This is a genomic window from Frankia gtarii (assembly GCF_025403375.1).
GTDB lineage: Bacteria > Actinomycetota > Actinomycetes > Frankiales > Frankiaceae > Frankia > Frankia gtarii.
Window position 1 is genome coordinate 1 of the sequence record NZ_JAMPTM010000014.1, and the last position, 51146, is coordinate 51146.

Here is a 51146-nt window from a genome sequence, read left to right on the forward strand (position 1 = left end):
GGGTTGCTCGTCGCCCGGTTGGAACAGAAAGCCCCCGGCCGGGGCGAGAAGATCAACCCTGCGTGGACGTCGCAGACCTGTAACACCTGCGGGATTCGGGATGGGGAGGCGCGTGAGAACCACGCCGCCTTCCGCTGCCGGGCCTGCGGGCGTCAGGCGCACGCCGACGTGAACGCGGCACGCAGCATCGCCCTGGGACATCGGTGGGAAACCACGTGGGTGACTGCGCGGGGAGGCGACGCCACCAGCCGGCCTGTGAACCGCGAACCTCAACACCGCGCACCCCCTCCAGTGGATGGGTAGATGTTGAAATCCCCCGCTTTCAGGCAGAGGAGGATGTCAAGACACGTCCTTCCGCAGCACCTCGCTGCCGGCGCCGGCACCTGGGGCGCCGGAGTCCGCCGAAAACGTCGCCGCGGCAATCAAGTAACGGATCGGCGACTTGTCATGACGGAACCTAGCCCGCAATACCGACCAAGGAAAGCTCTTAGTGAGCGTGTCGTAGCCTTCGGTAGTTTCCTGGGGCGGGTGCGGATGTGGGCGGCCGCAGATCGCAACTGATCACGGCTTGATGGTCACCGAGGTGCGGCCACCGGCCGTGCGGAACCGACCGGCGGGGTCAGGTCCAGGTCGTCAGGGCGACGAAACGGCCACCGAGCACGGTGTAGAGCACAACGCCCGGTGTGCGGGTGTCCCCCCAGCGGTCGAAGCCGACGGGGCCGGTGACACCGGCGAACGAGCCGCGCCCGATGGCGGCGACGACGTCGTGCCGGGCGGCCATGTCGACGGCCGGGCGGCCGGGCAGCACCGCCGCCGCCGCCCGAATGATCGTCCGGGCGGCGTCGTAGGCGTAGGCGGCCGCCGCGGGAACGGCCTCGGCGCGACGCTGGGCGAGCTCGACGGTGGCGTCATGGGCCGCCTGCTGTCGCTGCGCCGCGGCGGAGTCGACCGAAGCACGGGAATCGGCCGGGGCACGGGAGTCGGTCCGCGCGCGGGAGTCAGCCGGAGCGTGGATCGCAGCCGGGGCGCGGGTGGCGGGCGTCGGGGTGGCGTCGTCGCGGTGGCGCCTGCTCGAGCCGGTGCTGTCAGTGCCGCTCGGGGTCGTGCTGCCGTCGTCGTCCGCCGGACCGCCGAACCGCTCGGAGTAGGCGGCGACGAACGCACCGGCGGCCGGCAGCCCCGTCGGCGGGACGAGCAGGCTGGTGATCAGATCGCCGTCCGCGGCGGACTTCGCGTCATCGGTGTACCGCTGTTGCAGCAACGCGTCCGAGCCCATGACCTGGATCGACGCGCCCGCTGCGGCGAGGCGGGTGCGCAGCTTTCCGGCAAACGCCGCGCCGGTGGCGACGTAGACCAGGTCGGGGGCCTCCTGCTCGATCGCCTCCGCGATCGTGTCGAGATCGGACCCGTCGACGCCGTCCCCCTGGACCTGGTGCACCGCCGTGATCGTCGCCCCCAACGCCGCGGCGCGCACCGCGAACCGGCTGCCGAGCGTCGTGCCGTAGCGGGGTTCCCCGTCGACGACGACGATGCGTCGGCGCCCGAGGGTCCGCACCGCGTACTCGGCCGCCACCCGTGCCTGCAGTTCGTCCGTTCCCGCGAGCCGGAAGTAGGACGGATAGGGGCGGGTGCGCGGGTCGGTGCCGGCGCCGGCGCCGGCGCCGGCGCCGGTGAGGGTCGGGTCGGCGTTGGACGGGGAGACGACCGGAATGCCCGCGGCGCTCAGCGTGGGCAGGGCGACCTTGGCGACGAGCGAGCTCAACGGCCCGACGACGCCGATCAGACGATCGTTGGCCACGAACGCGTCGGCGGCCTGGGCTCCCCCGTCCGGGCGGGACAGATCGTCGCGGGTGGACAGCTCCAGGCGCCAGCCCGGGATCGCCCCGGATTCGTTGGCCTCGTCGACCGCGAGCGCGACGGCGTTGCGCACGCTCGTGCCGTCAGCGGACAGGTCACCCGACAGCGGTGCCATGACACCGAGGGCGGCCACTCGGGTTACAGGGGTGTCGGCGTCGCCGCCGTCGTCGAGAGCGGTGGCCAGGACAAGACCCAGCCCCGAGGGCACGGCCAAGATCAGGACGACGATCGCGGCGAGGACTGCCCGGCCCCGGCCGGTACGCCACCGCGCCCGGGTCCACTCCCCGATCCGGCGAGGGACTGTCGCGAGCATCACACGTGCACGATCCACCCGGGCCGACCACCGCCGAGCGGGGCCCGGCGATGGCGGAGCGGACTCAGGTGAAGGCAGAGCGGACTCAGGTGAAGGCGCGGCAGTCGACTCGGGGGTGGGGGCCGGTTCGTTCGCCGGGACGGGCTCGGGTGCTCCGGGGGACGGCTGCGGCGCGTCCTCGGGACCGGAGATCGGCGCTGATCCCGGCGGCGAGGCGTCGCTCACCCGGTCCCCGGCCGGCACGTGGCCGGGGACGGCGCGAACAGGGACGTCACGAGCCTGGCAGCGCCTCGCCCGACAGCACGGCCTCGGCGACGGCGCGCATCGTCCGGCGTTGGTTCATCGACGTCCGCTGGATCCAGCGGAAGGCGTCCGGCTCGGTCATGCCGTGCTCGGTCTGCAGCACGCCCTTCGCCCGCTCAATGATCTTCCTTGCCTCGAGCCGGCCCTGCAGGTCCTCGACCTCGGCCTCCAGGCTCACGATCTCCGTGAACCGGCTCATCGCCATCTCGATCGTGGGCAGCAGGTCCTTCTTCTGGAACGGCTTGACCACATACGCCATGGCGCCGGCCTCCCGGGCGCGCTCGACCAGCTCCCGCTGGCTGAACGCGGTGAGGATGACCACGGGGGCGATGCGGTCCTTGGCGATCTTCGCGCCGGCCTCGATGCCGTCCATCCTGGGCATCTTCACGTCGAGGATGCACAGGTCGGGCCGGAGCTTGCCGGCGAGGTTGACGGCCATCTCGCCGTCGCCTGCCTCCCCGACGACCTCGTAGCCCTCCTCTTGCAGCATCTCCCTGAGGTCGAGCCGGATCAGCGCTTCGTCCTCGGCGATCAGAACCCGGCGCGGGTTCGAGGAGGGTTGGCTCATCGAGTCGTACTCCTGGTCTCGGAGGTGTGACCCTAGTGTGACAGGGCAGGGAGGTCAGATTGACATCCTGCCCGAGCAGAGGAGGGCGGGAGGTCGAAACGCACCCTACCCGGATAGAGTCGTGGGCGAGACGTTCCGGACCGGATCGATCACGATCCTTTCTGTCAGGTCCGCCCGGTCGCCTCCGCAGCGGGCCCGCCCGCTCGACCACGCTCCACCCGCCGGCCCCGGTACTCCAACGGCAGAGAGACGGTGCTCAAACCACCGACAGTGTGGGTTCGAATCCCACCCGGGGTACACGTAATGTAGTCACACGAATACAAATCGCGCCGAATGCGCCAAGCGTCTGATGCCGCTCACCGAACACCCGAGCCTGCCCGCGCTGCCCAGGCGGGAAGCGCGGGCGAGCGACCTCGATCCAGAAAACCGAGGCCGCTACATCCGTGCAGCCAGCGCGGTCGTCTCGTGGCCGCAACTCGGGTCAGCATCCCGGTGTGACAGGTACGGCCTGTGATCGCTGGCCGGCTACGTGTCGATGTCGGCCTCTGCTGGGATGATTCATCGCTTGATGGTGAATCGCCGTCAGTCAGGTGACAGCATCGTCTCCACCGTCAGGGCCAGGCGTTGCACGACCGCGCCGCGATCTTGCCCGGTCGCGTCGGCCAGCCAGTCGATCAGCAAACCCTCCAGCAGCAGATGCAACCCGGCCTGGCGGCTGCGGACCTCGGCGTACCAGGCCAGCGTCTCCTCCAGGATCTGCCCACGCTGGTGCAAGTCCCCACCTGGCCAGCTGCGTGCGCGGCATGTCGGGGATCTCGCGTGGAGCTGGTGACGCGTTCTTTACAGGAAGGCCGCGGCGGTGCCCCACCCCAGCAGCGTGCGCGCTGTGTGCCATGGCGGCCACGGCTAGCGAAAGGGTGCGCCGGTGAGCGAGGACTTCCAGTCTTTCAACTTCCCCGACCATTACATCCGGCACCGTAACTTCGCCGGCGAGCTGACGCCGCAGGGCGAACCGATCGAGGACTTCGCCTTCGCCCTGCTGTCGCGGAGACAGGGGCGGGTGACGTTCCGGTCGCAGAACTTCCCGGACCGGGTGCTGCGCCACCGCAACTTCGAGATCTGGCTGGACTCGGTCCCGCATACCAGCGACACGCTGTTCGCCGCGGACTCGACCTTCCTGGTCGTCGCGGGCCTGGCCGACCCGAGCGCCGTGTCGTTCCGCTCGGTCAACTACCCCGACCGCTACCTGCGCCACCGCGACTTCCGCCTGTGGGTGAAGGCCCCCCGCCGGTCCGACCGACGCGCTGTTCCACCGCGACGCGACGTTCCGCCGGCGGCCGTGGACATCGACCCGGGCACGGTCCTGGTCCTCGCTGACGACTGATCCGACAGGCCGCGAAGATTTTTCGGCGCAGTGTCGGATCGAGGTGGGGACGTTCGTGGTGAGGACGAGCGGCGGCCCGCCAGGGACGCCCCGGGATGGGTAGGAGATGAGCTGCGATGCATCTCGACGTGGCGCTACGGCTGACCGACGAGGGGGCGAAGTCCTGCCACCGCAAGGTCGAGGTCCGGCCGATCCTGGCCCCGCCGGACGAAGACCACTGACGTCGGCCGGCGACAGCGACGCCGCCGAGGCGCTCGCCCGCCGCCGCGACCAGCTGCCGTAGCCGTCTCGCCAGCTCCTGGGCTGTTAGCGGTGGTGTCGCCGATCGGCTGGTGGTGGGCAGCCCGGCCGGCAGTGGACACCCGCGGGTGCCGCAGGGGGATCGGCGGCCTGCTCATGTCGCGGTACGTGGAGACCGCCACTACCTGAGCCACGCTGATCCTGGATATGCCCCGCGCTGACGCATTGCCCGGTGAGGGGCAAGCCTGGATGGCTGCGCTGCTCGTCGAGGCCGCGATCCCGCCCAGCTCGGTCGTGCTCGTCGTCTGACGCACTGATCCGACCGAGGTGGTGGCCAAAAATGCGCCACCTTGCGATGCGTGATGTGTCAATAGTAGATGTGTGGTCTATTGGGGTACTGGTCGTCGGGGTTCGCCGGTAGGTCGACGGCGCCCGAGTGCTCGCCGTACTCGTCCGCCTCGAGACCCTTGGCCGAGGGGGCCTCGGGTTAGGTCGTCGGCGCGTGAGCGGGCGTCTTTCTGGCCGGTGGGAGTGGGCTTCGGCGGCTTCTTCCTCGTCGGGCTCGTCCAGGACCTTGTGGACGCGTGGGGCTGGTGGACGCTGCCAGTCGGGATTCTCGTGGTGCTCGCGGCGATAGCGGCGTTGTTCGTGGCGCGCGCTCGCGGGATCCGCGAGAGCGGGCGCAGGGCGGCGGTGGCCGCCATTGACGCACTGAATCCGACCGAGTTCGAGCATCATGTCGCGGATCTTCTGAGGCGTGACGGCTGCCTACAGGTGCGCGTGGTCGGAGGTCGTGGGGACGGGGGCGTGGATGTGCTTGCTCGCACCCCCCGGATGGCCCGGATCGCGGTGCAGTGCAAGCACTACCCGGGTCGCGCTGTGGGTCCGTCCGCGGTGCGGGACTTCAACGGCTGCGCGTGGACGGATCACCGTGCCGATCTCGCGTTGCTGGTCGCCTCGGGTCGGTTCACCGCCGCGGCCGCGGACTTCGGCCGCCGTCACCGCGTCCAGATGGTCGACCGGGAGGTGCTCAGCCGGTGGATGGCCGGCGAGCGGATCCTGCCCCGCGTCCCGGCGCCCTGACGTGACGCGGCCGGACACCTGGCGTTGGACCGTCTTGATACGGTTTATGTTGCCTTTGACGACGCCGGAGGTGGGGGGTTCGGCGAGACCGGCGAGCACGGCGTCACGGGCGGCTTCGCCATCGCGCTGCCGTCGTCACATGACGGCGGTCGCGAGCGCGGTTTTGGCACTATTGACACCGCGTTATCTGTCCGACGCCCGGCCGACGCCTCGTCGCTGAGTACCCTGCAACGCCCGCCCGACCAGGATTGAGATGGGGATGACCGAACAGATCGGCTACGACAACTTCGACTTTGGACACCAGCCCGAGGTGGACTTTGCGCTGAACCCCGAGCCGCGGTGCCCCTGCCTCCTGCTGTTGGACGTGTCTGTGTCCATGACCGGTCAGCCCATCCAGGAACTCAACGCCGGTCTCAGGGCATTCCAGGATGAACTCACCGCAGACAGCCTCGCTGCGAAGCGCGTCGAGGTCGGGATCATCACCTTCGGACCGGTGCAGGTGGCGACTGACTTCGTGTCCGCCTCGGCGTTCACAGCGCCCGAGTTGCACGTACAGGGAGCCACCCCGATGGGCGAAGCCATCACCCGAGGGCTGTCCTTGCTCCGTGACCGCAAGACCGAATACCGGAACAACGGGGTGAAGTACTACCGTCCATGGGTCTTTCTGATCACAGACGGGACGCCGACGGACAACTGGCATGCGGCCGCCCAAGCTGTGCAGGAGGGGGAGGCCGCGAAGGAGTTCGCGCTTTTCGCTGTCGGCGTTGCGGGCGCGAGCATGGACACCCTCAGTCGGATCGCCGTCCGACAGCCGCTCGCGCTGCAGGGACTCAAGTTCCAGGAACTCTTCCAGTGGTTGTCTGGCTCCCTGGGATCTGTGTCCCGTTCGGCCGTCGGCACCGAGACAACGCTCGCGGCACCTACCGGGTGGGCCGCCGTTTGACCTGGCGCGTCATCGCGAGGTCCGAAGTCGGTACCTCGCACATCAAACGAAGTCTGCCCTGTGACGACGACTGCCTCATCGCGCAGTATCCTCTCCCGGGCGGCGACGAGCTGCTCGCGGTCGTCGTCGCGGATGGCGCGGGCAGCGCCGAGCACGGTGGCGAAGGCGCACAGGTCGCGATAGCAGCTGTGGCAGCGACTCTCCAGTCACACCTGGGCGAACCAGAGAACATGCTGGATGCCAGCCTGGCCGAGATCCTGGTGACGGCGGCACACGACGGAATCGAATCCAGAGCCGCGAGCGACAACCTCCAGCCTCGAGACTTTGCCTGCACCCTGCTTGGTGTGCTCGCCGCACCGAAACTTGGCACCATGGCCTTCCAGATCGGAGACGGCGGCATCGTCCTTGACGTCGGGAACGGGCTGGAACTCGCCGTAGTTCCCATGGCCGGAGAGTACGCCAACATGACGTACTTCGTCACGCAGGAAAACTTTCGCGAGGTCCTCGCCGTCCGAACCTTTGACTCCATGGCCACAAAGATTTCGGCTTTCACTGATGGCCTGCAGGGAATCGCGCTCGATCTCGCCACAGACGCACCCCATGAGCCATTCTTCAGGCCTTTCTTTACGAAGCTCGAAGCTGCCGCAGATGAAGACGAAGAGATTCTGCTCGACAAGCTCAGCCTGGCCCTGGGGCGGTTCTTGCAAGGGCCGCAGGTCAACGAACGTACTGACGACGACAAGACACTCGCCGTCGCGGTCTGGCTCCGCGGCGTCGACTCGACCGCGGTCAGTGGTGAACCAAGCGAATTGGACACGCCGGCGTGAGCACGACCCGGCTGTTCACGTCGACCGGTAAAGAACTGTCCCTCGGCCTGACTCTTGGTAAGGGCGGCGAAGGTACCGTTCATCAGATCAACGGAGACCCACACCATGTCGCGAAGGTGTACCACGCGATCCCCGACGGCGGCCGACAGGAGAAACTTCGGGTGATGGCCTCCCTCGGGGATGCCGATATCCGGAAATTCGTCGCCTGGCCAGTGGAGACCCTACATGTGCAGCGGGGAGGTCCCGTTCGGGGTTTTGTCATGCCGATCGCGGGTGCTTACGTCCCCGTTCACCAGCTCTACAACCCCGGCCACCGCAAGCAGGAACAGCCCCAACTGTCGTGGAATCACCTGCTGGTCGCGGCGCGGAACACGGCGGATGCCTTCGCCGCGGTCCACCAGCGCGGACTGGTCGTGGGTGACGTCAACGAGAACTCGGTGATGGTCGCCCCAAGCAACGGGCATGTGATGCTGATCGACGCAGATTCATTTCAGGTAAACGCGCATGGCCGAGTCTTTCGCTGCCTGGTGGGAGTCCCGGATTTCACCCCACCCGAGCTGCACGCGGTTGGTGACTTCAACCGGATGATCCGAACCGCCAACCACGACAGCTTTGGTTTGGCAATCCTGATTTTCCAGCTGCTCCTTGGTGGACGTCACCCCTTCGCGGGCCGCCCGCTCCGTAACGATGTCGGTAACGACATGTCGGTCGATATCAGTCAGTTTCGGTTTGCCGATGCTTTGGACAACGGCAGGCGCGGACTGGTTCCACCACCGACAGCCGTTCCGGTCACCATCCTTCCTGACGTGATCCACGGCATGTTCACTCAGGCGTTCACCGAGCCCGGGAGCCAGCGCAGGCCGACTGCTCGGGAGTGGGTATCGGCTCTCGACAGGCTGCGACCACAGACAGCCGTGTGCCACGTCAACGCACACCACGCCTACCTGGCGCACGTGGGGGCATGCCCCTGGTGTTCCCTCGACAGTTCGGGAATCGTGCATTTCGTCAGGGCGCAGGTCGCCGCGAAGGTGCAGGCTGCGCGGGTCACCATCGCAACGTTGTGGGCACAGATATCCGCGGTCCCGCCCCCGGCGGAAATCGCCGCACCACCCGGCACCGGGATCAAGCCGGTCGCGCGGCCACTCCCGCCAACGGTGCGCTCAAAGGTAACGCCATTCGTTGTCTGGCCGATCGTCGTCGGCCTGGTTGTTGCGTCGATAGTAGTTGCCGGTGCGCTTGGACTTCTGGCGCTGGTTTTGCCCGTGTTGGTGGGCCGCTGGCTCAAGCGCTACGGTGAGCCCAGGCGTCAGGAGAGGGACGTGCGCCTGCTGGCCGGAAACCAGGCGCGAGATGCGTATGCAGCCGCGGTTCGCGAGGCAGAGGAAGCTGGCCCGGCAGGGTTTCGGATTCTCTATGATTCCCTTTCCAGGCTGTACTCTGAGTACACCGTGGAAATCCCGAGGCGGGAGGGGCAGACACTTGCGGAATTTGACCGCACCGTACGGGACCGTCAGCTGCGCCGCCACCTGGAACGGCAGTATGTCAGCAGCGCCTCGATCAGGGGCGTCGGCCCGAACCTCAAACAGCGGCTTGTCGCGTACGGCGTCAACACCGCAGCCGATGTGAACCACTTCAGAGTAATAGAAATACCCGGCTTCGGGGACGTAAAAACCGGATCCCTGGTCGCTTGGCGTGATTCCTGTGAGCGTTCCTTTCGTTACAATCCCCAGGACCCTGCCATACTCAAGGAACGGGATCAGGCCCTCGAAGTTCACGAGAGGCGTCGCAGATCCATCGAGAACGATCTCCAGCACGGTCTCGCCGAACTCCAGCGCCGCAGCCGGCTCCGACCAGAGGCGCGTGCCGACCTTGAGCAGAAGCTGGCCGCCTCAGCCTGGCGACTCGCCCAAGCGAATGCCGACCTGGCGGTTCTCTGACGAGGCTCAGCGCGGTGCTCCTGCGACAAAGATCGCAAGCTGCGGCAAGAACTCATGCGGATCGGGTGTGGGTGTTCGGAACGCGCAGCGGTGGGGCGGACGTCGGAGTCCCACAGCGGCCAGCCGCGTCGGGCGCGGCGGCGACCTGGATGTTGCCGCCGTGGTTGTGGATCTTTCCGGACTGCCGCAGGTCTGCCCCCGGGGGTCGGGTCGGTAGGCGGACCCGGGCGGTCTCGATGACCGTGCCGTTGACGATCACATGGCCGTGGCCCGCGAGTTTCGCCGCGAGCGGAGCGTTTCGGATCTCACCGACTCCCGGCTGATCACCGTCAGTGACCATCGCGCAGCGTCGCCAGCTGTTGCCGGAGAGGCTCACCGAGGGGGATCGGCTCGCAGGGCGTGGGCGTGACGGGCTCAGCTACTGGTAGTGGTAGCGGCAGGAGATGATCGCGATCTGGCCGGGCTCGACCGCATAGACCAGGCGGTGTTCGTCATCGATCCGCCGCGAGCGCAGGCCGGCGAGGTTGTTGCGCAGCAGTTCGGGCTTGCCGATCCCCTGCCCCTCCGGATCGCGTTTGATGTCCGCGATCAGGGCGTTGATGCGCTTCAGCGTCTTGCGGTCCTGGCCCTGCCAGTACAGGTAGTCGTCCCAGGCATGGTCCGTCCAGGTCAGCTTCACTCGTCAGGGCCCACCGGACGCTCGACCGCGCCGCCCGTACGCCACTGCTCCATGCTTTCCATCAGGCGCCGCGCGTTCGCGGGCGTGCGCAGCAGGTAGTTGGTCTCCACGATGGCGTCCCAGTCCTCCTTGCTCACCAGGACCGCGTTTCCCCGCTTCGAGACGATCTCTACCGGTGTGTGATCGGTGTTGACCTGTTCGATCAGCGGAAACAGCGTCTTACGTGCCTCGCTGGCACTGATCGCCGCGACCATCCTGCCACCTCCCGAGCACCTAGTCGTACCAGATACGGTACAACTTCGGGGGGCGTGTGTCAGCTGCTCGTCGAGCCGGCGGGCTGGTTGAGGCGCCGCGAGGCCGGGTGCGGTGACGGCACCTCATGACCTGCGCTCGGCTGGTGATCCCGCGGAGGTGGCTGGTGGCGTGGCGAGATGACAACATCTTCGGGGGTGTCTGTCTGGTGCAGGCCAAGCGAATGAAGAACAGGGTCGATCTCGCAACGGTCCAGGCCATCGCAGGAGCCATGGGTGATCACAACGTCGCGACCACAGTCACCGCCCGCGCCTCCGCCGCCGGCTCTCTCCCGCCGGCCATCAGAGCTTCCCGCCTTCGCTCCCGACACCGGCAGGATCATCGTCGAGATCCCCACGGCGACGGCGACCCATCTGGATCGCCGTCCGAGCAGTCACAATCAGTTCAGATCGCTTACCGGACCATGAGGATGTCGAACGACCCTCACCCGGGGTACATATCCCACCCCCGTGTTATTGATCAGCAAATGCTCAGGCGCGGAGGATGGGCGGTGGCGCGGCCGTGGCGACGCCGGCGGCGATCAGTTCGTCGATCGTTTCGCGGGCGATCCCGACTTCGGTGAGCACCTCGATCGTGTGCTCGCCCAGTACCGGCGGGGCCAGATGCAGCTGGGTCGTCAGGTCACCCAGGTCCCACAGTGCGCCCGGCTGCTCGAAGCCGCCCCAGTCGTGGTGGCGGTAGCGGGCGATCAGGCCTGCGGCGTCGTTGTCGGCCGAGTCGAAGAACGCGTCGCGCTGGTCGAGCCGGACCTCCTCTGCCGCCACACCCGCCCCGGCGAGCAGATCGAGCACCTCACCGGCCGGGCGGGCGGCGGCCGCCGCCGCGAGCTCCGCCGCGCTCCCGCAACCGAGCGCCTGGCAGGCCGCCGCGACGTCGCTGTCACCGGTCGCGGCCATCGCGACCCATCCCTCTGCGCAGGCCAGCAGGCGCCGTCCCGGTGTCGTGGTCAGCTGCGCCTGGTCGAGCATCGGCACCGGGGCGAGGGTGCCGTCTGGTCGCAGGTAGGTCTCGCTCGTGGTGAGCACCCCGGCACCCAGCAGGGACGCGGCGACCGAACTCGCCCGACCGGTCCGGTCGCGGGCGAAGACCGCCCACAACGTCGCGGCCGCGGACGACAGCGCGCACTGGTGGTCCATGAACCCGAAGCGGTGCCACATCGGCGGGTTGTCCTCGCCGCCGCCCATCCGCTCCCATCCCAGCGACGACTGGAACAGCTGGTCGTAGCCGGGCCAGTTGGCGCGTGCGCCGTCCGGGCCGTACGAGCTCGTGTGACAGAACACCACGTCCGGATTCACCGCACGGACGGCCTGCTCGTCCAGGCCGAGCCGGCGGGCGGCCGGGAGGCGCAGGTTGTGGTGCACGACGTCGGCCCAGCGCAGCAGGGCTTCGACGGCCGGCCGGGCGGCCTCGGACTTGAGGTCGAGGGCCACGGCGCGCTTGCCGCGCTGGCAGCCGACAAACGGCCAGTCGCCCCAGCGGCCAGGTTCGCCGGCCACCGGTTCGACCTTCACGACGTCGGCGCCCAGATCGGCGAACAGCATCGGCGCGAACGGCCCGGCCAGGAACGCGCCGAAGTCCAGCACCCGTAAGCCCTGGAGCGGGAAATGCAGCGACTCAACCGGCCCGCCCGCGTCGGAGTCTGCGTCGGAGTCTGCGTCGGCGCGGCCGCGGTCGGTGGCCGTGCTGCGGGGCGTCCAGTGCCTGGCGGCCACGTCCTGGTGCTCACCGAGGCGGGGGGCCGGATGGCGGACGGAGGCAGGCGGGTCCAGCGTGACCGGATGGCCGGGCACGGTGATGCGGCCGGCCTCGGGGTCGTCGAGCTGCGTGACGTACCGGTTGGCCTTCGCCTGCTCGTCGTCGAGGACCGCGCCGAGCGGCAGCACGGGCTGGGCCGGCCGGTCGTTGGACCACAGCTCGGCCAGCCACTCGGCCGCGGGCCGGCGGCGGAACGCCTCGACGTTGGCTCCCCAGTTCGGGAACGCTCTGGCCATGATCCCCGGGTCGTGGCGCCGGTTGGCCTCGGCGACCGCGTCGGCACCCATCTCGTCGAACACCCGCTTCGTCAACGGCAGGTCGTCGGGGGACGGCGGCATGACGTGGATCCATTCGCCGTCGGCGCACTCGAACAGTGGTGTCACCGCCTCGTCCTTGGGCATGCCCGCCGCGAGCAGGGCCGACGGCGCCTCGGCCCGGTGCCAGTGCATCATCATCGGAACGAGCGCGCCTTGGACGAGGCTGGTGTGCACCGGACCGCCCCGGCCGGTCCGCCCCCGTGCCACCAGCCGGGCCGCGATCCCGGTCGCGCACAGCCACATCGCCCCCCAGCTGCCGAGCGGGAACCGGACGTGGACCGGCCCCGGCCGGTGCCCCTGCTGCTCGTCGAGGAGGCCCAGTCGCGCCAGCGCCAGCAGGTCGTCAACCGGACGGTCCGCGTCGACGTGGTTGGTCGGCCACGCGAGCACCGACGAGACGACCAGCGCGGGGTAGCGGCTGCCGACAGCGGCGTCGTCGAGGCCGAGCCGGGCCGCCGTCGTGGGACCGTACGAGTGGACGAGCACGTCGGCGCCACGCAGCAGCTCGTCGAGCCGTAATCGCCCCTCGGGGGAGTCGACGTCCAGCACCAGCGACTGCTTGGAACGGGCCCAGGTACGGAAGCCGGGCAGGGCCCGGTCGGGGTGGCCGCCGGGCGGCTCGACCAGGACGACGTCCGCGCCCGCCTCGGCCATCAGCATCGTCACCGTCGGCCCGGCGACACCGGTCGACAGGTCGACGACCCGGATTCCGTTGAGCAGTGGTTCGGGCATGCGGGCTCCCCTTTTTCTCGGGCTCTTCTCGGACGCGGGTGTCGTCACAGCCGGCTGGTCAGATAGTCGAGCGCGTAGGGCTGGCGTGCCCCTTGCGGTGCATCAGAGAGTGTCATGAGCCCCGCACCACGCGCCAAGATCAACCTTTGAGCACTCCAGAGCATCCTCACCGATCTCCCGGCCCGGCGCTTGGGCCCCTCGGGTGCGCCCGGTGACCTGCGAGGTGTTCACTCGTCTCAGATGCCGTTCTCTCCCGTGGGCATCGGCACGCAGCTGAACGACTAGGTTCCGGGCCCTCTTCGACCCGACCCGCAGCCGCTTCCGTAGCTCGTTCGAGGAGATCGGCCGCCGGAGCGACCAACGGCGCCACGTACACGGGCACGCCAAGCCGCAGCGCAAGCAGCCACACATTGTTGAACGCGAAAAGGAAACTCAAAGCGACAACCACCACGATGATCGCCGTGACCAGCCGGACGGTCACCGCCCGCGCCTCCACCGGCCCTCCCCCGCCGGCGGCCATCAGAGCGTCCCGCCTTCACCATCGACACCAGCAGGACCACCATCGAGATCCCCACCGCGACGGCGACCCATCTGGATCGCCGCCCGAGCAGTCACAATCAGTTCAGATCGCTTACCGGACCATGAGGATGCTGACCGAGCCTCACCCGGGGTACCTGCTCCAGCTCGATCGCACGATCACCGGTCAGCAGACGGCGGCCTGTCTCGTGCTCAGGCCGGCGTGATGCGGCTCGGCGGAAACGCCGAGCACGCGCATCGCTCGTTCCGCGAGCAGGAACTTCCGAGGTCGACCACTGGCCGTGGTGGGTATCTCCGCCGGTGAGATCGGCAGGACATGGCGGGGTACCTTGAACCGGGCGAGCCGTTGCGCGCAGTACGCGACGAGTTCGGCCGCCAGAGCGCCGGGGCCGGCGCCGTCGATGCTGTCGATATGATCGGCGAAGACCACCCAGGCCACACCGACCTCCCCCATCCGCTCATCCGGCAGCGACACCACGTGGGCCTGCGCGACGGCTGGATGGGTCGTCAGGACGGCCTCGATCTCCCGGGGCATCACCTGTTCGCCGCCGCAGCGGTAACAGTCCTTCTTCCGTCCGGCCAGCACCAGGTACCCGTACTCGTCCACGGTGCCCAGATCGCCGGTGCGCAGCCAGCCGGCCGCGTCGAACGCCGTCGCGGTCTCGGCGGGCTTCCGATAGTAACCCTTGGTGACCGCAGGGCCACGAGTCAGGAGCTCGCCGACGGTGCCCGGTGGCACGGGGCGACCCGTGTGCGGATCCACCACCTTCCAGACCGCCAGCCGGCCGCCGATCGCCGGATCCCCGGCCGCCCCGGCGTCCTTCAGCCGGCCGTTGGTAGTCGGTAATCGATCGAACGGGCCTTCCGGTAAGGTGCAGGCCTGCGAGGCTGTCGTCTCGGTCATCCCATAGCCGGTCACCAGCTCGATCCGCCCGAAGGTGGCGATGATCTCCCGCCAGATGCGCTCCGGAGCCTGTCCCCCGGAGGAGAACATCGCTGTCAGCGAGGACAGGTCGTGGCGGTGCTCGCGGGCGGCCGCCAGCACGTCCAGGGTCATGGTCGGTACGAATAGCACGTCGTTGGGCCGATGACGTTCGATGGCGGCCAACGTCGCGATCGGATCGAAGGCGCGCTGGATGACGACGCTGCCGCCGACAAAGGGGACGGTCAGCAGACCCTCCACAAATGCATAGACGTGATACAGCGGCAGGGAGAAAAGGATCGACCGACCATCCTCGTACGCCCTCGTGTAGGCGCTGCCATATGCCGTTCGTACCAGCATGTCGTGGGTGTGCATGACGCCCTTGGGATCGCCGGTCGTACCCGAGGTGTAGAAGATCGCGGCGAGCGACTGCGGTGCGGCGCCGGACTGCGGTGCGGCGCCGTCGGGCGTGACATCTTGCGCGACGCTCCCGTGTCGCTCGAGGTCGGCCAGGGTGGTGACCGCCGCACCCGATCTGCCGGCGGGCAACGGACCGCCGTCGGTGGGAAGGACCACCACCCGTTTCAGCGACGGAAGTCGCGATCCCCCGCCCAACCGCTCCCAGCCGGGCGCGATCTCGTCCAGAGCCGCCAGGTAGTCGTAACCGCGGGAACGGTCCATCGTGACGAGCATCGTCACGTCCGCCTGACGCAGCACGTAGGCAAGCTCGTCCCGGCGGTTGAAGATGTTGACGGGGACCACGACCGCTCCCGCACGGGCGATCGCGAACGTGAGCAACACGAACTCGGGGTGGTTTCCGAGTACCAGGGCGACGTGGTTACCGGCCCGTACCCCGGCCGCCCGCAGACCACGGGCGAGCCGCTCCGAGCGCGCCTGAATCTCCGCATATGTGAATGTTTCACGCTCGGTGATGACGAAGGTGCGGCGTGGATAAAGTTGAGCAGCTTTGTCCAGTAATCCAGCCATTGTTGCGGGCTTCCACGGAGCGTGCTGTCTTTCCAACTCTTCGCGGCGGCGCGCAGCCGGTTCCGGCATCTGTCCCTCCCGATGTACGTGCCCGAGGCATGGTCGACATCGCATCCGCAGACGACGAGACCGGCGACGGTCGGGGCGGAGGCACGCAGTCCACCGCTGTGCGTCACAGCCTCACAGACGGCCAGACAGGTTTCCCACCGCCAAGGCCGGCCCGGTGGCCTCGGAATTCTCCCGAGGATGCCACAGGCACGATCGGTGGGCAGGGTCTTCTCGTTCCAAACCGGCGATCTCGTGGCATCTGGCGTCCGTCTTGCCGGCACTTCATCCGGCCGTCCCGGACCGCACCACCAGCCATCCATCGCCTCGGCGCAACCGTCACCAACCTCCGCGCCGACGCCGGACTAGAGCCCCATCTCCTTGGCGATGATGCTGTGCTGAATCTCCGAGGTGCCGCCGCCGACCATCGCATGCTTGGCCTCGCGGAAATAGCGCTCCATGTCGTACTCCGGCAACTGTGCGTACCCGCCGAGCGCCTGCATGCCGTCGAAGGCACACCGAAAAGCGACATCCGCGGCGTACACCTTGGCCATCGACACGTCCTTGAGCGCCCGCTCGCCGCGGGCCAGTCTGGTGGCGGCGCTGTAGACGAGCAGCCGGGCCGCGTTGACCTCGGTCTCGCGCGCGGCCATCCGGTGCTTGAGGACCTGGAACTTCGACAGCGGACGCCCGAACTGGGTGCGGGTCCTGGTGTACTCGACGGTGTCGTCGAGGGCCGTACGGGCGTTGCCGACGTAGGTCGCGGCCAGACTCAGTCGTTCCATCTCCAGGTGCTCGCGGAGGTAGTCCCAGCCCTGGCCGGGCTCGCCGATGATGTTGGATCGGGGCACCCGCGCATCGGTCAGGAAGATCTCGGTGGTACCGAACGAGCGCCGGACGATCGTGTCCAGTTTGCGGATGTCCACACCGTCGGTGGTGTTCGGAACAAGGATCATGCTGATCCCACGGTGCCGGTCCGGGCTGGTGCGGGCCATCAGATTGATCACGGTGCCGGGCAGGTGGGCGCCCGAGCAGAACACCTTGTTGCCGTTGAGGATCCACTGGTCACCGTCGAGCACCGCCCTGGTCGCCAGCCCGGCCGCGTCCGACCCGGCACCCGGTTCACTGATGGAGATCGAGAACTTGACGTCGCCGGCGAGGAAGCCGGGCAGGTACTGAGCCTTCTGCTCCGGAGTGCCGTGGTTGGCGATGTTCGTGGCGGTGAACATCGAGGTCATGATGGCGGCGGCGAAGTCGAGGCTGTACTTGGCGATCACTTCGCAGAAGATCGCGTACATGACCGGGTCCGCTGCCTGGCCGCCCTCCTCCGCCGGAACCAGCAGACCTAGCCAGCCACGGTCGGCGAACTTTCTGTATGCCTCGTCAGGGAACGTGCGGGACGCATCGTGCTCACGTATGTACTCTCGGCCAACCTCCTTGTCCATGAACGCCGTCAGGGTGTCGAACCACAGCTGCTGCTCCTCGGTGAACCGAAAGTCCACGGACCTGCACCTCCATCGAACGGCTCGTGCCCGTCACGCTAGACACTTCGAAGGCTGGAAACAACCGATTGTTTTTGATTCCGCGGCCCTCCGCTGCCCCGAGGGTGCCGGGCGACGCCAGCGGCCCGCACGAGTCGAGCCATCCCGCGTGACGTCGCCGGACGAGGGTAGACGATCATAAAGAGGCTGATCGCCTGATCCGCCTGCGCCGCCTGGGCACGGCCCGCGACAGACCATCGTGAGACGATGACAGCGCAAGACAAGTAGAGAGGAACACGGAAGGTGGCAACAGCACGCGTCAGCCGGCGCGCCCGCAGCTCGGGCCCGGTGTCAGCCGAGCTGATCGAGCAGGAGGCAGTCCGCCTCTTCGCCGACAAGACCTATCCGGTGATCGGCATGCGCGACATCGGAGATGCCGTCGGCCTGCTGCCGGGCAGCCTCTACGTGCACATCAGCGGCAAGGAGGACCTGCTGCTACGCATCGTGGAGAAGGGCATCCAGAGCTACGTCGACGCGATCAGCGCCGCCGCGGACAGCGACGCGCCCGCCGCCGAACGACTGCGGGCTGCGTTCCACGCCCACTTCGCCGTGCTACAGCGCAGCCAGGACCAGACTCGAGTCGCGTTCCACCAGTGGACCTACCTCTCGCCGGACAACCAGCGTCGGGTGATCGCCATGCGGCAGGCATACGAGGACCTGTTCGCCGGGATCATGCGTGACGGCATCCGCAACGGCGAGTTCCGCCAGCTCCGCAGCCCCCGGGTCATCGTTCTGGCGTTCATCGGCATGCTCAACAACGCCGCGGAGTGGTTCTCCCCCCACGGTCAGCTCTCAGCCGAGGAGATCGCGACCGAGCTCGCCGACAGCGTCCTGGGCGGGATTCAGGCCCGGTAGCCGACCACCGGCTCGCACCTCGGCCGCACGGATCGCGGCCGCGATCATGAAGGCCACCGACGTTCCCGGCGCATCGGCGGCGCAGGACGCGAGGCAGCGGAGCGGATGCACATACCTTGGCAAAAAACAAATGTTTGCTTCCGACTCTGACCGGACGTAGCGTTGCGGCGTCTCGACAAGGCCGTACGGCCCATCCTGGCCGACGGCCGCCGGGGACGGCGTCGGCACCCCGACGGCCGACGGTGCGGTGAGCGGTACGGAAGGCGGACAGTGCGGTGAGCAGTGCGGACACCTTCACCGGCCTGCGGGTCCTCGAACTGACGACCACCATCGCAGGCCCGTACAGCGCCATGATCCTGGCCAGCCTCGGCGCAGACGTGATCAAGGTGGAACGACCCGGCGGCGGGGACGACGCCCGTGGAATGCCCCCGCACCAGGCCAGCGAGAGCGCGGTCTTTCACGCCGTCAACCGCAACAAGCGCAGCCTGGTGCTCGACCTCAAGGACCCCGTCGGCCGGGAGGCGTTCCTGAGACTCGCCGAGACCGCCGATGTGGTGGTGCAGAGCTACCGACCCGGGGCGGCCGACAAACTCGGCCTCGGGTACGCCGAGGTGCACGCTCGTAATCGACGTGCCGTCTACTGCTCGGTCTCGGCGTTCGGCGCGTCCGGGGCGGCAGCCGGGCTGCCCGGCTACGACCCGCTGATCCAGGCAGTCACCGGGATGATGAGCATGACCGGCGAGCCCGGCGGTGCCCCGGTTCGGATAGCCCCGTCACTGACCGATCTGACGACCGGGATGTGGGCGGCCATCGCGATCATCGCCGCGCTGCGCCGACGCGACGTCACGGGGACGGGCGAACACGTCGAGGCCACCCTGGTCGACAGTGGTTTCGCGCTGCTGTGCCATCAGATCGTCGGGATGTACGCCACCGGGATCATCCCCGGCCCGCTCGGCTCGGCCTCGCCGATCACAGCGCCGTACGAGTGCTTCGAGACCAGCGACGGCTGGGTCATGATCGCCGCGGGGAACGACGGTCTGTTCACCCGGCTCTGCACCGCGCTCGACGTCCCGCGGCTGGCCGGCGACGAACGGTTCGTCGACTCGGCGGCCCGGGTCCGCAACCGGGTCGCGCTCCATGCGGCCGTGCAGGAGCGGGTCGGGGTTTACGCGACCGCCGCGTGCGTGCAACGGCTACGCGAGGCGAAGATCCCGGTCGGTCCGGTCCACGATCTACGCGAGGCCGTCGAGCACCCCGTCGCGGCCGACCGGGGGACAGTCGTCGCGGCGCTCGGACCGCACGTGTTACCCATGGTCCGCCTCCCCATCGACGACGCCGGCACGGTCAACGTCTACCCTCCGCGGCTGGGCCAGCACTCGGGCGAGATCCTGCGCGAGGCCGGCTTCACCGAGGAGGAGATCACCCACCTGCTCGCACTCACCACCACCTGAGTCAGCGGAAAGCCGTCGGGACACCAGGTCGACGAGCACCGGGATTCCCACCGTCGGCGACCAGGCCGGTAACGATCCGACGACCTGGAGATCACAGCCCAGCGAACGGTTTCCTGGAGATGTTCCCGATGGCCGATGCCGAGGCACTGCTCGCCGAGGTCGCAGCCCGGCTCACCGCCCGAACGGACGAGCTGGTCGAACGCCAACTGGTCGCGCTGCGCGCGTACCCCGCCTACGACCGGGTGCCCGTGGACGACCTGCGCCGATCGTGCCGGCGCAACGTGCTGCGCGTCGCCGCAACGCTCGGCCAGCACGCCCTGCTCGCCGAGGTCGAGGAGGACGAGCGGGCATCCGGACAACGCCGTGCCCGACAGGGCGTGCCGTCGGACACCGTCGTCCAGGCGTATCGGGCGGTGCTGGCCGTGCTGCGCAACGCGTTCATCGAGGAGGCGACGACGAGCGGCGCCGATCCCCGGGCGGTCCTGGCCGTCGCCACCCGACTGTGGGACCTCACCGACCAGTACGCCGGCGTCCTGGTCTCCGCACGTCAGCAGGTGGAGATCGACAGTGCTCGGCGCGACGAGCGGCACCGGATCGCCTTCCTGCACCGGTTGCTCGTGGGCGGCGTCGACCAGGCCGAGCTGGTCGCGGGCCAGTCCGTGCACGGCGTGCTCACGGACGGCCGGTACTGGGTTTTCCGGGCCCGTGAACTGGACGGGCACGAAGATCCGCAGCGACTGAGCCGGCACCTGGAGCATGGCAATCGGCGATCGCTGGTCGCCTCGGTCGAGGACGACATCGCAGGCATCACCGTGACTCGCCCCGTCCCCCTCGCCGATGCCGTGATCGCGGTGACGGGGCCGGTGCCCCTCGCGACGGTGTCCTCCGCATTCGCCGAGGCCACCCGGGTGCTCAATGTGGCGCTGCGGTACCGCCGCACGGGGGTGGTGGACAGCTCGTCACTGTCGGTCCGGGTCGCGGTCGAGCAGCAGGGTGAGCTCGGCGAGCTGCTGCACCGCCGCTACCTGGCCAGGCTGGTGAAACGCGGCCCAGCAGCGGCCGAGCTGATCGAGACCGTCGAACGCTGGCTGCACGAACGGCGATCGGTGGCGGCGACGGCGCGGGCGTTGTCCGTACATGAGAACACCGTCCGCTACCGGCTGGGCCGCTTCGCCCAGTTGACCGACGCCGATCTGAGCGATACCGACGTGCTCGTCGAGGTGTGGTGGGCCCTGGAGTACGCGAGCATCAGACCGAGCTGAGCGTCGCACGATCATCGCTCGATCATCACTCGACCGGGAGCCGCTTGTGTGGTCGGGAGGCCGCTGGTACCTTAGAACAAACAATTGTTTGCAGGGAAGGACAAGCCCGATGGCGTCCATTGCACCGTCATTCGAGGACTATGCCACGAAGTACGAGAACATCGAACTCGAACGCGATGAGGCCGGGGTTCTTCAGGTCACTGTGCACACCGAGGGGAAGAGCCTGGTCTGGACGGCTCGGGCACACGACGAGCTGGCCTACTGCTTCACCGACATCGCCTGCGACGCGGAGAACAAAGTAATGGTGCTCACCGGCGCGGGCGACTCGTACTGCTCGGAGATTGATTTCTCCAGCTTCAGCCTGGGCAGCGCCAGGGACTGGTCGCAGATCATCTTCGAGGGTCAGCGGCTGTTACAGAACCTGATGGGTATCGAGATCCCGGTGATAGCCGCGATCAACGGTCCGGCGACCGTTCATCCAGAAATCCCGGTGCTCTCGGACATCACGATCGCGGCGAACACCGCCGTCTTCTCCGACAGCCCGCACCTCGCGAACGGCATCGTGCCCGGCGATGGCGCGCACATCTGCTGGACCCACGTCCTGGGCCCGCAGCGCGGGCGCTATTTCCTGCTGACCGAGCAGGTCCTCGACGCCGACCAGGCCCTGGCCTACGGCGTGGTCAACGAGGTGCTGCCGCCCGAGCGGGTCCTCCCCCGCGCCCGCGAGATCGCCGCCAGGATCGCAGCCAAGCCACCGCTCGGCACGCGCTACGCCCGCGTGCTACTCACCCGCGAGATCAAGCGGCTTATTCACGAGCAGCAGGGACTCGGCCTCACGCACGAGGCCCTGGCCGCGCTGTCCCTGTAGTCCTCTGGAGTACACGTTGCACAAGCAGACCTTCAACCGGCTGCGGCACACCTTCGACGACTTCGCGGTCGGCGACACAGTGGTGACCGCGGGCCGGACCGTCGACATCGGCGACATCACCACGTTCGCCGGACTGACCGGCGACCACTACCCGCTGCACACCGACGAGGAGTTCTGCCGCTCCACGGCGTTCGGCGGTCGGATAGCGCACGGCCCGCTCACCTACGGCTTCGCGGTCGGGCTGGTGGCGCTGTCCGGTTTCCTCGGCGACGCGATCATCGCCTTCCTGGAGTGCCAGCGCCTGCGGGCCCTGGCACCGGTCCGACCCGGCGACACCGTCCGGGTGCGGGCGGAGGTGGCCGAGGCGACCCCCGGCCGCAAACCCCACCACGGGACCCTGCACATCGACTACACCGTGATCAATCAGAAGGACGAGGACGTCATGCGGTTCCGCATGCTGCTCCTCGCCCGCAGAGAGAACCAGGAGAAGCAGGGTGAGTGACGACGAACCCGTCTTCATCGGAATCGGCGAGCAGCCGTCCGGTCGTTACCCGAACCGCCCGTTCATGGGCGACCTGGTCCGGGTCGGCGTCGCCGCCGTGGCCGACGCCGGGCTGGCGATGAGCGACATCGACACCATCCTTCTCATCCCCTGCCTGCACTCCTTCGCCGACCAGGCCGACCTCGTGTTCTCCCGGGTCGTCGAGGAGCTCGGGCTCAGCCAGCGGATCAAGAGCAGCTATCTGGTGCACTCCGGCGGCTCGACCAGCGACAACACCATTCGGGACGCCGCCGGCCTGATCTCCAGTGGGCACGCGAGGAACGTGCTGGTGCTGCAGGCCGAGAAGTGGGGTTCCGCGCCGGTCAACGAGATGATCGACATGCTGACCGCCAACGGGATCCCGCGCGAGTGGGAGAAGGACAGCGGGCTGAGCTTCAACGCGGTGGGTGCGCTGATCACCCAGCGGTACATGCATGCCAGCGGCTCCACACCGGCGGACATGGCGTCGGTCTGCGTGGCGCTGCGCACGTGGGCGAACCTCAACCCGAACGCCATGTACCGGGACCGGACGCTGAGCGTCGAGCAGGTGCTCGCATCGAAGATGGTCACCGATCCGATCCGGGCGATGGAGTGTCCGATGCTGGCCGACGGCGCGTGCGCACTCGTCCTGACCAGCGCGGGCAACGCCCGCCGGCTGGGCCGGGACCGCTGGGTGCGCATCGCCGGCTCGGGCGGATGCGTATCGCACTACAGCATCGGTCAGGAACGCGATCTGGCCGTGCTCGGCTGGGAGAAGGCCGCCGTCGAGGCGTACGAGACGGCCGGCTGGGGGCCGCAGGACGCCGACATCGCCGAGATCTACGACTCCTACGCCGCGGTGCTGGCCAGCGGCATGGAAGGGCTCGGGCTCGCGCCGAAACACGAGGCGGCGCGGCAGTTCGCCCGCGGCGAGTTCTCCCCGGGCGGACGGCTGCCGACCAACACCAACGGCGGTCTGCTGTCGGCCGGACACACCGGTGTCGGCGGCGGCACGGCGCTGCTCACCGAGGGTGTGCGCCAGCTACTCGGCCGCGCCGGCCCGGAACGCCAGGTCGAGGGCGCCACCCGCGCCGTGTGCGGCGGATCGGGTGGCACGTACATGGACTCGCAGGTGCTGTTGCTGGAAGGAGTGTCCGCGTGACCAGCTCGAACGAGGTCGGCATGGAGGCCCTGACCGAGCCCTACTATGCGGCACTGCGCCGCGGCGAGCTCGTCGTCCAGCACTGCAAGGCGTGCAGCCGCGACATCATGTACCCGCGACACCTGTGCCCCTTCTGCTATGGGGACGACCTGAGCTTCGTCCCCGCGTCGACCAGGGGCGTGCTGCACAGCTTCGCGGTCCACCGAATCGGCTCGCCGACCGGTTTCGAGAACGACCTGCCCTACGCCGTGGGCGTGGTCAAGCTGGCGGACGACGTCCAGTTCCTGGCCCGCCTCTGGCCGGATGCCGACGGCGACTGGGGCGGCTACGCCTGCGACGCCGAGGTCGTCTTCCGCGCCGCCGACGCCGCGGAGATGCAGCGCCGTCCGGTGCCGTGGTTCGGCCTGCCCGGCTGACCGCCGCCCGGACCCCGGGCATGAGGCCGGCCCACCCCTGGGGATCGGGGGTGGGTCGGCCTGGTCGTCAGTGATACTTCAATCTGTGCATCAGTTGTACTTCGCCAGGAAACCGGCGTCGACGGGCAGGGTGACCCCGGTGACATACCGGGACTCGTCCGAAGCCAGCCAGGCGACGGCGTGGGATATCTCGCCCGGTTCCATCCAGGGAATCGGCAGCAGGTTCATCGCGGTGAAGGTATCCCCGAAGTCGGCCACGGTCGGGTTCTCCACCCCGGGGGCGAAGGCGCTCCAGATCGTCTCGTTCTGAATCATTTTGGTATTCGTGGAGCTGGGATGGATCGTGTTGGCCCGGATGAAATGCGGGGCCAGCTCGTTCGCGAGCGATCGCATCAGTCCCACGACGGCATGCTTGCCCATGTTGTAATGCACCTGGTTGGGGAACCCGCGCATACCGGCGGTCGAGCTGATGATGATGATCGAGCCGCCGCTGCCCTGCTCTATCAGGTAGGGCACGGCCACCTTGCAGGTGTTGTAGGGCCCGTGCATCTGCACGTCGATCATGTCCCGGTACATCTCGTCGGTCATCTCGACGAAGGGTGCCGCCGACCATATTCCGGCGTTCGCCACGACGATGTCGAGGCGACCGAGCTCGTTGACGCCGTCCCTGACCGCGGCGCTCAGTGCGGCGTGGTCGCGGACGTCGGCCTTGCGGGCGACCGCGCGGCGATCCAGCTTCTCGACCAGTTTCGCGGTCTCGTTGAGATCGTCCAGGCTGGCCAGCTCGTACGGGACGCTCGGGATGGGCTCACAGATGTCGACCGCGATGATGTCGGCACCCTCCTCGGCAAGCCGGACCGCGTGCGCGCGCCCCTGGCCCCGGCCGGCTCCGGTGATGAGCGCGACCTTGCCGTCTAACTTTCCCATGAATTTCCTCCATACTCATGCGCAGCGATAGTCCGCCGTCGACACAAAAGTGAAAAACAATCGGTTGCCGTAAGGCTGGACGATTTGTCGTAGATGGTCAAGAGCCAGCCACCGCCGCACGCTCGCGCTTCCACTGCTCCGCCGCCTGGGCCCGGGCGGCGGTGGTGGCGGCCCGGTTGTCGTCGCTCTGGGCCAGGACATGCTCGTACGAGGCCAGGACCGGGGCGAGGGTTCCGTCGAAGCGCGGCATGACCTCCTCGGCGAACAGCTCGTAGCTGCGCAGGGTGTCCGCCCAGTTCGCGAAGTCGATGCCCTGGAACAGGTAGGTTCCGAAGCCGCCGGACCGGTCGAGCAGCCGCTGGATCTGCGCCGCCGCCATGTCCGGGGTGCCGATCGAGGCCCGCCCGCTGCCGTTGAGGGTCTCGACAAGCTCCGCGGTCGTGTCCGGCACCGGTATCGCCGACGGGCTGATGTGGGAGAGGTACTCGTACTGCCAGCGCAGTCCGTGGCCGCACTGCTCGATCGCCGCCGCGGAGGTCTCGGCCACGTGCATCGGGCCCATCAGCCGCCAGTTCGCCCGGTCGATGGTGTGGCCGGTGCGCTCGGCCTCCTCGGTCATGATGTCCCAGTGCACCGGCAGCTGGTCGTTGCCGGTCGGGTCGGTGGCGGCCAGGGAGAGCAGGCCCAGCCCGTGCCGGCCGGCGAGCTTCGGGCCGGACGGCGACACCGTCCCGACGACGGAGATGTCGACGCTTCCGTGATACGGCCGCAGCTGCAGCACGGCGTCGCGCAGGGTCACCCAGTCGGCCTTGTGGCTCACGGTCTCGCCGGCGATCAGCCGCAGGATGATGTCAAGCGACTCCTCCATCCGCGGCCGCAGCTCGGTGGCGTCAAGCCCGAACATGGCGGCGTCGGTGGGCAGCTGGCCCGGCCCCGCGCCGAACATCACCCGGCCCCGGGTCATGTGGGTAAGCTGCACGATCCGGTCCGCCACCTGGAACGGGTGGTGGTAGGGCAGGGAGATCACCCCGGTGCCGAGCCTGATCCGTCGGGTGCGCTCGGCGGCGGCGGCGATCATCAGCTCCGGCGAGGCGACGACCTCGGCGCCGCCGGAGTGATGCTCGCCGAACCAGATCTCGTCGAAGCCGAGGTGGTCGAGATGAACCGCCAGCTCGATCGCCCGGCGGATCGCGAGGGTGGGGTTGAGGCCGACGACGTTCTGCGGCGGGATGAACACGCCGAACTTCAACGGGCGTTCCGGAGTGACTGCCATGGCATTCCCCAAAGGTCTGGACGGTACGGACGGGATCTGTGCTGGCGGGCGGCCCGTCAGCTGCCGGCGACCGGCCGGTCGTAGCGGGGCGGGCGCTTGTCCAGTGCGGCCGCCACGCCCTCGCGCAGCTCCTCGCTGTGCTGCAGCGCCGCAACCGCCCAGAAGCCAGAGGTGATCGCGGTCTGCAGGTCCTGCCCCCAGCTCGCCCGCAGCGCCTGCTTGGTCGCCTCGACCGCCCGCCGCGGGTGCCGGGCGATCCGGGCCGCCAGAGTCACCGCCTCATCGATCAGCCCATCCGGTTCGACAACCCGGTTGACCAGCCCGATCTGCAGCGCTCGGTTCGCGTCGACGAGGTCGCCGGTGAGGAACAGCTCCGCCGCTGTCCCGGACCCGACCAGCCGGGGTAGGAAGTAGGCACCGCCGTTGCCGGGCGGAAGCCCCAGCCGGACGTAGGTCTCGCCGAGCTTGGCGCGGGTCGAGGCGATCCGGATGTCGCAGGCCATCGCAAGATCCAGCCCGCCCGCCGTGGCCCCACCGTTGATCGCGGCAATGATCGGCAGCCGACTCGTCACGAGCCGCTGCGTGACCGGATAGAGCACTCGGGCGTTGAACGGTTCGTGCGTGACCGGCTGGACGTCGCGCAGATATGCCTGCATCGCCGTCAGATCGGCACCGGCGCAGAACTGACGGCCGGCGCCGGTGAACACCAGCGCCCGGATGTCGGAATCGCCCTCCAGGTCGTCGAGCGCGGCCTGCAGGTCGCCGGCGAGTTCGGGCACCACACCATTGGCGAACTCAGGACGGTTCAGCGTCAGCAGCGCGACGCCCGCTGCCGGAAACTGATAGAAGACCGTGTCGAGATCGACCTGTTTGCGATCGGTCATCGCACGTGCTCCAGGACCGTCGCGAGGGTCACGGCGTACCCGCCGCCCAGCCAGCCGCCGCAGTTCACCGCGAGCGCTCGCCGGGCACCGTCGACCTGTCGTCGCCCCGCCCGGCCGCGTAGCTGGGTGGCCAGCTCCGCGATCTGCGCCAGTCCCGTCGCGCCCAGCGCGTGCCCACGGCTGGTCAGCCCGCCGCTGGTGTTGACCGGTATCCGCCCGCCCAGATCGGTCTCCCCCCGCCGCACCAGCAGGTGTTCCTCGCCGCGCTCGCACAGCCCGATCTCGCCGTACTGCAGCAGCTCGGCCGGGGCGGCGGCGTCGTGCAGTTCGATCAGGTCGACGTCGGCGACCGACAGTCCGGACACCTCGGCGACCGCGGCGCTCGCCTCGACCACCGGAGGGGCCGTCCGACCGCCGCGCATGACGCATCCGCGCACGGCGAGGGGATCGGCATCGGGCAGGTGGGTCCGGGCGTAGCCGGCCGAGCAGACGACCGCCGCGGCCGCGCCGTCGGTGAGCGGCGAACACATCGCCAGTGTCAGCGGTGGGACGATCATCCGGCTGGCCAGCACCTGCTCGACGGTCTGCGGTTCGCGGAACTGAGCCAGCGGGTTGAGCGAGGCGTTGCGCCGGTTCTTCACCGCGACCAGGGCGAAGTCCTCCGCGGTGGCCCCGTTGCGGTCCAGGAACTCACGCGCCTCGGCGGAATAGAAGTCCATCAGGATCGACCTCGTCCAGTCCTGGTCCGGGCCGGCCTCGCCGATCTCGGTGATGTCCGTGGAGCCGCGCAGTGCCTGGAACGAACGAACCCTGTCCTCGCTGGTCAACTGCTCGGCCCCGACCGCGAGCGCCACCTCGGCGAACCCGGCGGACACCGCCTCGACCGCCATGAGCAGTGCCGAGGTGCCCGACGCGCAGGCGTTCTCCACGTTGACGACCGGCAGACCGGCCAGGTCGCTGCACCGGAACGCGACCTGCCCCTTGATCATGTCCTGTTGGGTCACCGTGGGCGCCACCGCGTTGCCGAAGTAGACCCGGTCAACGGCACTCGCGGCCAGTCCGGCGTCCTTGAGCGCCTCGTCCGCGGCGTCGGTCGCCATGGCCCGCAGACCCCAGCCCGGTGCCCGGCGAAACGGGGTCATGCCCGTCCCCGCGATCACGACGTCACGCATGCGCACCTCGGCGCGACTCGGAAACAATCAATTGTTTCATGCTTCGTCCTCCGCAGCAGATCATCGTGGTCCGTCCGGCCATCGGATGATGCCCGGGCGGAACACGATCAGCCGATCAGACCCAGCTCGTACCGGCCGACATAGTCGTACAGCTGGTTGGTGGTAAAGGAGTGCAGGTAACCCGCGCGGGCATCGCGATACAGCCGTTCGAGGACGTGCCCGCGCCGGTATGACGAGCCGCCGACCAGCCGGAACGCCTCGTCCGTCACGCTCATCGCCGTCTCGGTGGTGACCACCTTGACCGTGTCCCACCTCGGCTTGCGCTCGGCCACGGGCCACTGCTCGTACCTGCCCTCGACGGCGATCTGCCCGGTCGCGTCCAGCACCCGCTCGGCGATCTCGATCTGGGTACGCATCCGCCCCAGCGCGTACTGCACGTACCCGACCTGCTTGATGTCGGTGTCCTGGGCGCCCAGGGTGGCGCCGAGGTGCTTGGCCCGGAGGATCTCCCGCGCCTGCTCGTACGCCTTGTCGGCCAGGCCCAGGTAGACCCCGCTGAAGCCCATCGCGGCCCACTCGGCCTCACCGACCAGGCCCTGTCGGAAGTTGCCGCCGTACATCTGCCTGGTCGCCGGCGTCCCGTCGAGCACCAGGGTGTGGCTGCCGGTGGCCCGCATACCCATCGTGTCCCAGGTGTGCTCCACCGTGAGGTTCGACGAGTCGGTGGGGATGATGAACACGGCTTCCCGCCTGGCGCGCTCACGGAAGTCGTCGGGCACCGAGCCGTCCGGGTCGGTGATCGTGGCGTTGAGCGCGATCAGGTCCGAGCCCAGGACCAGCGTCGACCAGTTCTTCTTGCCGGTGATCCGCCAGCCGTCGCCGTCCGGCACGGCCACGGTGTCCGCGAGGCCGGAAAGACCGGCTCGGGCCTCACTGAACGGGCCACAGAGGATCTTCCGGTCACGCCCGACGGCCGTCATGATCGACGCCCGGACGTCGTCGTCGATCCCCGCGGTGTTCCGGAAGATGCCGACCATGGCCTGGTGCATGTTGTAGGCAAGGGCGATCGGCGGATCGCCCCTGGCTAACTCCCGCGCCACCAGAGCCGCCGTATGGATGTCCGCGCCGAGGCCGCCGTACTTCTTCGGCACGGCCATCACGGCGATCGCGCTCTGTTTGTACGGCTCGACGGTCTCGGTGGGAAAACGGTTCTCGGTGTCACACTCCCGACCGATCGCCGCCCAGGCCTTGGCCATCTGCTTCGCCTGGTCCAGCAGGTCCGCCCGCTCGTCTGCGGTGATCTCGGGCGTGTGTTTGTTCATCGGCATTCCTTGTCCTGGGGGCAGGGTTTCGGGGGCGGTCCTGGGGGTCCGGAGAAGACGGTCAACGAAGGTCACGGAAGAACTCGCGGAGTTCGGTGACGACCAGCTCGGGCTGTTCGGCGGGCGGGTAGTGGCCGCCCTTCGGCATGACGGTCCAGCGCTGCAGATTCACCGCCTCGGCGGCGACCCGGCGCGGCAGGAGCAGCAACTCCCTGGGGAACACCGCGAACGCGGTGGGCACCTCGATCGCGGGCCGGCGGTCGTGTCGGGGTGGCGGGGGCACCCCGCCGTCGTAGTGCTCGTGGTAGATCCGCATGGACGACGCGATCGACCCGGTCAGCCAGTAGATCGACGCCGTGGTGCACAGGAAGTCCCGGTCGAACAGGTCGAAGAACTCCCCGCCGCCGTCCCGCCAGTCGCCCCAGTCCCGGCGCCGGCCCCAGATCCACGCCGCGGTGCCCAGCGGGGAGTCCGCCAGCGCGTAGGCGAGGGTCTGGGGCTCGTTGCGGTGCACGGTGGAGTGACTCATGATCGTCGAACGGGCCCGCGCGGCCTGCTCGACCATCCACCGCTCGTCCGGGGCGAAGTCCTTCTCAGTGATCTCCCAGAGCCGCACGCCCGGGACGTTGGGCAGCGTCAGCCAGGCTCCGATCACCTGTTCCGGGAACCCGTGCGCGATCTCGCCGCTGGTCGTCGAGCCCCAGTCCCCGCCGCCGACGGCGTACCGCCGATAGCCGAGAACGTCGTGCATCAGCGTGTGCCAGTACTCGGCGATCTTGCGGGCGCCGAAGCCGGTGTCGGTCAGCGGGGTGGAGAAGCCGAACCCCGGCATCGACGGGACGACGACGTCGAAGGAGTCCGCCGGGTCGCCGCCGTGCGCCGCTGGATCGGTGAGCGGCCCGATCACCTTGCGCCAGTCCCAGAAGGTCCACGGCCAGCCATGCGACAGGATGATCGGCATGGGATCCGGCCCCTTCCCCTTCGCGTGCACGAAGTGGATCGGGGTGCCGTCGATCCGGACCCGGTAGTTCGGCAGATCATTGATCAGCTTCTCCTGGGCCCGCCAGTCGTAGTCCTCGGCCCAGTAGCGCACCAGGTCCTGGAGCCAGGACTTCTCGACGCCGTAGTCCCAGTCACCGTTGCCCGCGTCACCGGGCCAACGCGCACCCCGCAGGCGGGAACGCAGGTCGTCCAGATCCGCGTCCGGAATCGAGACGGTGAACGGCTCGGGATCCGTGAACGACCTTCCGTCGGCCATCGTGCATCTCCTTCACTGAATGACGGCGTGCGGCGATCCCACAACAAACAACAGGCTGTTCTTCTCCCCGCTACTTCGCGTACTGGTTCCTCGGGAAGGCGAGCCCGAGGTTCTCCCGCATCGTCCTCCCGGCGTACTCCTCGCGAATCAGCCCGCGCCTGCGCAGGATCGGCACCACCAGCTCGCAGAAGTCCGTGACGCCTTCGGGGACGTGGGAGATCTGCAGGATGAAGCCGTCACACGCGCCGGTCTCGTACCACTCCTGAAACTCGTCGGCCGCCTCCTCGGCGGACTTCGGGTAGATGTTGGTGCCGTTGAAGCCGTAGACGAGCTGGCGCATGGTCAGCTTCTGGTCCCGGGCCCGGGTGAGCATGTACTCCTGGTGCGCCCGCGGCATGCCGCGGCCGACCTCGGGCAACTCGATCTCGGGGACCAGCTCGTCCAGGTCGTACTTGGCGAGGTCGATGCCGAAGTACATCTCGGCGAAATGCCGCGAGACGTCGTCGTCGAGCAGCGACTGCATCTGGTCGTACTTGCGCTGGGCGTCCTCCGCCGTCTTTCCGAGCACCGGGTTGATCGAGGCGAGGACCTTGACCTCGTCGGGGCTGCGGCCCGCGGCGATCGCCCCCTCCTTGATCTGGTTGTAGTACTCCCGGGAGCGTTCGATGCTGGAGTTCACCGAGAACAGCACCTCGCCGTTGCGGGCGGCGAAGGCAATTCCGTCCTTGGAGGCCCCGGCCTGGCAGATCACCGGATAGCCCTGCGGCGGGCGCTCCATGTTCATCGGACCGGCGACCTGGAAGTGACTGCCCTTGTGGTTGAGTTTGTGGAGCTTCGCCGGATCGAAGAACTGCCCGGTCTCCTTGTCCCGGAACACCGCGTCGTCCTCATAGGTGTCCCACAGCCCCTTGGCAACGTCGAGGAACTCCTGAGCGCGGCTGTAGCGCTCCGGGCGCGCAGGGATGTGGTCGAGGCCGAAGTTCTGGGCCTGGTCGTCGGTGTAACTCGTGACGACGTTCCACCCGACCCGGCCGCCCGAGATGTGGTCGAGCGAGCCGATCATGCGTGCCAGGTTGAACGGCTCGCTGAACGTCGTCGACGCGGTCGCCACCAGCCCGATGCGTTCCGTCGCGGCGGCCAGGGCACCCGTGAGCGTCAGGGTCTCCAGACGGGCACCGCGCGCCGTCCGCGCCAGGTACTCGTCGGGTAGCGGCCACGCATCGAGACGATCACCCAGGAAGACCATGTCGATCTTCGCCTTCTCGGCCTCGACCGCCATCCGCCGGTAGTTCTCGAAGCTCAGCAGATCCGCGCCGGGACTGCCGGGGAGCCGCCACGCACCGTGGTGGTGGCCACCGGGCCACAGAAACACCGCCCAGAGGGCGGGGCCTTCTCGTCGTGCCATGTCCTTGCTCCTCCATTCACAAACGGACGGCAGACAGCAGCCGGCCGACCCCGCGCCTGGGACGGAAAGCACCTCTTTCCATCACAGGCGCCCGCCCGGTCATCTCCCCTTCCCGAGTCCCGCAGAGAGTCTCCGAACAATCATTCGTTTTCCATCCGGTACACCCGGCCACATCCAGGAAGCCGAGAACTACCTGCGCGGGACGCGGGCCGGGTCGATCCGAAGCGGTCGCAGGTACGACGCGTCCGCACGGTCGCGACGACACTGCGCCCCGGAACGCATCAGGGCAATCACACCCTCGTCGAGCCCCTTCACCGCCGCCAAGGCCGAGGCGTCCAGATCCTGCGGAACAACGTCGAGCGGCGCCCAGTCCCGCACGCACACCCGCGCGGCAATCGCCCACCGCCCATTCCGCTGCTCGAACCGGTCGATATATCGGCCACCGCTCATCGCCAGCGGAGCCCCCGCACGGTTCATTCCGACGAACATGTAGTACGTCTCGGTATGCGCGACGTCACCGTCCAGATCGACTGTGTAGTTGAGCACGCAGTGCTGGTGCGACAGGTGCGTTGCGGAGTGCATCGCGATGGCCCAGTCGGCGAATTCCTCCGGACTCCCCACGAAGACGCCGTGATCGTCGATCGCATCCGGATGGTAGACCGACAGCAGCAGCTCGCGATCCAGTCGGTCAATCCCGCGCGAGTATGTCATCAGGCAGTCGTGGATGGCCTGGCGATCGCGGAGCTCGCGCACCGCACGCTCCAGTTCCTGCGGAGTCATGCCTCACCACCTCGTGGGATTCCGAGCCGTCGCCGCATCGCCCGCCCCGCAAGATCCTGGTCCAGCCCGGAAAGATCAAAACAACGATTTGTTAATCGTCGTGCGACCACCGACCGCTGTCAAGCCTCACCCGCACCTCGCGGACTCGCCATCGCCCGCGGGCCCCCGATTCGCACCCGCCCGTGACCGGTTGCCGCGCCGCGATACCACTGCTACCGTACACGAACAAACAGTTGTTAGGAGGCGTGCGACGTGTCCACCGACGCCCAGGTACGCGGCCTGCCCGTGGAACCGCCCTCGCACCAGGCACCGAAGACTCTCGGCCCCGTCGAGGCGGCCATCGAGGCCATGCGGCGAGGCGAGATGGTCCTGGTCGTCGACGACGAGGACCGGGAGAACGAAGGCGACCTCATCATGGCGGCCGAGTACGCCACACCCGAGACAATGGCCTTCATGATCAGAAACACGACCGGTCTGCTGTGCGTCGCGGTCACCGAGGCTCGCGCCGCCGAGCTGCGCCTTCCCCTGATGGTCGCGACCGGAGACGATCCGCGTGGCACCGCCTTCACCGTGTCGGTCGACCTCAAGAGCGGCACGACGACCGGGGTATCGGCCACCGACCGCTCACTCACCGTACGTGCTCTCGCCGATCCCGCGACACGCCCGGAGCACCTGTCCCGCCCTGGCCATGTCTTTCCGCTCATCGCCCGGCCCGGCGGGGTCCTCCAGCGCCCCGGGCACACGGAGAGCACCGTCGACCTGTGTCGGCTCGCCGATCTCGAGCCGGTCGGAGTCCTCGCCGAGGTGACCGACGACGACGGGTCGATGGCGCGCCGGCCCGCACTGCGACGATTCGCCGCGCAGCATCGCCTGGTAACGCTTTCCGTCGACGACATCATTCGCTACCGCGGCGACCGCGAGTCGCTGGTCGAGCGCACCACGACCGGCCGGGTGCCGTCCGATCACGGCGAGTTCCGGGCCATCTGCTATCGATCGGTGACCGACGGGACGGAGCACGCCGCGCTGGTCATGGGCGACGTGCGTCAGCGGGAGAGCACCGACGAGCCCGTCCTGGTCCGTGTGCATTCGGAGTGCCTCAGCGGCGACGTGTTCGGCTCACATCGCTGCGACTGCGGCGAGCAACTCGCCTCGGCGATGGCCGCGATCGGTCGGGCCGGGCATGGCGTCATCGTGTATCTGCGCGGCCATGAGGGCCGCGGGATCGGGCTCGCCCACAAACTACGTGCCTACACGCTCCAGGACGCCGGCCTCGACACCGTGGATGCAAATCTCGCCCAGGGTCTGCCCGGCGACAGCAGGGGCTACGGCATCAGCGCGCAGATCCTCGCCGACCTGGGCGTCTTCCGGATCCGGCTGATGACCGACAACCCGGCCAAGGGCCGCGGCCCGGCAGATCACCGCGTCGACATCGTGGATCGTGAGCCGCTGGTCGGGCGGCCGAACCCCAACAACCTCCATCACCTGACGACGAAGCACATACGACTAAATCATGCGATGAGCGAGAGCGAGGTCTCATGACCACCGTCAACGCCACCGATCAGACCACGCTGTTCAAGAAGGCGATGGCCTCCTTTCCGAGTGGAGTCACGATCGTCACCACAGCCGACGCGGACGGGCGCTGGTGGGGATTCACCGCGACATCCTTCTGCTCGGTCTCCATGGACCCGCCGCTGGTGCTGGTGTGCCTGGCGGACAACGCCCAGTGCTATCCGGTCTTCGCCCGGGCCGACCGGTGGGTCGTCCATGTGGTCCACGCCGAGCACGCGGATCTGGCCACCCGGTTCGCCACCCGAGGCGCGGACAAGTTCGCCGACGCCGGGTTCGCGGCCGACGAACGTGGGCTGCCCGTCCTGGCCGGCGCCTGCGCGACGCTTGACTGCGCCCCCTACGCCCGACACACGGCGGGCGACCACACCATCCTCGTCGGCCGCGTCGAAGGGACCCGGGTCTCCGAGCAGCGCCCGGTCGTCTACTTCCGACGGAACTTTCACGCGCTGCCCGACAGTCACGGTTAGCCCTGGCCCTCCACGTCGAGCGGTGGGTGTCGATTCCATGCGCCGGTGCGGTCCCGATCGACTGACCGGGACCGCCCCGGGCACTGCCCGGGGCACCTACCCGGACAGTGCCACGGGGGCGTCCGGCGGCGCGTCGATGTCGGCGGGCGCGGGACCGGAATCGTCGCGGGCCGGCGCCGGCGTCCGGTCCAGCCGAGCCTTGCTGGTCTTCTGCCGCCAGACGGCGAATCCGACCGCGGTGAGCAGCGCGACGCCGTTGAACATGTCGCTGAGCCACTGGACCCCGGTGACGAACTGCAGTCCCTGCACCCCGGTGGCCAGCACGAACACTGCGATCACCGTTCCCCACACGTTGAAACGGCCCGGAGTGAGCTGGGTCGAGCCGAGGAAGGCCGCGGCGAACGCGGGCAGGAGCAGGGCCGCGCCGAAGGTCAGCGAGGGGCCGTTGAGAGAGGAGTACAGCACGCCGGCGATGCCGCAGATAGTGGACGACGCGACCAGCGACAGCCAGGTCCATCGATCGACGTGCACGCCCGCCAGTCGGGCTGCCTCACGGTTGCCGCCGATCGCGTAGAGATAACGGCCCGCGGGAGTGTGGTCGAGCGCCCACCAGGCGAGCAACACGATGGCGAGCAGGAACAGGACGACGACCTGGAATCCGCCGATGGAGTACTGGGCCAGGTTGTTCCAGGTCCGGCCGGTCGGCGGATTGGGCTGGGTGTTGCCGGTGGCGATCGCCTGGAAGGCACCCACGACGGTCGCCATCCCGAGCGTGGCGATGAACGAGTTGATTCCCAGCACGACGACGAAGAATCCGTTCGCGATGCCGATGAGAACCGCCGAGACGAGCGCGACGAGGATCGCCGGCCACAGGCCCAGGTGCTGACCGGTCTGCAGCGATCCGGCCAGGACGGCCGAGATGTTGACGGTGGCTCCGATCGACAGGTCGTAGGTGCCGCAGGCCAGGGGAATGAGGACGGCGATGCCGAGCATGCCGGTGATGGCCTGCGCGGAGGCGATCGAGTGCACCGTCGACATCGTGAGGAAAAGGTCGGGCGTCCAGACGCCGAAAACGATGACGAAAACTGCCCACAGGTAGAGACCGCTGAACCTGTCCAGGCCGAGGTTGATGGAAACGGATCGTCTCATGTGCGCCCTGATTCTCCGCCGAGCGAGTGTCGGAGCATGGTGGGGACCGTCGCCTCGTCGTGGCCGAGCTCGGCGACGATGTGCCCGTCGCGGATGACCAGGACACGGGAGCTGACCGCGCCGAGTTCTTCGAGGTCGGCGGAGCTGACCACGACGGCGCCGCCCTCCGCCGCGGCGCGCCTGATCTGTTCGTGCAGATCGGCCTTGGCCGCAATGTCGACGCCCTGGGTCGGCTCGTCGAGCAGGAGAACCCGCGGCCGGCGGCGCAGCCATTTCGCGAACAGGATCTTCTGCTGGTTGCCGCCGCTGAAAGTCTCGAGTCGAGCCGTGGTCGCCCGAGCCGGCCGGATGGCGAGCGCGGAGAACCACCGGTGGGTCTCGGCGATCTCGGGGCGCCGACGTAGCCGAAGCCGCTTCCAGAACGGCCGGAGATCGGTGAGCGCGATGTTGTGCGCCGCACTGAGCGTCATGATCCCGCCATGCGTCTTCCGGTCCGGTGGCAGATAGGCGAGTCCGGCCGCGATGGCCCGGTCCGGCCGCCCCGGCGCCAGGTCCGTGTCGTCGACCCGCACCAGACCGGCGTCGCGCATGACGGCACCGAAGAGGCTGGCCAGCGCCATCTCCCGCCCGGAGCCGGACAGGCCGGCGATCCCGAGGACCTCGCCGGAGCGCACCTGGAACGACAGGTCGCGCAGGTGGCCCGAGCGCACGTGGCGGGCGCTGAGCAGGACCTTCCCGGGTTCGGCGTGGCGGGGTCGGGCCGCCGCGACCGCGTGGCCGTCGGTGAGCAGGTCGACCAGCTCGCCGTGGGACAGATCGGCCATCCGACGCTGCGCCACCCGCCTGCCGTCCCGCAGCACGGTGACGGTGTCCGCCAGCCTTCGGACCTCGGCGAGCCGATGGCTGACGTAGAGCACGCCGACGCCCAGTGCCGCGACCTGGCGAACGATCTCGAGGAGCTGATCGACCTGGTCGTGCGGCAGGGTGGCGGTCGGTTCGTCCAGCACCAGCAGGTGCGCCCGCGCCGAGACGTCCCGGCGCAACGCACGTGCCACGGCCACGCCGGTGCGCAGCGCCGGGCTCAGTTCCGCCGCCCTGCGGCGGACGTCGACGTCGACGCCGACGCGGCGCAGCGACTCCTGCGCGATGCGCCGCGCCTCGCCGCCCCGGATTGTGCCGAAGGCGAGCGGATACCCGGCGCTGAGCGAGAGGTTGTCCACCACGGAGCAGGCGTCGACCAGACCGAGGTCCTGGTGCACGAAGCGGCAGCCGAGCTGGTAGGAGGCATCCACCGAGCCGAAGCGCAGCGGGCGGCCCGCCACCGTCGCCTGGCCGGCGTCGGGCCTGTGGTATCCGGAGAGAATCTTGATGAAGGTGGACTTACCGGAACCGTTCTCGCCCAGCAGCGCGTGGATCTCCCCTGGCGCGATCGTCATGTCCACCGAGTCCACCGCCGGATGCCCGGCAAAGGACTTGCGCAGACCGCTGACGACGAGGCTCGCGGGCAGCGGGTCCGACGGCGACGCGGGCGGCGTCGTCGCGGCCGGGGCGGGCCGGCTAGGCACCGAGGCCCCACAGCTTCGCGAACTGCTCCCGGAAGTCCGCCGGAGCGCTGGCCGTGTCCGAGGGCGTGCCGACGGTGGATCGGACCAGAAGCTGCTCCGGGGAGCCTCCGTCGTCGGCCGTGAAGCTCATTGCCTGGGACCGACGAAGGGCCGCGTCGATGAGCTGCCAGCCGATGTAGGAGCTGTTGTAGCTGGTGAACGCGGTCGCCGAGCCGTCGAGGATGTCCTGTTCGTTCTGCGCCGTCGCCAACGCCCCACCAACCCTGATGTCGTGCAGACCGGCTGCCCTGAGCGCCGCGGACAGCCCGGTCAGCAGCACACCGTCGGTCGTGACGACGTACTTCAGCGACGGGTTGCGTCTGAGCGCCGAGATGACTGCCGGGACGATCTGGTTTCCGGCCTGCTGCGCCACCGTCGCGTTCAACGTCTGGAACGAACAGGCCGAGCAGCCCGCCCGCACGGTGCGCTGGATGGCATCGCCGAGCTCGGTGAGAACCGGGAAGGCCGGAACGCTGACCAGCAGTCCCTTCCCCTTCGCCTTCGAATCCGCGATGAACCAGCTACCGACGATCTTGCCTGCCACCGCGCTGTCATCGCCGATCTGCACCGGTACGGTCCGGGAAATCGTCACGGGCCCGGTCTGCTGCGGGAGGATCGCGACGCCGGCCTTCTCGTAGTCGGCCTCCTCGCTCTTCCAGAGTTCCTCCGGGATACCGGAGATGCCCACGGCGACCGGGTCGTACCGCAGCGCCTGCTTCAGCCCGGAGATCAGGGTGGCCGGATTCGCGGAGTCGTAGTTGACGATCTGTGCCTTCCAGCCGACCTTGCCGGCCGCCTCCTGCACGGCCGAGCCGACCGTCGCGCACTGCGGCAGATTGCATTTCAGGTAGACGAAGGTCTTTCCCCGAGCCGGCGGACGGGCCAGCGGCGTGGTGGGCCCGATCGCGGTCGGCGTCTTCAGGTACTCGTTCACGGTGGCCTGCGCGGCGGCCACCTGGCTCGAGCTGCCCCCTCCGGAGCTCGAGGCCGCCCCGCCTCCGCTCGAACAGGCGGCCAGCGTCAGACAGAGGGCGGCGGCAGCGCCGACGAGGCATCGACGGCCACGGCACGATAAAGCGGGTAACATCCGATCTCCTGGTCCGAGGTACGCGCGGTCGCCCGAACGGTCGGGTCGCGCGATCGATGGGAAAATGTCCGCCCCGTCAGGTACCGGAGCGAAGAAACAAACATTTGTCTTCCGTGCTGGGAATCGTAGGACCGTGACATGTGACACGCAACAGCCTCGGAGCCGCTCGTGCCGCAGCCGGGCCCGTCCCGACACCGGCCGGATCGCGAGGAACGGACATGGCTGAGGAACGGACATGGCTTGCGCATCGAGCTTCGCCGCGTCCGCGCGGTCGACTGTCGGTCAGTTGTTGCGGAAGGCCGGCTTACGCTTCTCGACGAACGCGGCCATGCCCTCCTTCTGGTCGGCGGTGGCGAAGGTCGAGTGAAACATCCGTCGTTCGAACAGGATTCCCTCGGACAGCGGGATCTCGAAGACCCGGTTGACCGCCTCCTTGACCATCATGGCCGCCGGAGTGGACATGCCCGCGATCGTCGTGGCGACGGTGACCGCCTCGTCCAGGAGGGCGTCGGCGGCGACGACCCGGGAGACCAGGCCGGCGCGCTCGGCCTCCTCGGCATCCATCATCCTGCCGGTCAGGCACAGTTCCATCGCCTTCGCCTTGCCAACCGCCCGCGTGAGCCGCTGCGAGCCGCCCATGCCCGGCAGCACGCCCAGGGTGATCTCCGGCTGGCCGAACCGCGCCGTGTCGGCGGCGAGCAACACGTCGCACATCATCGCCAGCTCGCACCCTCCGCCGAGCGCGTAGCCGGCGACCGCCGCGATCAGCGGCTTGCGGACGCGGGTGAGCGCATCCCAGCCGGCGAACCAGTCGCTGGTGTAGACGTCGCTGAAGGACTGGGTCGCCATCTCCTTGATGTCGGCGCCGGCGGCGAACGCCCGCTCGGAGCCGGTGAGCACGATCGCCCCGATCGACGTGTCACGGTCCAGCTCGGCGGCCGCCGCCGTCAGCTCGTTCATGACCTGCCGGTTCAGCGCGTTCAGCGCCTTCGGGCGGTTGAGTGTGATCAGGCCGACGCCCTCCGCCGGCCGACTGATGATGATCGTCTCAGGCGTGGTCATCCGGTCTCCTCGGCCACGTTCGGCTGGTTCTGCTCGCTGCGCGAGTCCTGCTGGTGATCCACGGGTCGAGCCCGGCCGTGGCCGATCGCGGTGATGACCGCGGAGAAGTCCCTTCCCGGGCCGTCGGTGTCCACGAACGCTGCGTAGATGTCGGCGGCGGTCCGGCCGAGAACGGTGTCGACTGCCTGCGCGTCCGCCGCGGCCCGCGCGAGGTTCAGGTCCTTGAGCATCAGTCCGGACACGAAACCACCCTGGTAGTCCCGGTTCGCCGGACTCGTCGGCACCGGCCCCGGCACCGGACAGTTCGTGGTGAGCGCCCAGCACTGCCCCGAGGACACCGAGGCCACGTCGAACAGCGCCTGATCGGTCAGGCCGAGCGCGCGCCCGAGGGCGAAGGCCTCGCTGACGCCGATCATCGTGATGCCCAGCAGCATGTTGTTGCAGATCTTGGCGGCCTGACCGGCGCCCGGGCCACCGCAGTGGATGATCCGCCGGCCCATCGCCGCCAGCACGGTCGACGCGGCGGCGACCGTTGTCCCGTCGCCGCCCAGCATGAAGGTCAACGTCCCCGCCTCGGCGCCGGTCACCCCGCCCGAGACCGGGCTGTCACAGGCGCGCTGGCCCGCGGCGACGGCCGCGACAGCCGCGGCCCGGGCGTCGGCGGCGTCGATCGTCGAACAGTCGATGAACAGCGTCCCGGGGCCGGCCTTCGCCACGATCTCGGCGTAGCAGTCGAGCACGTGCCGCCCGGTCGGCAGCATGGTGACGACGGTGTCTGCCTCGGCGACCGCGGCCGCCGAGTGGGCGGCGAGGACGAGCCCGGCCTGCCGGGCCCGCTCCACCGCGGCCGGTACCGGGTCGTAGCCGATGACCTGCGCGCCCGCGCGGACCAGGTTGGCCGCCATCGGCCCGCCCATGTTGCCGAGCCCGAGAAAGGCGATGCGCCGGCCGGCCAGGTTCGGGCGCTCGCCGTCAGCGGTGCCGCTCATCGGGTCACCGTCCGGTGGGACCGGTCCAGGCCGAGGTCGAGATCACCGTGGGCGGGGACGGCGAAGAACCTCTCCACGGCTGCGGCGTCGACGTCGACGAGCGTCGCCGGTGACCAGTGCGGCGTGCGGTCCTTGTCGATGATCTGCGCCCGGATGCCCTCCGCCAGGTCAGGGGAGCGCAGGCAGGCGGTGGAGACCCGGAACTCCTGCACGAGTGCCGCATCCAGGTCCGGCAGGCCGGCCGCCCGACGCAGCGCGGCGAGCGTGACCTTGAGCGCGGTCGGGGACTTCGCCGCGATCACCTGCGCCGTCGCGGCCGCCTCCGGGTCGCCGTGTCCGCGCAGTCGCTCGAGGATCTCCTCGACGGTGTCCGCGGCATAGCAGGCGTCGATCCAGACGCGCCCGTCGGCGGGCTGCGCGTCCCCGGCGGGCGCCGCGCTGGCGGGCTCGACCAGGGCGGCGACGGCGTCGGCCGGTGGTGTGCCCGCCACCAGGGAGTCGAGCAGCTCCGGGAGCCTGGCGGCGGGAACCAGGTGGTCGGCGAGGCCGCCGGCGATCGCGTCCCGGCCCGAGAACGTCCCGGCGGTGAGGGCCGCGTGGATGCCGATCCGGCCGGGTATCCGGGACAGCAGCCAGGTGCCGCCCACGTCGGGCACGAACCCGATCCCGGTCTCCGGCATGGCGATCCTGGACCGCTCCGTGACGACCCGGACCGAGCCGTGCGCGGAGACACCCACGCCGCCGCCCATCACCAGCCCGTCCATCAACGCGACGTAGGGCTTCGGGTACCGGGCGATGAACGAGTTCAGCCGGTACTCGTCGGCCCAGAAGTCGACCGATCCCGTGCCGCCCGATCGGGCGTCCCGGTAGATGGACCGGATGTCGCCGCCGGCGCACAGCCCACGATCGCCGGCTCCGGTGACGACCACGCAGCCGATCCTGTCATCGGTGGCCCAGGCGTCGAGGGCCTCGGTCATCGCGAGCACCATCTCGTGGGTCAGCGCGTTGATGGCCTTCGGTCGGTTGAGGATGAGTCGTCCGACCGGGCCGTCGACCCGAGAGATCACCTCGGCGTCGCCCGCGGCCGACTCGCCGGCGGTGGGTCCGTCGGCGGTGGGTCCGTCGGCGGTCATCGGACCGCCGCCAGCATCGCGCGGGACACGATGACCCGCATGATCTCGTTGGTGCCTTCCAGGATCTGGTGTACCCGCAGGTCTCGCACGATCTTCTCCAAGCCGTACTCCGTGAGATATCCGTAGCCGCCGTGTAGTTGCAGCGCCTGGTTCGCGACGGCGAACCCGGCGTCGGTGACGAACCGCTTGGCCATCGCGCACAACTGGGTGGCCGTCGGATCGCCCTGGTCCAGCGCCCCGGCGGCATGCCAGAGCAGGGTGCGTGACGCCTCCAGCTCGGTGCCCATGTCGGCGAGGCGGAAGCGCAGCGCCTGGGCGTCGGCGAGCGACGCCCCGAACGCCTGGCGCTCGCTCAGGTAGCGCACGGTGCGGTCGAGGGCCGCTCGGGCCCCACCCAGGGAGCAGGCGGCGATGTTGAGCCGGCCGCCGTCGAGCGCCCGCATGGCGGTACGGAAACCCGAGCCCTCGGGTCCGAGCCGGTGGCTCGCCGGCACCCGGACGCCGTCAAGGACGACCTGGCGGGTCGGCTGTGCGTTCCAGCCCATCTTGGCCTCGTCCGGACCGAACGACAGCCCGGGGCTGTCCCGCTCGACCACGAAGGCGGAGATGCCCACCGGACCGCTCGCTCCGGTGCGCGCGAACACGACGTAGACGTCGGCGGCGCCGGCGCCGGAGATGAACTGCTTGACGCCGTCGATCTGGTAATGGTCGCCGTCCCGGCGCGCGCGGGTAGTGAGCGCGGCGGCGTCGGAGCCAGCCGCCGGCTCGGTCAGGCAGTAGCTGCCGAGGCGGGCCATCGTGCACATCTCCGGCAGCAGCCGCCGGCGAAGCTGGTCATCGCCGAGCTTGTCAATCAGCCAGGCGACCATGTTGTGGATCGAGATGTAGGCGGCGATGGACGGGCAGCCCGCCGCCAGCTCCTCGAAGATCACGACCGAGTCCAGCCGCCCCAGACCGGACCCGCCGACCTCCTCGGCAACACAGATCCCACCCATGCCGATCTTGCCGGCCTCGCCCAGCACGTCGACCGGGAAATGCTTGGACTGGTCCCACTTGACGGCGTTCGGGGCCAGATACTCGGCAGCAAACGCGCCGGCGGTCTCCCGCATCGCCCGCCGCTCGGGTGAAAGTATCTCCATCAGTCACCGTCACTTCATCGTCGGAATAACAAAGCTCGCCTGCTCGCGCACGCTCACGTCCGGCCAGCGGGAGGTGACCGTTTTCGTCTTCGTGTAGAAACGAATCGAGTCCGGTCCGTGCTGGTTCAGATCGCCGAAACCGGAGCGCTTCCAGCCGCCGAAGGTGTGGTATGCGATCGGCACCGGGATGGGCACGTTCACCCCGACCATGCCGGTGTTCACCCGGTGGGTGAAGTCGCGGGCGATGCTGCCGTCCCGAGTGAAGATCGCTACGCCGTTGCCGTACTCGTGCTGGCTTGGCAGTTGCAGCGCCTCCTCGTAATCCGCGGCGCGTACCACCGACACCACGGGGCCGAAGATCTCCTCCCGGTAGATCCGCATGGCCGGGGTGACCCTGTCGAACAGTGACGCCCCGAGGTAGAAACCGTGGCCGTGCTCCGTGCCCGCCAACGGGTTCTCGTGGCCGTCGACGACCAGGCGCGCGCCCTCGTCGACGCCGGACCGGATGTAGTCCCGGACCCGGGCGACCGCCGCCGCGCTGACCAGCGGGCCGACCTCGGTGGCCTCGTCGAACGACGGTCCGATCCGCAGCGCCCGCACCCGCTCGGCCAGCCGTTCGACCAGGGCGTCCGCGGTCGCCTCCCCCACCGGGACGGCGACCGAGATCGCCATACAGCGCTCGCCGGCCGAGCCATAGCCGGCGCCGACCAGCGCCTCCACGGCCTGGTCGAGGTCGGCGTCCGGCATGATGACCAGGTGGTTCTTCGCCCCGCCGAAGCACTGGGCCCGCTTGCCGTGCGCCGCGGCGGTGGCGTACACGTACTGCGCGATGTCGGATGATCCGACGAACCCCACCGCCTGGATCCGCGGATCCGTCAGCAGCGCGTCGACAGCGATCTTGTCGCCGTTGACGACGCTGAACACGCCGGGCGGCAGTCCCGCCTCCTCGAACAGCTCGGCCAGCCGCAGCGGAACCGACGGGTCACGCTCCGACGGCTTGAGCACAAACGCGTTACCGCAGGCCAGCGCGGGCCCCGCCTTCCAGAGCGGGATCATCGCGGGGAAGTTGAACGGAGTGATCCCCGCGACGACGCCGAGGGGTTGGCGCATCGAGTACACGTCGATCCCCGTGCCGACCGCATCCGAGTACTCGCCCTTGAGCAGGTGGGGAATACCCGTGGCGAACTCCATCACGTCCAACCCGCGTTCGATGTCTCCGTGCGCGTCCGGGATGGTCTTACCGTGCTCGGAGGCAAGGAGACGGGCCAGCGAGTCCTTCTCCGCGCGGACCAGCTCGATGAAGCGCGCCAGCACCCGGGCTCGGCGCTGCGGGTTGAGCCGGGCCCAGGCGGGCTGGGCCGCGGCCGCCGCCGCGACGGCGTCAGCCACCTCCGCGCGGGAGGCCAACGGCACCCGAGCCTGCTCCTGCCCGGCGCTCGGGTCGTACACGGGTCCGAATTGGCCGGATGTCCCGGCGACCGGTTTGCCGCCGATGTAGTGCGTGAGTTCTCGGATCACATCTGCCTCATTTTTCGATGGCACGCATGTGGCGCGCTTTGCCTGCGGTCGATGTCGTGTCAGGAACCTGGCTCCCGGCCAGGAGAAAATGTTCGCGCTAGATCATCAGAAATGGTGTGGCCAGGTTGCGAAGCGGCCAGCCGGATGCGGCGCCGACAAACGAGTGCCGAACCTCGGGTCATGCATCCAGGCCACGGGCTTCCACCCGGATTCGCACCCGGCTCGCCTGCACCGCGGATCTAGAAGGGAACCATAAAGTAGGACGACCTACCATGTCCAGCCATCGAGGGATGTTGCCGCTCTGAACCACGCCGGTCCGACGGACGGGGGCCTGGCGCCGGTGCCTTCAATGTATTCCACCAGCTCTGTGGAAATCTCCAGACCGCCGCCCCCGGATTCTGTGGATTCTCCATATCCGGGCGACGCCGAACTCCCTAACCTTCTCGGCATGGCTGGTCCTACCGATCCGACCGACAGTCCGGGAACTACCGCGGCACAGGTGCTCTGGGAGGCCGCGCGGCGCCACCCCGACCGCCCCTGCCTGACCGACCTCGATGAGCCCGCAGGCCCGTGCACGTTGAGCTACGCCCAACTGGCGGATCGGGTGGCAGCCATGGCCGGGGGGCTGCTCGGGCTCGGCCTGACACCCGGCGACCGGGTCGCCCTGCTGCTGTCCAACAGCGGGGCCTACGTCGAGGCGTACCTGGGGGCGATCGCGGCCGGGCTGGTCGTCGTGCCGCTCAACACCCGGCTGCTGGCCGACGACTACCGGCACATGCTCGTCGACTCGGGCAGTCGCGTGCTGGTGACCAGCAACGAGTTCGCGGCGCGCCTCCCGGACCTGACGCGGATCGCCGGCCTGAGGATAATAAGCACCGACCGGTCCGCCGGCTCCAACGCGCCTGCCGGGGGCGAGCTGGCGGAACTCGCGTGGCACGCCACACCGATCCGGACACCGGCGCTGCGGGCGGAGTCCGACCCCGCCAGTCTGATGTACACCAGCGGCACGACCGGTGCGCCGAAGGCCGTGGTGCTGAGCAACCATTCGTGGCGCAGCGTCGCCGAGACCGCGACACGGGTCCTCGGGTTCGACTCCGCCGAAGTGACGCTGCACGTCGCGCCGCTGACCCACGGAGCCGGCTTTTTGTTCCTGCCCACCCTGTTGGTCGGCGGGCACAACCTGCTGTGTCGTTCCTACGACGCGGGACGGACCCTGGACCTGTTCGACGAGTACGACGTGACCCAGGTGTTCCTGGTCCCGTCGATGATCAGGATGCTGCTGGACGCGTGCACTCCGGGTCGACGGCCGCCGGCCGCGTTGCGCCAGCTCTACTACGCGGGGTCGCCGATCGACGCGGAGACGATGTTGGAGGCGACGGACCTCTTCGCCGGGCGGCTGGTCCAGTCGTTCGCCCAGATGGAATCGCCCATGTTCTTCACGGTTCTCGACCAGAAGGACCATCTGCGGGCGCTGGCCACCGCCGGCTCGCCGCTGGTCCGCTCGGCCGGCCGGGTGCTGCCCGGGGTGACGCTGAGCATCGTCGACGACGACGGCCATCCCGTGCCGGACGGTGAGCCCGGGGAGATCCTGGCCCGCGCGCCGCAGACCATGACGGGGTACTGGGGACGGCCGGCGGACACCGCGGCCACCCTCGCCGACGGCTGGCTGCACACCGGCGACATCGGCTACCTCGACCGCGACGGCTACCTCTACGTCGTCGACCGGAAGAAGGACATGATCGTCACCGGGGGGTCGAACGTCTACGCCCGCGAGGTGGAGGAGGTCCTCATGGGGGTACCGGGCGTGCGGGATGCGGCCGTGATCGGGCTGCCGCACCGGATCTGGGGAGAGGCCGTGACCGCCGTCCTGGTGTCGGCGGACGGCCGTCGGGACGACGACAGGGTGCTCGCCGCGTGCCGGGCCCGGCTCGCCGGCTACCGGGTGCCGAAGCGGGTGATCTGGGTCGACGAACTTCCCCGCAACGCCTACGGCAAGGTGCTCAAGCGGGCGCTACGTGACCGGCACTGCGCGCCGGAGCCGTCGGAGCGCGACGTGAAACGGTGAGTGGTGAGGTTACCCGTTCGGTGCGTTCGGCTTCTCCCGGGGACGGGCCGAACGCACCGAACAGATCCGCGACAGGGCGCCGATCCGGCCGAACCGTTCGGCACTCAGAGCACCGTGTACCCACCGTCCACAACGAAGGTCTGACCGGTGATGTACGAGGAGTCCTCGGAACTGAGGAACAGCGCCACGCCGGCGACCTCCGAGGCATCCGCGATCCGCCCCTGCGGGATCGCCTGCCGAAGGCTCTGGATCTTGTCCTTGGGCAGGAGGCGGCTCATTGCGGTATCGATGACGCCAGGCAGGATCGCGTTGACCCGGATGCCCTGCCCGGCATACTCCGCGGCGGCGGTCTTGGTGAGCATGACCAGACCGCCCTTGCTGGCGCAGTAGGCCGACATGTTGGGGAACGCAACCTGGGCCGCGATCGATGCGGTGCTGATGATCGACCCGCCTCCCGAGGCCAGCATCACCGGGATGGCGTAGCGCATGCCAAGGAACGGACCCTTGAGGTTGATGCCGATGACCCGGTCCCACTCCGCTTCGGTGTACTCATCGATGGGCGTTTGGTCACCGTCGATTCCTGCGTTGTTGAAGAGGATGTCGAGCCGGCCGAAGGCCGACCGGGTCGCGTCGACCAGCGCCTCGACGTCGCTCGCCTTCGAAACGTCCGCGTAGATGGCGAGTGCCTCGCCGCCCAGTCGCTTCGCGACGTCCTCCTGCCGGCCGGAGATGTCCGCGAGAACCAGCCTGGCTCCCTCTCGGTGGAATAACTCCGCGGTGGCTTCCCCCATGCCTGATCCCGCACCCGTGATGATGGCGACCTTGCCGATGAGCCGTCCGGACACCGTGAACCTCCCGTGAGCATCGGCGAATCCCCGCTCGGACGACCTGCGGAGCGAACGAACGGATCATCGCTACAGTACATAACAAACGATCGTTTTTTGACGATATCGACGGCTCCCGAAGCTGTCAACGGTCCGTCCGGCAATCGGGTGCCTCGGCTGCCGATGCCGAGGAATCCGCAGACCAGCGCGCCCGTCCTCCGCCTCAACTCGACCCCTTGACGCGCCATCACCACACGTCTACTCTTACTAAAACAATCGGTTGTTTCTCACCTCTGTGCCTACGAGTCCGTCGTAGGCGATCTTCTGGCGCATCCGGCACGCAGCGAGTCCGAGACGAGGCGATGTGGCATGGCTCAGGGTTCCATCGAGGCCCGGCTCGACCGACCCGCAGCCAATCAGCCCAGAGCTGACAGGGCAGTAGTTAGTCGAGCGGTATGGCCGCGACATGTTCAACGACTTCGACTTTGACGATCCGGCCTTCAACGATCACATGTTCGATATCCTGGACCAGGTGGTCGCGAAGTGCCCGGTGGTCCGGAGTAACGCCGGAACGGGCTACTGAGCTTTTTCGATCTCGTTTTGACTGAATCATCCGCGAATTCCATGCGGGGCTTTCCATGGATTCGCCGGAAGATCGTCCGATGGGGAGGCTTATGCGGAACCTGTTGAAGTAGCGGCGAGAAACAGAGAAGTCCCCCGCAGCCTGCTCGCGGCCGCCTGGACGTTCGCCTGAACCTGGAGCAACTTCCTCATCCTCGACGGCACCGTGGTACGTACCCACCGGATCCGCGCCCACAACCGGCTGTACTACTCCGGCAAGCACAAGCACCACGGAGTCAACCTCCAGGGCCTGATGGACCCCTACGGCCAGATGATCTGGATCTCCGACGGGCTGCCCGGCTCGACCCACGACCTCACCGCCGCCCAGACCCACGACATCCTCCCCACGATCAACCGCGCGGAGACGATCTACCTCTACGCCGACAAGGGCTACGTCGGCGGCGAGAGCGACCTCCTCCTCGTCTCTCGTAAGAAACCCGCGAACAGCGAGCTGCCCGACGACATCAAGGAGCACAACCGCGTCCTCGCGGCTACTCGCGCTCCCGGTGAGCGTGGCTTCGTGGTCCTGAAGAACTGGCGCGTCTTCAGCCGCTTCCGCAGCCGCCCACGCCGGGTCGGCGCATGCACCCAAGCCGTCTTCGTCCTCGAACAGGAAGGAACCCACAAGAACCGACTCTGAAAATGCTCACATTGTAGTCGGATATTTACCGAAAGTCACCGAACTGGGAATGGCCGTCTCCACCACTGTGGCGGCGCGTCCACCCGTACCCGCGACAACACCCTCACCATGTCGTCGGCGGGGTGGTCACGGTGAGACGAAGGTTGAGCTCGCCGGTGATCGGACGCCGGGAGGCGACCGGGGTGGTTCGCGCAGGTCGTAGGTGACTCCGGTGAGCCGCTCGGACTCCCCCCAGAGCCGACGCCGCCGGCCGAGGTCGCAGGCATGCGCGCTGAACGCGGTGACGACGGGTGGACCGGAGCTGTGGAACAGGCCGTCGGGGCCGTAGTACCCGCCGCCGCGGGCATCCGGGTCGACCGCGGCCCGCACCGGTGCCAACGCGCCGACCTGCGGACTCTGGATGAGCCACGACATCACCGGTGCCATCCGCGCACCCATGAACATCCGGACCGGGGGCGGAAGGTGGCGGGCCAGCTCGGTTCGGGCGATGCCCGGATGCGCGGCCACCGCGATGGTCGGCGCGCCGGCCTGCGCGAGGCGACGTTGCAGTTCGAGGGTGAACATCACGTTGGCGAGCTTCGAGTCCGGGTAGGGCCGGCGGGAACGTCGCTCACCCGACGGCCGGCTGTGCAGATGCTCGACGTCGATGCGCCCGTATCGGTGCAGGAGGCTGCTCACGGTGACGATCCGGGATCCCGCTGTTGCCAGCAGCCGGTCGAGCAGCAGACCGGTCAGGGCGAAGTGGCCGAGATGGTTGATGCCGAACGTCGGCTCGAAGCCGTCCTCGGTGTGGCCCGGGGGTGGACGCATCACCCCGGCGTTGTTGATGAGCAGGTCCAGGCGTGGGTGTGCCGCCCGGATCCGTTCGGCCGCCGACCGCACGGAGGCGATCGAGGCGAGATCCAGCTGCTCCACCCGGACAGCCCGCTCCGCCCGGCGGTACGGCGTGGGGATACCGGCCCGGATCCGGGCCGCGGCCCGTCGGGCCCGGGCCACATCGCGGCAGGCCAGGACGACGGTGGCGCCGTGCTCGGCGAGCATCCTCGCCGTCTCGAAGCCGATGCCGGAGTTGGCGCCGGTGACGACGACGGTGCGTCCACGCTGATCGGGCACGTCGGCCACGGTCCAGCGTGCGATGTCAGTGCTACGAACCTTCATCACTTCCTTGCGGTCGAGGTGGTCAAGGTGGTGGAGGTGGTGGAGCGGCCGGTCACCGCGGTTCCAGCAGGACCAGAGGGATCACCCGGGCCGTCTTCGTCTGGTAACCCTCGTACCGGCTGCTGCCGGCGATGACGCGAGGCCACAGCCGGTCGCGTTCCGCCGGCGTGGCCACTCGGGCCGTCATCGGCTGCCACGGGCCGCCCCTGACCCGTACCGCCACCTCCGGATTCGCACGGACGTTCAGAAACCAGTCCGGATGGTGATCATCGCCGGCCCGTGACGCGGCCAGGACGATGGTCGATCCCTCGCGCAGCGGCGAGGTCACCATGAGGGTGTGGGGGTTACCCGTGCGGCGCCCCGTGGTGGTCAGTTCCAGGACCGGCATCCCACCTGCCCGCCATCCGAGCCGGCCACGGGTGACCTTCAGAAGAACCCGATGCAGAGTGTTGAGCATCCTCAGTGTCCGAGTGCTCGGCATACCTCGCTCCTCGTTTCATCTTCGTCCTGCTCCGGCTTTACGTACTCGGCGGCCCCAACCCGCGTCCGTTCGGATGCCCCCTGAATACTGCCGCTGGACGAGGTGAGCGGCGACGCCGGCGGCACTCCCCCACCGACCGATCGACCGCTCGACGCCGACCAGACATCACCAATCCAGGCAATTGCCGGCTACCAGCGCAGCAGGAATTCCAGGTGCGCACCTCCGCCCGTCGGCCAGCGGGAAGGGCGGCCTTTCCCGAAAACAGCGGCAATAGAATACTGTGATCCGGGCTGCGGTGAAGATCGGATCGACCACCCCGGATCGGGGAGGCGGTAACCCTGAACGGGACGCACCTGCCCCCCCGACCCCCACGTGCCATCCGTGCAGTACTGCGGGCCGATGGCGGGCCGACTGCGGGCCGACTGCGGGCCGGGCCGGTCAACAAGCTGTCGAGTTGCGGACGCGGTGGGTGTCAAGGAGGTCACAATCGTGGTTCGCCGGGTGCCCCCGCAGTCCCTTGACCTGGGAATGGCCGCAATGTCAACCATGTCAGGTGGCATGTGCGGATTGCGCACGCAGCTCACCACATCGACACATCAGGGGTGGCCCCCCGTCATCCCGGACAGGGTGTCGCGTACCGTTTTAGCTTCCCGCATGATCGCCGACCCGGGGATGGTTCCCCCCAAGGAGCTCATGTCTCTGCCGACGGTTCACTCGACCGCGAGCCGGCGCTTCCGAGTCCACCCCCGCGTCCCTCCGTGGACCCGCCGGGTCCCGCGCCCGTGAGCGACACAGCCGCCGTA

At 68.7% G+C, this 51146-nt stretch carries 46 protein-coding genes, 1 tRNA gene and 1 pseudogene; 19 read left to right on the plus strand and 29 right to left on the minus strand.

Translation table 11 applies throughout. The features are described 5' to 3' along the window. Window positions 1-18: 18 nt before the first annotated feature. Window positions 19-303, plus strand: coding sequence for a zinc ribbon domain-containing protein (locus tag NBZ83_RS04320; RefSeq protein ID WP_308203761.1), 285 nt, complete (start codon window positions 19-21; stop codon window positions 301-303). A gap of 316 nt (window positions 304-619) precedes the next feature. Here the strand turns inward: NBZ83_RS04320 and NBZ83_RS04325 are convergent, their stop codons facing one another. Together NBZ83_RS04325 and NBZ83_RS04330 are read right to left on the minus strand one after the other, a co-directional pair. Then, complete coding sequence (locus tag NBZ83_RS04325; RefSeq protein ID WP_261574373.1) at window positions 620-2170, minus strand: branched-chain amino acid ABC transporter substrate-binding protein; 1551 nt, start codon at window positions 2168-2170, stop codon at window positions 620-622. Between the two features lie 271 nt (window positions 2171-2441). Continuing rightward, a complete protein-coding gene (locus tag NBZ83_RS04330) occupies window positions 2442-3041 on the minus strand; it encodes an ANTAR domain-containing response regulator (protein WP_009399419.1) in 600 nt (199 codons plus the stop codon). A 224-nt stretch (window positions 3042-3265) separates the two neighbouring features. Here NBZ83_RS04330 and NBZ83_RS04335 point away from each other — a divergent pair. Further along, window positions 3266-3338, plus strand: a tRNA-Leu gene (locus NBZ83_RS04335). A gap of 285 nt (window positions 3339-3623) precedes the next feature. Here the strand turns inward: NBZ83_RS04335 and NBZ83_RS04340 are convergent. Further along, window positions 3624-3815, minus strand: a complete 192-nt coding sequence (locus tag NBZ83_RS04340; protein ID WP_261566299.1) for a hypothetical protein — start codon at window positions 3813-3815, stop codon at window positions 3624-3626. A 151-nt stretch (window positions 3816-3966) separates the two neighbouring features. Here NBZ83_RS04340 and NBZ83_RS33250 point away from each other — a divergent pair, with 151 nt between their 5' ends. The 6 genes from NBZ83_RS33250 to NBZ83_RS04370 all read left to right on the plus strand — a co-directional run bounded on the left by NBZ83_RS33250 (window position 3967) and on the right by NBZ83_RS04370 (window position 9455). Beyond that, window positions 3967-4425: an AbfB domain-containing protein gene (locus NBZ83_RS33250; protein WP_261566298.1), complete on the plus strand. Its 459-nt coding sequence runs from the start codon at window positions 3967-3969 to the stop codon at window positions 4423-4425. Window positions 4426-5190: 765 nt separating this feature from the next. Further along, window positions 5191-5748, plus strand: a complete 558-nt coding sequence (locus NBZ83_RS04350; RefSeq protein WP_261566297.1) for a restriction endonuclease — start codon at window positions 5191-5193, stop codon at window positions 5746-5748. Window positions 5749-5772: 24 nt separating this feature from the next. After that, window positions 5773-6000, plus strand: a complete 228-nt coding sequence (locus NBZ83_RS04355; RefSeq protein ID WP_261566296.1) for a hypothetical protein — start codon at window positions 5773-5775, stop codon at window positions 5998-6000. A gap of 7 nt (window positions 6001-6007) precedes the next feature. After that, entirely contained in the window at window positions 6008-6691 is a 684-nt protein-coding gene (locus NBZ83_RS04360; protein ID WP_261566295.1) for a vWA domain-containing protein, read from the plus strand. Further along, window positions 6688-7518 (plus strand): PP2C family serine/threonine-protein phosphatase, encoded by an 831-nt coding sequence (locus NBZ83_RS04365; protein WP_261566294.1) that lies wholly within the window; start codon window positions 6688-6690, stop codon window positions 7516-7518. Before NBZ83_RS04360 ends, NBZ83_RS04365 begins: the two co-directional genes overlap by 4 nt. Next, window positions 7515-9455 carry a helix-hairpin-helix domain-containing protein gene (locus tag NBZ83_RS04370; RefSeq protein WP_261574374.1) on the plus strand — a complete coding sequence of 647 codons (1941 nt, stop codon included), beginning with the start codon at window positions 7515-7517 and terminating at the stop codon, window positions 9453-9455. Before NBZ83_RS04365 ends, NBZ83_RS04370 begins: the two co-directional genes overlap by 4 nt. Before the next feature lie 92 nt (window positions 9456-9547). On the opposite strand, the pseudogene NBZ83_RS04375 reads toward NBZ83_RS04370, so the two are convergent. The 6 genes and pseudogenes from NBZ83_RS04375 to NBZ83_RS04400 form a co-directional block, all read right to left on the minus strand. Continuing rightward, a pseudogene (locus NBZ83_RS04375) lies at window positions 9548-9738 on the minus strand (IS5/IS1182 family transposase); the annotation flags it as partial. Window positions 9739-9873: 135 nt separating this feature from the next. Next, window positions 9874-10134 (minus strand): Txe/YoeB family addiction module toxin, encoded by a 261-nt coding sequence (locus tag NBZ83_RS04380; RefSeq protein ID WP_261566292.1) that lies wholly within the window; start codon window positions 10132-10134, stop codon window positions 9874-9876. Next, window positions 10131-10388 carry a type II toxin-antitoxin system Phd/YefM family antitoxin gene (locus tag NBZ83_RS04385; protein WP_261566291.1) on the minus strand — a complete coding sequence of 86 codons (258 nt, stop codon included), beginning with the start codon at window positions 10386-10388 and terminating at the stop codon, window positions 10131-10133. The genes NBZ83_RS04380 and NBZ83_RS04385 overlap by 4 nt, the downstream gene beginning before the upstream one ends. Before the next feature lie 528 nt (window positions 10389-10916). Beyond that, complete coding sequence (locus tag NBZ83_RS04390) at window positions 10917-13250, minus strand: CoA transferase (protein WP_261574375.1); 2334 nt, start codon at window positions 13248-13250, stop codon at window positions 10917-10919. Between the two features lie 703 nt (window positions 13251-13953). Next, a complete protein-coding gene (locus tag NBZ83_RS04395) occupies window positions 13954-15696 on the minus strand; it encodes a class I adenylate-forming enzyme family protein (RefSeq protein WP_261574376.1) in 1743 nt (580 codons plus the stop codon). Between the two features lie 410 nt (window positions 15697-16106). Beyond that, window positions 16107-17243, minus strand: a complete 1137-nt coding sequence (locus NBZ83_RS04400) for an acyl-CoA dehydrogenase family protein (protein ID WP_261574377.1) — start codon at window positions 17241-17243, stop codon at window positions 16107-16109. A gap of 282 nt (window positions 17244-17525) precedes the next feature. On the opposite strand from NBZ83_RS04400, the gene NBZ83_RS04405 reads away from it, so the two are divergent. From NBZ83_RS04405 to NBZ83_RS04435, 7 genes are all read left to right on the plus strand, one after another. Beyond that, a complete protein-coding gene (locus NBZ83_RS04405; RefSeq protein WP_261566287.1) occupies window positions 17526-18137 on the plus strand; it encodes a TetR/AcrR family transcriptional regulator in 612 nt (203 codons plus the stop codon). A 275-nt stretch (window positions 18138-18412) separates the two neighbouring features. Next, complete coding sequence (locus NBZ83_RS04410; protein ID WP_261574378.1) at window positions 18413-19588, plus strand: CaiB/BaiF CoA transferase family protein; 1176 nt, start codon at window positions 18413-18415, stop codon at window positions 19586-19588. Window positions 19589-19716: 128 nt separating this feature from the next. Further along, entirely contained in the window at window positions 19717-20850 is a 1134-nt protein-coding gene (locus tag NBZ83_RS04415) for a PucR family transcriptional regulator (RefSeq protein WP_261566285.1), read from the plus strand. Window positions 20851-20959: 109 nt separating this feature from the next. Further along, on the plus strand, window positions 20960-21718 hold the full coding sequence (locus tag NBZ83_RS04420) for an enoyl-CoA hydratase/isomerase family protein (protein ID WP_261566284.1): 759 nt from the start codon (window positions 20960-20962) through the stop codon (window positions 21716-21718). A gap of 16 nt (window positions 21719-21734) precedes the next feature. Then, entirely contained in the window at window positions 21735-22220 is a 486-nt protein-coding gene (locus NBZ83_RS04425) for a MaoC family dehydratase (protein ID WP_261566283.1), read from the plus strand. Beyond that, entirely contained in the window at window positions 22213-23400 is a 1188-nt protein-coding gene (locus tag NBZ83_RS04430) for a thiolase family protein (protein WP_261566282.1), read from the plus strand. The genes NBZ83_RS04425 and NBZ83_RS04430 overlap by 8 nt, the downstream gene beginning before the upstream one ends. Beyond that, window positions 23397-23816 carry a Zn-ribbon domain-containing OB-fold protein gene (locus NBZ83_RS04435; protein WP_261566281.1) on the plus strand — a complete coding sequence of 140 codons (420 nt, stop codon included), beginning with the start codon at window positions 23397-23399 and terminating at the stop codon, window positions 23814-23816. The genes NBZ83_RS04430 and NBZ83_RS04435 overlap by 4 nt, the downstream gene beginning before the upstream one ends. 90 nt (window positions 23817-23906) lie before the next feature. Here NBZ83_RS04435 and NBZ83_RS04440 read toward each other — a convergent pair whose 3' ends face one another. From NBZ83_RS04440 to NBZ83_RS04475, 8 genes are all read right to left on the minus strand, one after another. Further along, complete coding sequence (locus NBZ83_RS04440) at window positions 23907-24743, minus strand: mycofactocin-coupled SDR family oxidoreductase (RefSeq protein WP_261566280.1); 837 nt, start codon at window positions 24741-24743, stop codon at window positions 23907-23909. Window positions 24744-24840: 97 nt separating this feature from the next. Then, window positions 24841-26016, minus strand: a complete 1176-nt coding sequence (locus tag NBZ83_RS04445) for an LLM class flavin-dependent oxidoreductase (protein WP_261574379.1) — start codon at window positions 26014-26016, stop codon at window positions 24841-24843. A gap of 56 nt (window positions 26017-26072) precedes the next feature. Continuing rightward, window positions 26073-26900 (minus strand): enoyl-CoA hydratase/isomerase family protein, encoded by an 828-nt coding sequence (locus NBZ83_RS04450; RefSeq protein ID WP_261566278.1) that lies wholly within the window; start codon window positions 26898-26900, stop codon window positions 26073-26075. Beyond that, the gene (locus tag NBZ83_RS04455; RefSeq protein ID WP_261566277.1) at window positions 26897-28072 is read right to left on the minus strand and encodes a thiolase family protein; all 1176 of its coding nucleotides are present in this window, start codon (window positions 28070-28072) and stop codon (window positions 26897-26899) included. Before NBZ83_RS04455 ends, NBZ83_RS04450 begins: the two co-directional genes overlap by 4 nt. A 107-nt stretch (window positions 28073-28179) precedes the next feature. Further along, on the minus strand, window positions 28180-29394 hold the full coding sequence (locus NBZ83_RS04460) for an acyl-CoA dehydrogenase family protein (protein ID WP_261566276.1): 1215 nt from the start codon (window positions 29392-29394) through the stop codon (window positions 28180-28182). A gap of 61 nt (window positions 29395-29455) precedes the next feature. Next, a complete protein-coding gene (locus tag NBZ83_RS04465) occupies window positions 29456-30652 on the minus strand; it encodes an epoxide hydrolase family protein (RefSeq protein ID WP_261566275.1) in 1197 nt (398 codons plus the stop codon). 70 nt (window positions 30653-30722) lie between these two features. Next, window positions 30723-32057, minus strand: coding sequence for an LLM class flavin-dependent oxidoreductase (locus NBZ83_RS04470; protein ID WP_261574380.1), 1335 nt, complete (start codon window positions 32055-32057; stop codon window positions 30723-30725). A 189-nt stretch (window positions 32058-32246) separates the two neighbouring features. Next, window positions 32247-32837, minus strand: a complete 591-nt coding sequence (locus NBZ83_RS04475) for a nuclear transport factor 2 family protein (RefSeq protein WP_261574381.1) — start codon at window positions 32835-32837, stop codon at window positions 32247-32249. Between the two features lie 252 nt (window positions 32838-33089). On the opposite strand from NBZ83_RS04475, the gene NBZ83_RS04480 reads away from it, so the two are divergent. Both NBZ83_RS04480 and NBZ83_RS04485 read left to right on the plus strand, forming a co-directional pair. Then, window positions 33090-34376, plus strand: a complete 1287-nt coding sequence (locus tag NBZ83_RS04480; RefSeq protein WP_261574382.1) for a bifunctional 3,4-dihydroxy-2-butanone-4-phosphate synthase/GTP cyclohydrolase II — start codon at window positions 33090-33092, stop codon at window positions 34374-34376. Next, entirely contained in the window at window positions 34373-34873 is a 501-nt protein-coding gene (locus NBZ83_RS04485; RefSeq protein WP_261566271.1) for a flavin reductase family protein, read from the plus strand. The genes NBZ83_RS04480 and NBZ83_RS04485 overlap by 4 nt, the downstream gene beginning before the upstream one ends. Window positions 34874-34969: 96 nt before the next feature. On the opposite strand, the gene NBZ83_RS04490 is transcribed toward NBZ83_RS04485, so the two are convergent. The 8 genes from NBZ83_RS04490 to NBZ83_RS04525 all read right to left on the minus strand — a co-directional run bounded on the left by NBZ83_RS04490 (window position 34970) and on the right by NBZ83_RS04525 (window position 44554). Continuing rightward, on the minus strand, window positions 34970-36022 hold the full coding sequence (locus NBZ83_RS04490; RefSeq protein WP_261566270.1) for an ABC transporter permease: 1053 nt from the start codon (window positions 36020-36022) through the stop codon (window positions 34970-34972). Beyond that, window positions 36019-37587 (minus strand): sugar ABC transporter ATP-binding protein, encoded by a 1569-nt coding sequence (locus NBZ83_RS04495; protein WP_261574383.1) that lies wholly within the window; start codon window positions 37585-37587, stop codon window positions 36019-36021. Before NBZ83_RS04495 ends, NBZ83_RS04490 begins: the two co-directional genes overlap by 4 nt. Next, window positions 37580-38581 (minus strand): sugar ABC transporter substrate-binding protein, encoded by a 1002-nt coding sequence (locus NBZ83_RS04500; RefSeq protein ID WP_261566268.1) that lies wholly within the window; start codon window positions 38579-38581, stop codon window positions 37580-37582. Before NBZ83_RS04500 ends, NBZ83_RS04495 begins: the two co-directional genes overlap by 8 nt. Before the next feature lie 414 nt (window positions 38582-38995). Beyond that, window positions 38996-39775 carry an enoyl-CoA hydratase gene (locus NBZ83_RS04505; protein WP_261566267.1) on the minus strand — a complete coding sequence of 260 codons (780 nt, stop codon included), beginning with the start codon at window positions 39773-39775 and terminating at the stop codon, window positions 38996-38998. Next, the gene (mmsB, locus tag NBZ83_RS04510) at window positions 39772-40764 is read right to left on the minus strand and encodes a 3-hydroxyisobutyrate dehydrogenase (protein ID WP_261574384.1); all 993 of its coding nucleotides are present in this window, start codon (window positions 40762-40764) and stop codon (window positions 39772-39774) included. Before mmsB ends, NBZ83_RS04505 begins: the two co-directional genes overlap by 4 nt. Continuing rightward, on the minus strand, window positions 40761-41897 hold the full coding sequence (locus tag NBZ83_RS04515) for an enoyl-CoA hydratase/isomerase family protein (protein ID WP_261574385.1): 1137 nt from the start codon (window positions 41895-41897) through the stop codon (window positions 40761-40763). Before NBZ83_RS04515 ends, mmsB begins: the two co-directional genes overlap by 4 nt. Further along, the gene (locus tag NBZ83_RS04520; RefSeq protein WP_261566264.1) at window positions 41894-43036 is read right to left on the minus strand and encodes an acyl-CoA dehydrogenase family protein; all 1143 of its coding nucleotides are present in this window, start codon (window positions 43034-43036) and stop codon (window positions 41894-41896) included. Before NBZ83_RS04520 ends, NBZ83_RS04515 begins: the two co-directional genes overlap by 4 nt. A 9-nt stretch (window positions 43037-43045) precedes the next feature. Beyond that, window positions 43046-44554 carry a CoA-acylating methylmalonate-semialdehyde dehydrogenase gene (locus tag NBZ83_RS04525; protein ID WP_368861793.1) on the minus strand — a complete coding sequence of 503 codons (1509 nt, stop codon included), beginning with the start codon at window positions 44552-44554 and terminating at the stop codon, window positions 43046-43048. Between the two features lie 448 nt (window positions 44555-45002). On the opposite strand from NBZ83_RS04525, the gene NBZ83_RS04530 reads away from it, so the two are divergent. Beyond that, window positions 45003-46619 (plus strand): class I adenylate-forming enzyme family protein, encoded by a 1617-nt coding sequence (locus NBZ83_RS04530; RefSeq protein WP_261574386.1) that lies wholly within the window; start codon window positions 45003-45005, stop codon window positions 46617-46619. A gap of 104 nt (window positions 46620-46723) precedes the next feature. Here the strand turns inward: NBZ83_RS04530 and NBZ83_RS04535 are convergent, their stop codons facing one another. After that, window positions 46724-47464, minus strand: a complete 741-nt coding sequence (locus NBZ83_RS04535) for an SDR family NAD(P)-dependent oxidoreductase (protein ID WP_261566262.1) — start codon at window positions 47462-47464, stop codon at window positions 46724-46726. Window positions 47465-47885: 421 nt separating this feature from the next. Further along, window positions 47886-48245: a hypothetical protein gene (locus tag NBZ83_RS04540; RefSeq protein WP_261566261.1), complete on the minus strand. Its 360-nt coding sequence runs from the start codon at window positions 48243-48245 to the stop codon at window positions 47886-47888. On the opposite strand from NBZ83_RS04540, the gene NBZ83_RS04545 reads away from it, so the two are divergent. After that, window positions 48231-48704, plus strand: coding sequence for a transposase family protein (locus tag NBZ83_RS04545; protein WP_261574387.1), 474 nt, complete (start codon window positions 48231-48233; stop codon window positions 48702-48704). The two genes, NBZ83_RS04540 and NBZ83_RS04545, sit on opposite strands and share 15 nt — an antisense overlap. 126 nt (window positions 48705-48830) lie before the next feature. Here the strand turns inward: NBZ83_RS04545 and NBZ83_RS04550 are convergent, their stop codons facing one another. Further along, window positions 48831-49862, minus strand: a complete 1032-nt coding sequence (locus tag NBZ83_RS04550) for an oxidoreductase (protein WP_261574388.1) — start codon at window positions 49860-49862, stop codon at window positions 48831-48833. Between the two features lie 52 nt (window positions 49863-49914). Then, window positions 49915-50343 carry a nitroreductase/quinone reductase family protein gene (locus tag NBZ83_RS04555; RefSeq protein ID WP_261566258.1) on the minus strand — a complete coding sequence of 143 codons (429 nt, stop codon included), beginning with the start codon at window positions 50341-50343 and terminating at the stop codon, window positions 49915-49917. Window positions 50344-51146 lie beyond the last annotated feature (803 nt).

Excerpts from the sequence above, each read along its gene's own strand:
- NBZ83_RS04325 (WP_261574373.1), bottom strand. The coding sequence starts at position 2,170 with ATGCTCGCGACAGTCCCTCGCCGGATCGGGGAGTGGACCCGGGCGCGG.
- NBZ83_RS04330 (WP_009399419.1), bottom strand. The coding sequence starts at position 3,041 with ATGAGCCAACCCTCCTCGAACCCGCGCCGGGTTCTGATCGCCGAGGAC.
- NBZ83_RS04360 (WP_261566295.1), top strand. The coding sequence starts at position 6,008 with ATGACCGAACAGATCGGCTACGACAACTTCGACTTTGGACACCAGCCC.
- NBZ83_RS04385 (WP_261566291.1), bottom strand. The coding sequence starts at position 10,388 with ATGGTCGCGGCGATCAGTGCCAGCGAGGCACGTAAGACGCTGTTTCCG.
- NBZ83_RS04390 (WP_261574375.1), bottom strand. The coding sequence starts at position 13,250 with ATGCCCGAACCACTGCTCAACGGAATCCGGGTCGTCGACCTGTCGACC.
- NBZ83_RS04395 (WP_261574376.1), bottom strand. The coding sequence starts at position 15,696 with ATGGCTGGATTACTGGACAAAGCTGCTCAACTTTATCCACGCCGCACC.
- NBZ83_RS04415 (WP_261566285.1), top strand. The coding sequence starts at position 19,717 with ATGGCCGATGCCGAGGCACTGCTCGCCGAGGTCGCAGCCCGGCTCACC.
- NBZ83_RS04420 (WP_261566284.1), top strand. The coding sequence starts at position 20,960 with ATGGCGTCCATTGCACCGTCATTCGAGGACTATGCCACGAAGTACGAG.
- NBZ83_RS04440 (WP_261566280.1), bottom strand. The coding sequence starts at position 24,743 with ATGGGAAAGTTAGACGGCAAGGTCGCGCTCATCACCGGAGCCGGCCGG.
- NBZ83_RS04445 (WP_261574379.1), bottom strand. The coding sequence starts at position 26,016 with ATGGCAGTCACTCCGGAACGCCCGTTGAAGTTCGGCGTGTTCATCCCG.
- NBZ83_RS04450 (WP_261566278.1), bottom strand. The coding sequence starts at position 26,900 with ATGACCGATCGCAAACAGGTCGATCTCGACACGGTCTTCTATCAGTTT.
- NBZ83_RS04455 (WP_261566277.1), bottom strand. The coding sequence starts at position 28,072 with ATGCGTGACGTCGTGATCGCGGGGACGGGCATGACCCCGTTTCGCCGG.
- NBZ83_RS04460 (WP_261566276.1), bottom strand. The coding sequence starts at position 29,394 with ATGAACAAACACACGCCCGAGATCACCGCAGACGAGCGGGCGGACCTG.
- NBZ83_RS04465 (WP_261566275.1), bottom strand. The coding sequence starts at position 30,652 with ATGGCCGACGGAAGGTCGTTCACGGATCCCGAGCCGTTCACCGTCTCG.
- NBZ83_RS04470 (WP_261574380.1), bottom strand. The coding sequence starts at position 32,057 with ATGGCACGACGAGAAGGCCCCGCCCTCTGGGCGGTGTTTCTGTGGCCC.
- NBZ83_RS04475 (WP_261574381.1), bottom strand. The coding sequence starts at position 32,837 with ATGACTCCGCAGGAACTGGAGCGTGCGGTGCGCGAGCTCCGCGATCGC.
- NBZ83_RS04485 (WP_261566271.1), top strand. The coding sequence starts at position 34,373 with ATGACCACCGTCAACGCCACCGATCAGACCACGCTGTTCAAGAAGGCG.
- NBZ83_RS04490 (WP_261566270.1), bottom strand. The coding sequence starts at position 36,022 with ATGAGACGATCCGTTTCCATCAACCTCGGCCTGGACAGGTTCAGCGGT.
- NBZ83_RS04505 (WP_261566267.1), bottom strand. The coding sequence starts at position 39,775 with ATGACCACGCCTGAGACGATCATCATCAGTCGGCCGGCGGAGGGCGTC.
- mmsB (WP_261574384.1), bottom strand. The coding sequence starts at position 40,764 with ATGAGCGGCACCGCTGACGGCGAGCGCCCGAACCTGGCCGGCCGGCGC.
- NBZ83_RS04515 (WP_261574385.1), bottom strand. The coding sequence starts at position 41,897 with ATGACCGCCGACGGACCCACCGCCGACGGACCCACCGCCGGCGAGTCG.
- NBZ83_RS04520 (WP_261566264.1), bottom strand. The coding sequence starts at position 43,036 with ATGGAGATACTTTCACCCGAGCGGCGGGCGATGCGGGAGACCGCCGGC.
- NBZ83_RS04530 (WP_261574386.1), top strand. The coding sequence starts at position 45,003 with ATGGCTGGTCCTACCGATCCGACCGACAGTCCGGGAACTACCGCGGCA.
- NBZ83_RS04550 (WP_261574388.1), bottom strand. The coding sequence starts at position 49,862 with ATGAAGGTTCGTAGCACTGACATCGCACGCTGGACCGTGGCCGACGTG.
- NBZ83_RS04555 (WP_261566258.1), bottom strand. The coding sequence starts at position 50,343 with ATGCCGAGCACTCGGACACTGAGGATGCTCAACACTCTGCATCGGGTT.